The 55,779-nt window shown below is 72.2% G+C and carries 52 protein-coding genes and 1 pseudogene (1 of these 53 cut by a window edge); 28 read left to right on the forward strand and 25 right to left on the reverse strand.

Features of this window, described 5'->3' with window-relative positions:
- The 3 genes in view from ACTXG6_RS21430 to ACTXG6_RS21440 are tightly spaced (each overlapping or abutting the next) and all read left to right on the forward strand, a layout consistent with a single transcriptional unit that may run on beyond the window.
- On the forward strand, positions 1 to 709 hold the 3' portion of the coding sequence (locus ACTXG6_RS21430) for an ABC transporter ATP-binding protein (protein ID WP_445189575.1). 401 nt of this gene lie to the left of the window's left edge; 709 of the gene's 1,110 nt are visible here — the last part of the coding sequence; its start codon lies beyond the left edge, outside the window; the stop codon is at positions 707 to 709.
- Complete coding sequence (locus tag ACTXG6_RS21435; RefSeq protein WP_445189576.1) at positions 709 to 1,524, forward strand: hypothetical protein; 816 nt, start codon at positions 709 to 711, stop codon at positions 1,522 to 1,524. The genes ACTXG6_RS21430 and ACTXG6_RS21435 overlap by 1 nt, the downstream gene beginning before the upstream one ends.
- Positions 1,521 to 3,074 (forward strand): alpha/beta hydrolase, encoded by a 1,554-nt coding sequence (locus ACTXG6_RS21440; protein WP_445189577.1) that lies wholly within the window; start codon positions 1,521 to 1,523, stop codon positions 3,072 to 3,074. The genes ACTXG6_RS21435 and ACTXG6_RS21440 overlap by 4 nt, the downstream gene beginning before the upstream one ends.
- A gap of 200 nt (positions 3,075 to 3,274) precedes the next feature.
- Here ACTXG6_RS21440 and ACTXG6_RS21445 read toward each other — a convergent pair whose 3' ends face one another.
- On the reverse strand, positions 3,275 to 4,081 hold the full coding sequence (locus tag ACTXG6_RS21445) for a hypothetical protein (protein ID WP_445189578.1): 807 nt from the start codon (positions 4,079 to 4,081) through the stop codon (positions 3,275 to 3,277).
- Between the two features lie 556 nt (positions 4,082 to 4,637).
- Between ACTXG6_RS21445 and ACTXG6_RS21450 the strand changes: the two genes are divergently transcribed.
- The 7 genes from ACTXG6_RS21450 to ACTXG6_RS21480 all read left to right on the forward strand — a co-directional run bounded on the left by ACTXG6_RS21450 (position 4,638) and on the right by ACTXG6_RS21480 (position 13,358).
- Positions 4,638 to 5,486, forward strand: coding sequence for a right-handed parallel beta-helix repeat-containing protein (locus ACTXG6_RS21450; protein WP_445189579.1), 849 nt, complete (start codon positions 4,638 to 4,640; stop codon positions 5,484 to 5,486).
- A gap of 356 nt (positions 5,487 to 5,842) precedes the next feature.
- Positions 5,843 to 7,186 carry a glutamine synthetase family protein gene (locus ACTXG6_RS21455; RefSeq protein WP_445189580.1) on the forward strand — a complete coding sequence of 448 codons (1,344 nt, stop codon included), beginning with the start codon at positions 5,843 to 5,845 and terminating at the stop codon, positions 7,184 to 7,186.
- 103 nt (positions 7,187 to 7,289) lie between these two features.
- On the forward strand, positions 7,290 to 8,423 hold the full coding sequence (locus ACTXG6_RS21460) for an anion permease (protein WP_445189581.1): 1,134 nt from the start codon (positions 7,290 to 7,292) through the stop codon (positions 8,421 to 8,423).
- Positions 8,424 to 8,457: 34 nt separating this feature from the next.
- Positions 8,458 to 8,691 (forward strand): hypothetical protein, encoded by a 234-nt coding sequence (locus ACTXG6_RS21465; protein WP_445189582.1) that lies wholly within the window; start codon positions 8,458 to 8,460, stop codon positions 8,689 to 8,691.
- A 146-nt stretch (positions 8,692 to 8,837) separates the two neighbouring features.
- A complete protein-coding gene (locus tag ACTXG6_RS21470; RefSeq protein WP_445189583.1) occupies positions 8,838 to 9,383 on the forward strand; it encodes a YbhB/YbcL family Raf kinase inhibitor-like protein in 546 nt (181 codons plus the stop codon).
- Between the two features lie 124 nt (positions 9,384 to 9,507).
- Positions 9,508 to 12,660, forward strand: coding sequence for a bifunctional [glutamine synthetase] adenylyltransferase/[glutamine synthetase]-adenylyl-L-tyrosine phosphorylase (locus ACTXG6_RS21475; RefSeq protein ID WP_445189584.1), 3,153 nt, complete (start codon positions 9,508 to 9,510; stop codon positions 12,658 to 12,660).
- Positions 12,661 to 12,719: 59 nt separating this feature from the next.
- Positions 12,720 to 13,358, forward strand: coding sequence for a LysE family translocator (locus ACTXG6_RS21480; RefSeq protein ID WP_445189585.1), 639 nt, complete (start codon positions 12,720 to 12,722; stop codon positions 13,356 to 13,358).
- 42 nt (positions 13,359 to 13,400) lie between these two features.
- On the opposite strand, the gene ACTXG6_RS21485 is transcribed toward ACTXG6_RS21480, so the two are convergent.
- Positions 13,401 to 13,706, reverse strand: a complete 306-nt coding sequence (locus ACTXG6_RS21485) for a hypothetical protein (protein WP_445189586.1) — start codon at positions 13,704 to 13,706, stop codon at positions 13,401 to 13,403.
- Positions 13,707 to 13,954: 248 nt separating this feature from the next.
- Between ACTXG6_RS21485 and ACTXG6_RS21490 the strand changes: the two genes are divergently transcribed.
- A complete protein-coding gene (locus ACTXG6_RS21490; protein WP_445189587.1) occupies positions 13,955 to 14,212 on the forward strand; it encodes a hypothetical protein in 258 nt (85 codons plus the stop codon).
- A 108-nt stretch (positions 14,213 to 14,320) separates the two neighbouring features.
- The gene (locus tag ACTXG6_RS21495) at positions 14,321 to 15,049 is read left to right on the forward strand and encodes a M50 family metallopeptidase (RefSeq protein ID WP_445189588.1); all 729 of its coding nucleotides are present in this window, start codon (positions 14,321 to 14,323) and stop codon (positions 15,047 to 15,049) included.
- Positions 15,050 to 15,051: 2 nt separating this feature from the next.
- On the opposite strand, the gene ACTXG6_RS21500 is transcribed toward ACTXG6_RS21495, so the two are convergent.
- A complete protein-coding gene (locus tag ACTXG6_RS21500) occupies positions 15,052 to 16,068 on the reverse strand; it encodes a sigma-70 family RNA polymerase sigma factor (protein WP_445189589.1) in 1,017 nt (338 codons plus the stop codon).
- 130 nt (positions 16,069 to 16,198) lie between these two features.
- Between ACTXG6_RS21500 and ACTXG6_RS21505 the strand changes: the two genes are divergently transcribed.
- Positions 16,199 to 16,597 carry a VOC family protein gene (locus ACTXG6_RS21505; RefSeq protein ID WP_445189590.1) on the forward strand — a complete coding sequence of 133 codons (399 nt, stop codon included), beginning with the start codon at positions 16,199 to 16,201 and terminating at the stop codon, positions 16,595 to 16,597.
- 135 nt (positions 16,598 to 16,732) lie between these two features.
- Here ACTXG6_RS21505 and glnA read toward each other — a convergent pair whose 3' ends face one another.
- Positions 16,733 to 18,157, reverse strand: coding sequence for a type I glutamate--ammonia ligase (gene glnA, locus ACTXG6_RS21510; RefSeq protein WP_445189591.1), 1,425 nt, complete (start codon positions 18,155 to 18,157; stop codon positions 16,733 to 16,735).
- Positions 18,158 to 18,435: 278 nt separating this feature from the next.
- On the opposite strand from glnA, the gene ACTXG6_RS21515 reads away from it, so the two are divergent.
- Positions 18,436 to 18,828 (forward strand): RDD family protein, encoded by a 393-nt coding sequence (locus ACTXG6_RS21515; protein ID WP_445189592.1) that lies wholly within the window; start codon positions 18,436 to 18,438, stop codon positions 18,826 to 18,828.
- Positions 18,829 to 19,077: 249 nt separating this feature from the next.
- Here the strand turns inward: ACTXG6_RS21515 and ACTXG6_RS21520 are convergent, their stop codons facing one another.
- The 3 genes from ACTXG6_RS21520 to ACTXG6_RS21530 form a co-directional block, all read right to left on the reverse strand.
- Positions 19,078 to 19,833, reverse strand: coding sequence for a DUF4191 domain-containing protein (locus ACTXG6_RS21520; RefSeq protein WP_445189593.1), 756 nt, complete (start codon positions 19,831 to 19,833; stop codon positions 19,078 to 19,080).
- A 26-nt stretch (positions 19,834 to 19,859) separates the two neighbouring features.
- Positions 19,860 to 20,855 carry a lipoyl synthase gene (gene lipA / locus ACTXG6_RS21525; protein ID WP_445190069.1) on the reverse strand — a complete coding sequence of 332 codons (996 nt, stop codon included), beginning with the start codon at positions 20,853 to 20,855 and terminating at the stop codon, positions 19,860 to 19,862.
- A gap of 130 nt (positions 20,856 to 20,985) precedes the next feature.
- Entirely contained in the window at positions 20,986 to 21,429 is a 444-nt protein-coding gene (locus ACTXG6_RS21530) for a hypothetical protein (protein WP_445189594.1), read from the reverse strand.
- 108 nt (positions 21,430 to 21,537) lie between these two features.
- On the opposite strand from ACTXG6_RS21530, the gene ACTXG6_RS21535 reads away from it, so the two are divergent.
- Together ACTXG6_RS21535 and ACTXG6_RS21540 are read left to right on the forward strand one after the other, a co-directional pair.
- Positions 21,538 to 22,182: a TetR/AcrR family transcriptional regulator gene (locus ACTXG6_RS21535; protein WP_445189595.1), complete on the forward strand. Its 645-nt coding sequence runs from the start codon at positions 21,538 to 21,540 to the stop codon at positions 22,180 to 22,182.
- Positions 22,183 to 22,230: 48 nt separating this feature from the next.
- Complete coding sequence (locus tag ACTXG6_RS21540; protein WP_445189596.1) at positions 22,231 to 23,166, forward strand: LLM class F420-dependent oxidoreductase; 936 nt, start codon at positions 22,231 to 22,233, stop codon at positions 23,164 to 23,166.
- Positions 23,167 to 23,181: 15 nt separating this feature from the next.
- On the opposite strand, the gene lipB is transcribed toward ACTXG6_RS21540, so the two are convergent.
- Together lipB and ACTXG6_RS21550 are read right to left on the reverse strand one after the other, a co-directional pair.
- Positions 23,182 to 23,928 carry a lipoyl(octanoyl) transferase LipB gene (gene lipB, locus ACTXG6_RS21545; RefSeq protein WP_445189597.1) on the reverse strand — a complete coding sequence of 249 codons (747 nt, stop codon included), beginning with the start codon at positions 23,926 to 23,928 and terminating at the stop codon, positions 23,182 to 23,184.
- A 79-nt stretch (positions 23,929 to 24,007) separates the two neighbouring features.
- Complete coding sequence (locus ACTXG6_RS21550) at positions 24,008 to 24,895, reverse strand: TIGR01777 family oxidoreductase (RefSeq protein WP_445189598.1); 888 nt, start codon at positions 24,893 to 24,895, stop codon at positions 24,008 to 24,010.
- A gap of 74 nt (positions 24,896 to 24,969) precedes the next feature.
- Here ACTXG6_RS21550 and ACTXG6_RS21555 point away from each other — a divergent pair, with 74 nt between their 5' ends.
- Complete coding sequence (locus ACTXG6_RS21555; protein ID WP_445189599.1) at positions 24,970 to 26,001, forward strand: o-succinylbenzoate synthase; 1,032 nt, start codon at positions 24,970 to 24,972, stop codon at positions 25,999 to 26,001.
- A gap of 267 nt (positions 26,002 to 26,268) precedes the next feature.
- Here the strand turns inward: ACTXG6_RS21555 and sucB are convergent, their stop codons facing one another.
- Positions 26,269 to 28,149: a 2-oxoglutarate dehydrogenase, E2 component, dihydrolipoamide succinyltransferase gene (gene sucB / locus ACTXG6_RS21560; protein ID WP_445189600.1), complete on the reverse strand. Its 1,881-nt coding sequence runs from the start codon at positions 28,147 to 28,149 to the stop codon at positions 26,269 to 26,271.
- A 76-nt stretch (positions 28,150 to 28,225) separates the two neighbouring features.
- Positions 28,226 to 29,608 (reverse strand): dihydrolipoyl dehydrogenase, encoded by a 1,383-nt coding sequence (lpdA, locus tag ACTXG6_RS21565; RefSeq protein WP_445189601.1) that lies wholly within the window; start codon positions 29,606 to 29,608, stop codon positions 28,226 to 28,228.
- A 130-nt stretch (positions 29,609 to 29,738) separates the two neighbouring features.
- Between lpdA and ACTXG6_RS21570 the strand changes: the two genes are divergently transcribed.
- Positions 29,739 to 30,092: an oxidoreductase gene (locus ACTXG6_RS21570; RefSeq protein WP_445189602.1), complete on the forward strand. Its 354-nt coding sequence runs from the start codon at positions 29,739 to 29,741 to the stop codon at positions 30,090 to 30,092.
- A 434-nt stretch (positions 30,093 to 30,526) separates the two neighbouring features.
- On the opposite strand, the gene ACTXG6_RS21575 is transcribed toward ACTXG6_RS21570, so the two are convergent.
- Both ACTXG6_RS21575 and ACTXG6_RS21580 read right to left on the reverse strand, forming a co-directional pair.
- The gene (locus ACTXG6_RS21575; RefSeq protein WP_445189603.1) at positions 30,527 to 31,009 is read right to left on the reverse strand and encodes an OsmC family protein; all 483 of its coding nucleotides are present in this window, start codon (positions 31,007 to 31,009) and stop codon (positions 30,527 to 30,529) included.
- Between the two features lie 62 nt (positions 31,010 to 31,071).
- The gene (locus ACTXG6_RS21580; protein ID WP_445189604.1) at positions 31,072 to 32,580 is read right to left on the reverse strand and encodes a leucyl aminopeptidase; all 1,509 of its coding nucleotides are present in this window, start codon (positions 32,578 to 32,580) and stop codon (positions 31,072 to 31,074) included.
- A gap of 156 nt (positions 32,581 to 32,736) precedes the next feature.
- Between ACTXG6_RS21580 and ACTXG6_RS21585 the strand changes: the two genes are divergently transcribed.
- Both ACTXG6_RS21585 and gcvT read left to right on the forward strand, forming a co-directional pair.
- Positions 32,737 to 34,326, forward strand: coding sequence for a hypothetical protein (locus ACTXG6_RS21585; RefSeq protein ID WP_445189605.1), 1,590 nt, complete (start codon positions 32,737 to 32,739; stop codon positions 34,324 to 34,326).
- 10 nt (positions 34,327 to 34,336) lie between these two features.
- Positions 34,337 to 35,482, forward strand: coding sequence for a glycine cleavage system aminomethyltransferase GcvT (gene gcvT / locus ACTXG6_RS21590; protein WP_445189606.1), 1,146 nt, complete (start codon positions 34,337 to 34,339; stop codon positions 35,480 to 35,482).
- Between the two features lie 46 nt (positions 35,483 to 35,528).
- Here gcvT and ACTXG6_RS21595 read toward each other — a convergent pair whose 3' ends face one another.
- Complete coding sequence (locus tag ACTXG6_RS21595; RefSeq protein WP_445189607.1) at positions 35,529 to 36,680, reverse strand: tetratricopeptide repeat protein; 1,152 nt, start codon at positions 36,678 to 36,680, stop codon at positions 35,529 to 35,531.
- A gap of 185 nt (positions 36,681 to 36,865) precedes the next feature.
- On the opposite strand from ACTXG6_RS21595, the gene ACTXG6_RS21600 reads away from it, so the two are divergent.
- The gene (locus ACTXG6_RS21600) at positions 36,866 to 37,993 is read left to right on the forward strand and encodes a branched-chain amino acid aminotransferase (protein ID WP_445189608.1); all 1,128 of its coding nucleotides are present in this window, start codon (positions 36,866 to 36,868) and stop codon (positions 37,991 to 37,993) included.
- 166 nt (positions 37,994 to 38,159) lie between these two features.
- Here ACTXG6_RS21600 and cobS read toward each other — a convergent pair whose 3' ends face one another.
- The 3 genes and pseudogenes from cobS to ACTXG6_RS21615 form a co-directional block, all read right to left on the reverse strand.
- Positions 38,160 to 38,900 (reverse strand): adenosylcobinamide-GDP ribazoletransferase, encoded by a 741-nt coding sequence (gene cobS / locus ACTXG6_RS21605; protein WP_445189609.1) that lies wholly within the window; start codon positions 38,898 to 38,900, stop codon positions 38,160 to 38,162.
- Positions 38,901 to 39,167: 267 nt separating this feature from the next.
- A pseudogene (gene cobT, locus ACTXG6_RS21610) lies at positions 39,168 to 40,214 on the reverse strand (nicotinate-nucleotide--dimethylbenzimidazole phosphoribosyltransferase); the annotation flags it as partial.
- An 88-nt stretch (positions 40,215 to 40,302) separates the two neighbouring features.
- Positions 40,303 to 40,845 carry a bifunctional adenosylcobinamide kinase/adenosylcobinamide-phosphate guanylyltransferase gene (locus tag ACTXG6_RS21615; protein WP_445189610.1) on the reverse strand — a complete coding sequence of 181 codons (543 nt, stop codon included), beginning with the start codon at positions 40,843 to 40,845 and terminating at the stop codon, positions 40,303 to 40,305.
- Between the two features lie 24 nt (positions 40,846 to 40,869).
- Here ACTXG6_RS21615 and ACTXG6_RS21620 point away from each other — a divergent pair, with 24 nt between their 5' ends.
- Positions 40,870 to 41,070: a hypothetical protein gene (locus ACTXG6_RS21620; RefSeq protein ID WP_445189611.1), complete on the forward strand. Its 201-nt coding sequence runs from the start codon at positions 40,870 to 40,872 to the stop codon at positions 41,068 to 41,070.
- Here the strand turns inward: ACTXG6_RS21620 and ACTXG6_RS21625 are convergent.
- From ACTXG6_RS21625 to ACTXG6_RS21635, 3 genes are all read right to left on the reverse strand, one after another.
- Positions 41,009 to 41,992 carry a DNA-3-methyladenine glycosylase family protein gene (locus tag ACTXG6_RS21625; RefSeq protein WP_445189612.1) on the reverse strand — a complete coding sequence of 328 codons (984 nt, stop codon included), beginning with the start codon at positions 41,990 to 41,992 and terminating at the stop codon, positions 41,009 to 41,011. The genes ACTXG6_RS21620 and ACTXG6_RS21625 overlap by 62 nt on opposite strands.
- A 118-nt stretch (positions 41,993 to 42,110) precedes the next feature.
- Positions 42,111 to 43,094, reverse strand: coding sequence for an aldo/keto reductase family protein (locus ACTXG6_RS21630; protein ID WP_445189613.1), 984 nt, complete (start codon positions 43,092 to 43,094; stop codon positions 42,111 to 42,113).
- Between the two features lie 58 nt (positions 43,095 to 43,152).
- Entirely contained in the window at positions 43,153 to 43,794 is a 642-nt protein-coding gene (locus ACTXG6_RS21635; RefSeq protein WP_445189614.1) for a DUF3043 domain-containing protein, read from the reverse strand.
- Between the two features lie 43 nt (positions 43,795 to 43,837).
- On the opposite strand from ACTXG6_RS21635, the gene ACTXG6_RS21640 reads away from it, so the two are divergent.
- The 3 genes from ACTXG6_RS21640 (at position 43,838) to ACTXG6_RS21650 (ending at position 46,659) form a co-directional block, all read left to right on the forward strand.
- The gene (locus tag ACTXG6_RS21640; protein WP_445189615.1) at positions 43,838 to 44,986 is read left to right on the forward strand and encodes a glycerate kinase family protein; all 1,149 of its coding nucleotides are present in this window, start codon (positions 43,838 to 43,840) and stop codon (positions 44,984 to 44,986) included.
- A 203-nt stretch (positions 44,987 to 45,189) separates the two neighbouring features.
- A complete protein-coding gene (locus tag ACTXG6_RS21645) occupies positions 45,190 to 45,552 on the forward strand; it encodes a HesB/IscA family protein (RefSeq protein ID WP_445189616.1) in 363 nt (120 codons plus the stop codon).
- Between the two features lie 165 nt (positions 45,553 to 45,717).
- Positions 45,718 to 46,659, forward strand: a complete 942-nt coding sequence (locus tag ACTXG6_RS21650; protein ID WP_445190070.1) for a carbohydrate kinase family protein — start codon at positions 45,718 to 45,720, stop codon at positions 46,657 to 46,659.
- 94 nt (positions 46,660 to 46,753) lie between these two features.
- On the opposite strand, the gene asnB is transcribed toward ACTXG6_RS21650, so the two are convergent.
- Entirely contained in the window at positions 46,754 to 48,673 is a 1,920-nt protein-coding gene (gene asnB / locus ACTXG6_RS21655) for an asparagine synthase (glutamine-hydrolyzing) (RefSeq protein ID WP_445189617.1), read from the reverse strand.
- A gap of 294 nt (positions 48,674 to 48,967) precedes the next feature.
- Here asnB and ctaC point away from each other — a divergent pair, with 294 nt between their 5' ends.
- From ctaC to ACTXG6_RS21670, 3 genes are read left to right on the forward strand one after another with little or no spacing between them, the layout of a single operon-like run.
- The gene (gene ctaC, locus ACTXG6_RS21660) at positions 48,968 to 49,897 is read left to right on the forward strand and encodes an aa3-type cytochrome oxidase subunit II (protein WP_445189618.1); all 930 of its coding nucleotides are present in this window, start codon (positions 48,968 to 48,970) and stop codon (positions 49,895 to 49,897) included.
- Positions 49,898 to 49,918: 21 nt separating this feature from the next.
- Entirely contained in the window at positions 49,919 to 50,317 is a 399-nt protein-coding gene (locus ACTXG6_RS21665) for a cytochrome c oxidase subunit 4 (RefSeq protein WP_445189619.1), read from the forward strand.
- A 4-nt stretch (positions 50,318 to 50,321) separates the two neighbouring features.
- Positions 50,322 to 50,870, forward strand: a complete 549-nt coding sequence (locus ACTXG6_RS21670) for a GNAT family N-acetyltransferase (RefSeq protein WP_445189620.1) — start codon at positions 50,322 to 50,324, stop codon at positions 50,868 to 50,870.
- A 43-nt stretch (positions 50,871 to 50,913) separates the two neighbouring features.
- Here ACTXG6_RS21670 and ACTXG6_RS21675 read toward each other — a convergent pair whose 3' ends face one another.
- From ACTXG6_RS21675 to qcrA, 4 genes are all read right to left on the reverse strand, one after another.
- Positions 50,914 to 51,819 carry a DMT family transporter gene (locus ACTXG6_RS21675; RefSeq protein WP_445189621.1) on the reverse strand — a complete coding sequence of 302 codons (906 nt, stop codon included), beginning with the start codon at positions 51,817 to 51,819 and terminating at the stop codon, positions 50,914 to 50,916.
- Positions 51,820 to 51,912: 93 nt separating this feature from the next.
- A complete protein-coding gene (locus ACTXG6_RS21680) occupies positions 51,913 to 52,752 on the reverse strand; it encodes an AraC family transcriptional regulator (RefSeq protein WP_445189622.1) in 840 nt (279 codons plus the stop codon).
- Between the two features lie 156 nt (positions 52,753 to 52,908).
- Positions 52,909 to 54,594: a cytochrome bc1 complex cytochrome b subunit gene (gene qcrB, locus ACTXG6_RS21685; protein WP_445189623.1), complete on the reverse strand. Its 1,686-nt coding sequence runs from the start codon at positions 54,592 to 54,594 to the stop codon at positions 52,909 to 52,911.
- Positions 54,591 to 55,736, reverse strand: coding sequence for a cytochrome bc1 complex Rieske iron-sulfur subunit (qcrA, locus tag ACTXG6_RS21690; protein WP_445189624.1), 1,146 nt, complete (start codon positions 55,734 to 55,736; stop codon positions 54,591 to 54,593). Before qcrA ends, qcrB begins: the two co-directional genes overlap by 4 nt.
- Between the last annotated feature and the right edge of the window lie 43 nt (positions 55,737 to 55,779).

Raw genomic sequence — 55,779 nt, forward strand, 5'->3', positions numbered from 1 at the left:
GCTCGCCCTGGTCGGGCTGACCGACGCGGCGAACCGCAAGGTCGGCGGTTTCTCCCTTGGCATGCGCCAACGGCTGGCGCTGGCCACCGCGCTGTTGGGCGACCCCCCGGTGTTGATCCTGGACGAGCCCGGCTCCGGACTGGACCCGGAGGGGGTCGCCTGGCTGCGCGGGTTCCTGCGCTCCTACGCAGCGAGCGGGCGCACCGTGCTGGTGTCCAGCCACCAACTGGCCGAGATCGCCCAGACCGTGGACCGGGTGGTGATCATCAGCCAGGGCGCCGGTGTGTTCGAGGGCCCGATCGAGGAGTTGCCGGGCGAGGGCCGGGACGAGGTGCGGGTGCGGTGTTCCGACCCCGGGCGGCTGGCCACCGCGCTGAGCGCGCGCGGCATCGCCGAGATCGCGTCCCTGCCGGAAGGCTGGCTGAGCATTCTCGGTGCGGACACCACCACCGTCGGTGACCTGGCACGCACGGTCGACGTGGCGGTCTACGGGATGACCCGCGAGCACACCGACCTTGAGCAGCGCTTCCTGCGGCTGACCGTCAGCCAGTACCGGCCGGCCGCGCCGAACGGTCAGCCCGGCGACCCGCCGGATGCTTCGGCCGAACCCGCCCGGTCCGACGCCGCCCAGTCCGATTCCGCCCAGACCGACGCCGCCCACGCGGTCCCCGCCCAGGCTGTCCCCGCCCAGCGAGAAGGTGACCGGTGATGTCGGCTCGCAGTACGGACCTGCCGGCTGTCTGCCCGGCGGCCGCACCCGGTGGCGCCTGGTCGGTCCGATCACTGCGCGGGTTGGTGGTCGCGGAGGCCCGCAAGACGCTGTCCACCTCCGTGTGGTGGGCGATGCTCATCCCGGCCGGGCTGGTCAGCATGGTGATCGCGATGATCACCGCGACCGACGGGCGGCTGGGGCACAGCCAGGCGTTCGCGCTCGGCTCGTTCGGGGTGGTCTTCGCGGTGCTGTTCGGCACGGTCAGCGCCTCGGCGGAGTACCGGCACCACACCATCAGCACCAGCTACCTCGTCGCCGCCGACCGGGTGCGGCTGACGGTGGCCAAGATGGCCGTGGCCGCTGTGGTCGGGGCGGGCTATGCGCTGGTCAGCTCGGCACTGGGCATCGCCGGCATGCTGAGCCGCGGCGCCCACCCGTTCGCGGAGCTGGGCTCGGTGCTGCAGGTGAGCGCGGTGGCGGTGGTTGTCTTCGCGCTGTGGGCGGTGCTCGGCGTCGGGTTCGGCACCCTGGTCAGCAGTCAGGTCCTCGCGGTCGTCGGTGTCCTGCTGTACCTGCTGATCGTCGAGCCGATCCTGCAGGTGCTGGCCGCGGTGGCGGACCTGGACAGGCTCGGCCCGTACCTGCCCGGCCCGGCGGCCGCCACCAGCCTGGAGGCGCTGACCGGTGAGCAGTTCGGCGGCGGATTCGGCGTCGGGCCGCCCTGGTGGCTGATGCTGCTGGTCTTCTTCGGCTACACCGTCCTGGTCGGGCTGGCCGGGACAGCCACCGCGCACCGCAAGGACGTCACGTGAGTCGCCGAGGGAGTGGCCGGGTTCTGTTGGTCCTGCTCGCCCTGCTGGGGCTGCTGCTGCCGGCCGTGGCGGCCTGTGGCGCCGTCCCCGGCTCGGGCTCTACCGTCGGCGCTGCCGTCGGGCCGGTGCCGGCGCCGGAGCTGCAGCGGTTCTACGCGCAGGAGCTGGTCTGGAGCCGGTGCGCGCCGTTCGACTGCACCTATCTGCGGGTGCCGCTGGACTACGGCCAGCCGGCGGGTCGGACCGCGCGACTGGCGGTGCTGCGCCAACGGGCCAGCCAGCCGGATCGGCGCATCGGTTCGCTGGTGATCAACCCGGGTGGTCCGGGCGAGTCCGGTACCGATGCGGCCACCGGGCTGGCCAAGCGGGTTCGCAACACCCCGCTCGGTGAGCGGTTCGACCTGGTCGGCTTCGACCCGCGCGGGGTGGGCAAGAGCGAGCCGGCGATCGAATGCTTCACCGCGGCTGAGCAGGACGCCGACCGGGCGGACGCACAGCTGGACAACTCGCCGGCCGGCGTGGCCCGCCAGGAGGGCAAGGCCAAGGACTACGACGCCAAGTGTGCCCAACGCTCGGGGGCGGACCTGCTGGCCAACGTCGGTACCCGGGATGCGGCCATGGACATGGACGTGCTGCGCTCGGCGCTGGGTGATCAGAAGCTGACCTACCTCGGCTACTCCTACGGGACCCGGCTCGGCTACACCTACGCCGAACAGTTCCCGAACAACGTCCGCGCGCTCGTGCTGGACGGTGCACTGGACCCGGACCAGACCCAGATCGACCGGTCGGTGGCCCAGTCCGCCGGCTTCCAGCGGGCGTTCGACGCGTTCGCCGCCTGGTGCGCACCGAAGCGGCCCTGCCCGATCGGGAACGACCCGGCGGCGGCCAACCAGGTGTTCCGGGACCTGGTACTGCCGACGATCACAGCGCCGGTTCCGCTGTCCGACGGGCGCATCCTGTCCTACAACGACGCGATGACCGGCACCATCAGCGCGCTCTACAGCGCGCGTCGGTGGGAGCAGCTCCGCCACGGCCTGGTGGAGCTCGCGGGCGGCCACGGGGACGTGCTGATGGAGCTGGCCGACTCCTACCAGGGCCGGGGACCGGACGGTTCCTACGACCGCTCCACGGACGCCTTCACCGCGATCCGGTGCGTGGACGACAAGCCGATCACCGACCCGGCGGTGCTGGCCGAGTCCGACCGGCGCTCCCGGGCGGCCGCGCCGTTCCGGGACGACGGCCGCGGCGTCGACCCGGCGCGCGACGTCTGCGCGTTCTGGCCGGTGCCCCACACCGGGGAGCCGCACCAGCCGAAGGTGGCCGGGCTGCCCCAGACCGTGGTGATCTCGGTGACCGGCGACCCGGCCACGCCGTACCAGGCCGGGGTGAACCTGGCCAGGTCGCTGAATGCCCGGCTGATCAGCGTGCAGGGGAGCCAGCACACCGCCGCCCTGCACGGCAACCGGTGTGTGGACGACCTGGTGACCAGCTACCTCACCGATCTCGCGGTACCGGCGGAGGGGGCGCACTGCACCATCGCGCCGAGCTGACCGCGCCGCCGCGCCCTCCGCGACGCGGGGTCCCTTTGCGATCGCACACGATCTGGCCCGAACGGCCGCGCGCGAGGGTGTCGGCGGTGTTCGCTGGGCGCCATGAGACGGGCTGGGCACTGGTCTGCGCGGATCGACCGGTCTCATGGCGCCCCGTGCCCGGCGCCCGGCGGCCTGGCTCACCGGGCCGGCGGCCTGGCTCATCGGGCGGTCGTGGTCGGCGCGGTGCTGGCCGCCGCGGCGATCTTCTTCGCGGCACTGACCCTGTTCGCCGGCCCGTCCCGGTCCGGTTCGGTGCGGGCCGGCGGGCTGGAGGCGCTGCGGAGCCCGATGGCGGCCCAGGACGGGCCGGGAGGCGCCGGCGCCCAGGGTGACTCCGGCGGCGCCCCGTCCGACGGGTGGTCCTCGGCGGACGCCGGAACCGCGCCGGCCGGTGGTGCTCCGGCTGACGGCCCCGCTGCCGCGGGGTCGGGTGGCCCGGTCGCTCCGGCGGTCGGCGGTGCGGGTCGCGCCGGCGGTTCCGGCCGGGCGACAGCGCAGATCAACTGCACCAAAGAGGTTCTCGACGAGTCCGGCCTGAAGGATGCGGTTGCCAACGCCGGCCCGAACGACGTCATCTGCGTGAAGACGAACATGCCCGGCGGATCCGGGTCGGCGGCGCCCACACCGCCCCGGTCCACGCCGGCGCAGTCCGGGGCGGCGCCGCGGCTGGCCGAGCCACCGGTCGCCAGCCCGTCGGCGCCGAGGGTGCTACCGCCGGTCAGCGCCGAGCCCGGCGGCGGCGCTGGCGGCGGGGCACCGAGCGGTACGGCGGGTCCAGCGGGTGGGTCGGCCGCCCCGGCACCGCGCTCGAGCAGGCCGGTACCCCACTCGGCGGCTCCTTCGGGCACGGGCGGCGGGGCCGGCGCGTCCTCGCGGCGCTCGGAGGGCTCGGGGGGCTCCGCGCGGGGCAGGTCGGGCGGGTCGCCGGGCAGCTCGAACTCCGGCGGCGGGTCCGCCGGCGACACGTCGGGTGGAGCGCCCGGTGGCTCGTCCGGGGGTGACGTGGGTCGGTCCGAGGACCGCGGTTCGGGTGTCGGCGCCGGGTCCCCGGGCAGCTCGTCGGGTGGCTCGTCGTCGGGTGGCTCGTCGCCGGATGGCAGGGTCGGAAGTGGTTCCTTCGGTGGTACTTCAGGCGGCTCGTTCGGCCCGTCCCCGGGTAACTCCGGCGGGGGCTCGTTCGGCGGCTCCCCGGGTAGCTCCGGCGGTGGTTCGGCCGCGGGTGCGCCATGGGGCGGGGCTTCGGGCGGCGGTTCGCCGGGTGGCGGGTCCGGCGGCGGTTCGTCCGGGAACGGTTCCTCCGGTGGCGGTTGGTTCGGCGGCTCCGCCGGGCGATCGCCGGGAGGCTCCTCAGGCGCCCCGTTCGGTGGCTCCGGTGGCTCGTTCAGCGGCCCCCCGGGTAGTCCGTCCGGCGGCAGCCCGTTCAGTGGCTCGTCGGGCGGTGGACAGCTGGGCGGCTCCGTCGGCGGCGGCCTGAACGGCGGCCTGAACGGCGGGCTGACCGGCGGGGGGAACGGATCGGCGGTGCTCGAGGGCGGCCCGCCGGGCGCGGGAACGCCGAGCCAGACCGGCTGCACCAAGCAGGTCACCGACAGCGCCGGCCTCAGCCAGGCGATCAACAGTGCCGCCCCGGGCGACCGGATCTGCATCACCGGAGACCTCGGCTCGGTGCGCCTGGAGATCGGCAAGGGCGGCAGCGACCAGGCACCACTGACGATCATCGGCAACGGCAGGACCGCCGTGAAGGGCATCACCGTGCAGGCCAACAACGTCGTGGTGGACGGCTTCCAGGTGCTCGGCGCCGAGGCACCGGGCATCGAGATCACCGGCAACGGGGTCACCGTGCGCAACAACACCGTCAAGCACCCGACCGGCGGCGACTTCGACGGCCTGCGGTTCTTCGGCAACTACATCAGGATCGTGCACAACACCATCGCCGACATCAGCCCGGACGGCAGCGGCGCGCACGCGGACTGCATGCAGACCTTCACCAACGGCGAGCCGTCCAGCGAGCACGTCCTGATCGACGGCAACCGGTGCGAGAACATCGACAACCAGTGCCTGATGGCCGAGGGGCCCGGCGACGTGGGCGACGGCGGCGGCGGGGACGGCACCTCCGCGGACTGGACCTGGAGCAACAACATCTGCAACTTCGGCGCGTCCCAGGGCGTGATGATCGAGGCCGTGCAGAACGTCACGATCCGGAACAACGCGTTCAACGGCAAGGGCGACAAGGCGATCGGTCTGGACATCGGGTCGACCGGGGCGAAGGTCGGCGCGAACCTGCTCGCCGGTGGGATCGGCCACGAGATCGGCATGGACGACACGTCGAAGGAGGGCTACCAGGGCCCGCAACCCCAAGGCGGCCCCTGACCGCGCGCGGCCCCTGACCGCGCGCGGCCCCTGACCGCGCGCGGGCACACCCCGCTGGCTGCCTGTTGTTGCCGAGCTGCACAGGAGGCAGGTTTCAGCGCTCCGCGGCCTGCCTGGTGTGCAGCTCGGTAACGGGACGCCGCCGTCAGGGCCCGCAGCCCCGAGGGGGCCGCTGACCGCCCGCGGCGCGCCGAAACGGGCCCGGGCACACCGGTGTGACGCAGGACTCACCCAGCTGCGACATAGCCGACCGACCGCCGCCTCTCCGCGCCGAGACGGTGCCCGAGAGCACCCCGATGGGGGCTACAACCAGCCCCGAAACATGGATGTAACGCGATGTTCCTAGGCTGCGGCCTATGGATCGCCAGCAGGAGTTCGTGCTGCGCACGCTTGAAGAACGCGACATCCGCTTCGTGCGCCTCTGGTTCACCGACGTGCTCGGGTACCTCAAGTCGGTGGCCATCGCGCCCGCCGAGCTGGAGGGAGCCTTCACCGAGGGGATCGGTTTCGACGGCTCGGCCATCGAGGGCTTCGCGCGGGTGTACGAGTCGGACATGGTCGCCAAGCCGGATCCGTCCACCTTCCAGGTGCTGCCCTGGGAGACCGCGGACGGCCAGCACTACTCGGCGCGGATGTTCTGCGACATCACCATGCCGGACGGCTCACCCTCCTGGGCGGACCCCCGGCACGTGCTGCGCCGCGCGCTGAGCCGGGCCGCCGAGGCGGGCTTCACCTGCTACGTGCACCCCGAGATCGAGTTCTACCTGCTCAAGGACCTGCCCACGGACGGGACGCCGCCGACCCCGGCGGACTCCGGCGGCTTCTTCGACCAGGCCAGCCACGACGCCGCGCCGCACTTCCGGCGCAACGCGATCGAGACGCTGGAGTCGATGGGCATCTCGGTGGAGTTCAGCCACCACGAGGGTGCACCCGGCCAGCAGGAGATCGACCTGCGCTACGCCGACGCACTGACCATGTCCGACAACATCATGACCTTCCGGTATGTGGTCAAAGAGGTCGCGATGACGCAGGGCGTCCGTGCCTCGTTCATGCCGAAGCCGTTCACCCAGCATCCCGGCTCGGCCATGCACACCCACTTCAGTCTCTTCGAGGGCGACCGCAACGCCTTCCACGACCCGTCCGACCCCTACGAGCTCTCCGACACCGGCAAGGCGTTCGTGGCCGGGGTGCTGCGGCACGCCAGGGAGATCACCGCGGTCACCAACCAGTGGGTGAACTCCTACAAGCGGCTGGTCGTCGGTGGCGAGGCCCCGACCACCGTGTGCTGGGGGCACGCCAACCGGTCCGCGCTGGTGCGGGTGCCGATGTACTCACCCGGCAAGGCCTCCTCGCGCCGGGTGGAGATCCGCACCCTGGACAGCGCCTGCAACCCGTACCTGGCCTTCGCGGTCATCCTGGGCGCCGGCCTGACCGGTGTGCAGAAGGGCTACGAGCTCGGCGAACCGGCCGGTGACGACGTCTGGTCGCTCACCGAGATCGAGCGCAGGGCGATGGGGTACGAGACGCTGCCGCAGAACCTGACCGAGGCGCTGGCCGCCATGGAGCACTCCGAGCTGGTCGCGGAGATCCTCGGCGAGCACGTGTTCGACTTCTTCCTGCGGAACAAGCGGGCGGAGTGGGACGCCTACCGCCGCAACGTCACGCCGTACGAACTGGCAACCTATTTGCCCGTGCTCTGACAGCTTCAGTTCAGGTTCCGTTCACTCTCAGTTTCTTCTCAGTTTATCTCCACCGATCACTCTTCTGGGCGACCGAAGAGCCCCAACCCCGAAGTAGGGACCGGTGGACATCTCCTTCATCGTGCTCACGGTGGTCGTCACCGCGCTGCTGTTCGACTTCACCAACGGATTTCACGACACCGCAAATGCGATGGCGACCTCGGTGGCAACCGGGGCGTTGCGCCCGAAGGTCGCCGTCGCCATCTCCGCCGTGCTCAACCTGATCGGCGCCTTCCTGTCGACCGCAGTGGCCAAGACCATCTCCAGCGGCCTCGTCGACGAGACGAAGATCAACCCAACGGTGATCTTCGCGGGGCTCATCGGCGCTATCCTGTGGAACCTGACGACCTGGTACTTCGGCCTGCCGTCCAGCTCGTCGCACGCGCTGTTCGGCGGCCTGATCGGGGCCACCTGGGTGGCCGCCGGCGGTGGCGCGATCAAGTTCATGGGCCTGATCACCGCCGTCGTGCTGCCGGCGCTGGCCGCACCGGTGGTGGCCGGCCTGGCGGCGATGATCGCCACGTACTTCGCCTACAAGATCACGGCGAAGACCCGGCCGGACGAGGCGGCCAAGGGTTTCAGGGTCGGGCAGATCGTGTCCGCCTCGATGGTGTCGCTCGCGCACGGCACCAACGACGCGCAGAAGACGATGGGCATCATCACCCTCACGCTGATCACCGCCGGCGTGCTCGCGCCCAACTCCGGCCCGCCGGTGTGGGTGATCGGCCTGGCCGGCCTGGCCATCGCGCTGGGCACCTACCTGGGCGGCTGGCGGATCATCCGCACCCTGGGCAAGGGGCTCTATGACATGGAGTCCCCGCAGGGCTTCGCCGCCGAGACCTCCAGCACCGCGACCATCCTGATCTCCAGCCACCTCGGCTTCGCGCTGTCCACCACCCAGGTGGCCTCCGGTTCGATCTTCGGTGCCGGCGCCGGCAAACGACTGGCCGACGTGCGCTGGTCGGTGGCCGGCAAGATGGTCATCGCCTGGGTGCTCACGCTGCCCTCGGCGGCGATCGTCGGCGCGCTGGCCGGCCAGGTGGCCGGGCTCGGCTCGGCCGGCACGGTAATCGTCGCGCTGGTGGCGCTGGCCGTCGCGATCGGCATCTACCTGGCCTCCCGCCGCCAGCCGGTGAGCGCGGACAACGTCAACGACGTGCCGGAGACCGCCCCGACTGCGGCGACCACGACCACCTGACCCGCCGACCGACCGGCCGAGAGAGGACCTTGTGATGCATATCAAGTGGGGCGCGCTGGGTGAGGTGTTCCTGGTCGGCCTCGGTGTGACCGTGGTCGTGGTGGTGCTGTTCTCCCTCGGGGTGAACGCGCTGTCCGCCAGGGCCGAGGCGCTCGAGGGCGGCTCGGAGAGCTCCCGGGGGGCCGGCCCGGCCACCGCGGCGGCGGTGTTGTGTTTCGGGATCTGCTTCCTGGTGGTGGCCTACGGGATCTATCTGATCGTCGGCTGAGCCCTCGGCTCCGGAATGATCGAGCAGGTGCGCCGGCAACGCGATAGGTTGCCGGCGCACGTTGCGTAGGAGGATCGCCGTCGGCGGATCCCGCTGAGGGGCCGCGATCGAGAGGTCGCCCCCGGGAGAACCAGGAGGAGGGCCACATGACCACCGCATCGCGACCGCCGGGACCGCACGAGTTCCTGCCGGAGGTGCCGTCGTTCACCCTGACCAGCACCGACATCAAGGATGGCGCCCGGCTGGCCGACCAACACGCGAGCGGAGTTTTCGGGGTGACCGGCGGCGAGGACGTCTCGCCGGAGCTGTCCTGGTCCGGGGCGCCCGAGGGCACCAAGAGCTACGCGGTGACCTGCTACGACCCGGATGCGCCCACCGGCAGCGGGTTCTGGCACTGGGCGGTGGCCGACGTCCCGGCCAGCGTCACCGAGCTGCCGACCGGGGCCGGTGCGCCGGGCAGCGCCGACCTGCCGGCCGGCGCGCTCACGCTGACCAACGACGGTGGCATGAAGGGCTTCGTGGGCGCCGGCCCGCCGCCCGGGCACGGCGAGCACCGCTACTACTTCACCGTGCACGCGGTGGACGTGGAGTCGCTGGGGCTGCCGGACAGCGCGAGCCCGGCGTACCTGGGGTTCAACCTGTTCGCGCACACCCTGGCGCGGGCCACCCTGGTCGCCGTCTTCGAGCGCTGATCCCGCGCCCGGGTCCGGCGTCCGCACAGCCGCCGGACCCGCCCGCGCCTGCGGGCGCCGGGCGCGACCGGCCCCCGGTGGGGCAGGATCAGGCCCTGTGACCGAGCGGCGTAGCGGAGCTTCGTTGGTCCGGCTCGGCCTCACCGAGCCGTGGGCCGAGCAGACCCTGACCGAGCTGGGCTGGTGGGACGCCGGCCGGCCGGCCAGCACGGCCGAGGCGGTGATGTGGGCGCTGGCCCGCAGCCCCGACCCGAACCTGGCGCTGCGCGCGCTCGAGCGACTGTCCGAGGCCGACCGCACGGAGTGGTCCGCCCTGGATGCCGCCCTGCGTAAGGACGAGGGCCTGCGCGGCCGGCTGCTGGCCCTGCTCGGCGCCTCGACCGCTCTGGGGGACCACCTCGTCAGCCGGCCGGCGGTGTGGCGGCACCTGACCTCTGAGCGGGCGCTCACCCCGGACCGGCTGCCCGACGTGGCCACCCGGTCGGCGGCACTGCTGCACGCGGTGGGCTGCGAGCCGCCGGCCGAGTCGGAGCCGGCCGCCCGCCCGACTTCGGACGGGGGGTCCGGCGCGGGTTCGGCCGAGAGGTCAGGCGCAGACCCGGGCGCGGCGGCCGCCGGATCGGCGGTGTCGCGCGCCGCGCTCACCGGCCCGGCCGCCATCAGCGCGCTGCGTGACGCCTACCGGGACGCGCTGCTGGAGATCGCCGCCGCCGACCTCGGCGCGGTCGGTGAGCCGTCCCTTCCGGTACTGCCGATGGAGGTGGTGGCCGCGCAGCTGTCCGACCTGGCCGCCGCTGCCCTGCGCGCGGCACTGGCGGTGGCGGTGTCCGAGGTCTTCCCCCGGGAGGAGTCGGACGGCGGCGGGACCGGCGGGAACAGGTCGGGCGGGAACGGGTCGGGCGGTGCCGGGTCGGGTGCCGAGGAGCCGCCCCGACTGGCGGTGATCGCGATGGGCAAGTGCGGCGGGCACGAGCTCAACTACGTCAGCGACGTGGACGTGATCTTCGTTGCGGAGCCGGCGGACGGCCCCGCGTCCCGGCTGGCCGCGGCGGTGATGCGGGTGGCCGGCGACGCGTGCTTCCCGGTGGATGCCAACCTGCGCCCGGAAGGCCGTCAGGGCGCCCTGGTGCGCACCCTCGAGGGGCACCTGAGCTACTACCGCCGGTGGGCCAAGACCTGGGAGTTCCAGGCGCTGCTCAAAGCTCGTCCAGTGGCCGGCGACCCCGAGCTGGGTGCCGCCTACGCCGAGGCCGTGGCGCCGATGGTCTGGCACGCCGCGGACCGGGACGACTTCGTCGCCGAGGTACAGGCCATGCGCCGCCGGGTGGAGAAGCACATCCGCCCCGAGTACGCCGACCGGGAGCTGAAACTGGGCCGGGGCGGGCTGCGCGACGTCGAGTTCGCGGTGCAACTGCTGCAGCTGGTGCACGGCCGGGCCGACCCGGAGATCCGCTCGGGGTCCACCCTGGACGCGCTGGCCGCTCTGGGCGCCGGCGGTTACGTCGGCCGCGACGACGCCGCCAACCTGGCCGCGTCCTACCGGTTCCTGCGGATGCTGGAGCACCGGCTGCAGCTGGCCCGGCTGCGCCGCACCCACCTGTTGCCGGCCGAGTCAGATACCGCCGACCTGCGCTGGCTGGCCCGCTCGGCCAAGCTGCGCCCGGACGGGAAGCGGGACGCGGTCGGCGTGCTGCTGGCGGAGCTGCGCAGCAACACCGGCCGGGTCCGGCGGCTGCACGAGAAGCTGTTCTACCGCCCGCTGCTGACGGCGGTGTCCCAGATCGCGAGCGAGGACCTGCGGCTGTCCGAGAAGTCGGCGGCATCCCGGCTCGCCGCGCTGGGCTGGGCGTCCCCGGAGGGCGCGCTGGCGCACCTGCGGGCGCTGACCGGTGGGATGTCCCGGGCGGCGGCCATCCAGCGGACCCTGCTCCCGGTGCTGCTCGAGCAGCTGGCCGACACGGCGGACCCGGACCGGGGGCTGCTGGCCTACCGGCGGGTGTCCGAGGCGCTCGCGGACACCGGCTACCTGGGTCTGCTGCGCGACGAGGGCGCGGTGGCCGAGCGGCTGATGTTCCTGCTCGGCACCTCGGCGCTGGTGCCCGACCTACTGGTGCGGGCCCCCGATGTGCTTCGGCTGCTGGCCGACACCTCGGCGCGGGCGGAGCTGGCCACCAGGGACCCGGTGGAGGTCTCGACGTCGCTGCGGGCCACCGTCGCCCGGCACCAGGTCCCGACGGACGCGGTCGCGGCGGCCCGCTCCATGCGCCGCCACGAGCTGCTCCGGGTGGCCTGCGCCGACCTGCTCGGGCTGCTGCCCGTCGGTGCGGTGTGCGCCGCGCTGAGCGAGGTCTGGGCGGCCGTGCTGCGCTCCGCGCTGGACGCCGTGGCCAGGGCACAGCCGGGTTCGCCGAAGGCGCGGCTCGCGGTGATCGGGATGGGCCGGCTCGGCGGTGCCGAGCTGGGTTACGGGTCCGACGCCGACGTGTTGTTCGTCTGCGAGCCGGCGAACGGGGCGAGCGAGCACGAGGCGGTGCGCTGGTCCACCACGGTGGTGGAGCAGGTGCGGTCGCTGCTCGGCGCGCCGAGCCCCGACCCGGCGCTGCAGGTGGACGCCGACCTCCGGCCGGAGGGGCGGGGCGGCCCGCTGGTGCGCACCCTCGAGTCCTACCGGACCTACTACGCGAAATGGGCCGAACCCTGGGAGGCGCAGGCGTTGCTGCGGGCCCGCCCGCTCGGCGGCGACATGGAGCTGGGGGAGCGGTTCCGGGAGCTGATCGACCCGATCCGCTATCCCGCCGGCGGCCTGGAACCGGCCAAGGCCACCGAGATCCGCCGGATCAAGGCGCGGGTCGACACCGAGCGGCTGCCCCGGGGTGCGGACCGGGCGACCCACACCAAGCTGGGCACCGGCGGCCTGGCCGACGTGGAGTGGACGGTCCAACTGCTGCAGCTCCAGCACGCCGCTGACGTGCCGGAGCTGCGCACCACGTCCACCCTGGACGGCCTGCGCGAGTGCGTCGAGGCGGGGCTGCTGGCCGGCGCCGACGCGGACGCGCTGATCGCCGGTTGGACGATGGCCACCCGGGCCCGCAACGCGGTCACCCTCGTCCGGGGCAAGCCCTCGGACCAGCTGCCGGGATCGGGGCGGGAGCTGGCGGCGGTGGCCAGGGCGATGGGTTACCCGGCCGGTGGTGACCCCGGCGAGTTCATCGACGAGTACCGCCGGATCACCCGGCGGGCCAGGGCGGTCGTGGAGCGGGTGTTCTACGACGGTTAGGGGTGTCCCGATCGAAAACTGGCGCGCGGTGACGGCCGGGTGCCGGTTACCGTGGCGGAATGTTGCCGACCGACCATCTGGTCGCGTTCCTCCTGGCCTGCGTCGTGCTGGTGCTGATCCCCGGCCCGACGGTGGTGTTCGTGGTGAGCCGGGCACTGGCCCACGGCCGCCGTGCCGCGCTGGGCAGCGTCGCCGGCAACTCCACCGGGGCGGCCGTGCTGGTGCTGCTGGTGGCCCTGGGCCTCGGCCCGGTGGTGGAGCGGTCGTTGCTGGTGTTCACCGCGATCAAGCTGGCCGGCGCGGTGTACCTGGTCTACCTGGGGGTGCGGACCTACCGGGAGCGTGGCCGCCTCGTCGAGCTGATGCGGGGGCCGGCGCCGGGCGGAGTCGAGCGGCACGTGTACCGCCAGGGCGTCGTGGTCGGGCTGACCAACCCCAAGGCGTTGGTGTTCTTCGCCGCCGTGCTGCCGCAGTTCGTCGAGCCGGCGGCCGGACGGGTGCCGGTGCAGCTGATGCTGCTGGGAATGACCTTCGTGCTGGTGGCGATGGTGCTGGACGGGGTCTGGGGCCTGGCCGCCGGCGGCGCGCGGGACTGGCTGGCGCGCTCACCCCGGCGGCTGACCGCGCTGGGCGGCACCGGTGGGCTGACCATGATCGGGCTCGGCGTGGGGCTGGCGGTGGCCGGCCGGGACGTCTAGTGGTCCTTGGGCGTGCGCCGGGTGGCGCGGCCCGCCTGTGCGCTACGCCGCGAGTTGCCGGCGGAGTTGTTCCAGTTCGTGGGCGATCCGCTCGACAGTCCTGATCGGCGATTCCGAGCTGTCCCGCAGCTGCTCCAGGATCCACCCCCGGACGAGCGCTGAGGCAGGCACCTCGACCGCGTGAGCGAACCGATTCAGCGCGTCGAACTCCTCGGCGGTCAACCGGACGGACAGTACCTTGGCGCGCTGCTGACCTGGCCGTGCCGCGTCCGACGACAGGACTTCGTCTCGGGTCCGCTCCGCCTCGTCCCGGTAGGCGCGCAGGTCCTGGTCGCTCACATCAGTCATCGGACAGTCCCTCCCAGTACTGGCGCAGTGCAACGCCGGTGGTCTTCCACGCCGACGCCCCGCGCAGCGTGCCGTCTGCTGCCCGCAGGGTCGCAACTGTAATCACCATCCGTGCGGTCGGTGAGTAGCTGCACGTATGACAGAGTATGACACGCCGAACGGGGGAGTGATAGCGGTCAAGCCTGCGCTGCGCTGGAGGCTGGCCGGTCGAGGTGACCCCCGTCATACTCGTCGGGGGAGGTCAACAGATGGCCACGCGCAGCTATGTCGCCGAGGTGGGCGAACAGAACGCCACCTTTCTCGCCCACCAGAGCCGGACCGCGTTCCTCGCCTCGGAGTACCGCCCGATGGATCTTGGTGGCGGTCGGATCTCGTTCAGCGAGCGGGCCCTCGACGCGGCGCGCGAGCTCGGCGAGGAGGAGGAGGGGTACATCACCGATGACGGCGAGGGCCTGCGGGTGTGGCTCGGTGAGGACGCCTACGAGCTCGAGGCGAGCCTCGACTGAGGCGGTGGCACCGGGCTCCGGTGCCGGGGCGGGCCCGGCCGGGCGCGGTCGGCGTGCTGGCAGACTGGAGCCATGTCGTCCGACGCCGCTCGCCGGTCCGGGTAGCGCGTGCCGGAGCAACTCGTCCCCGAGCAACTCGTCCCGCTGCTAGCCCCCGCGGTGGCACTGCTGGTGGTCGGCCACGGCGGCCTGTGGCGGATCGCCCGCACCGTGGTCACCATCGCCCACGAGGGCGGACACGCGATGATCGCGGTGCTCACCGGCCGGCGGCTGGCCGGCATCCGACTGCACTCGGACACCTCCGGGGTGACCGTGTCGGTGGGGCGCACCACCGGGCCGGGCATGGTGCTGACCGCGCTGGCCGGTTACCTCGCGCCGTCCCTGCTCGGCCTCGGTGCGGCCGGCCTGGTCACGGTGGGCTGGACGCGCCCGCTGCTGTGGCTGGGCGTGGCGCTGCTGCTGGCCACCTTGATCTACGTGCGGAACTGGTTCGGTGGGGTGGCCGTGCTGGTCACGGGCGGCCTGGTCGGCGTGGTGGCCTGGTACGGCTCGCCGGTGGTGCAGCTCGCGTTCTGTGCCGTGCTCGCCTGGTTCCTGCTGTTCGGTGGGCTGCGGGCGGACCGCGAGCTCGGCCAGGGTCGCCGCCGGCAGGTACGCCGCCGGGACTACCCGCTGGACTCCGACGCCGACCAGCTGGCGCGGCTCACCGGGCTGCCGCCGTGGCTGTGGGTGGGGCTGTTCACCGTGGTCGGGCTCGGCGCGGTGGCGCTGGGCGGCTGGTGGCTGCTGGGCGACGTACTCCTCCAGCTGGCCCGCCGCGCCGGCATCCCGACCTAGCGCTAGATCAGCACCTCCGGCAGGCCGAACGTCTCGAACAGTGCGGTGTCGAAGTAGCAGGCCACGTGCGAGACGCCGCCCTCGGTGAGGGTGAGCTGCTGCAGCTGGAAGGCCCGGTGCACGCCGTCCTCACCGCGCATGTACACCGCGAGCACCGGCTGGCCGTTGGCCGACGTGCGCAGGAACCGCATGTCGTCGCCCTCCTTGGCCGGGCACCGCTCGCCGATCAGGGTGCTGATGTCCGCCCGCCCGAGGTACCAGCCGGTGAACGGCGGCATCTCCCACACCGCGTCCTCGGTGAGCAGCGCGACGATGCGCGGCACGTCGTACCGCTCGAACGCACTCAGGTACCGGTCCAGCAGGTCCTTGGCGCGCTCGTCGCCGTCGGGCAGCACGGTGTGCTCGCTGCCGCGCTGCTTCTCGAGCTGGGCGCGGGCGCGCTGCAGCGTGCTGTTCACCGCGGCGACCGAGATCTCCAGCGCGGCGGCAACCTCGCTGGCCCGCCAGTCGAGCACATCCCGCAGGATGACCACCGCGCGCTGCTGGGCCGTCAGGTGGTGCAGCGCTGCCACGAAGGCGAGCCGCACGCTGTCCTTCGTCACCGCCGCCTCGGACGGGTCAGGATCGGAGGTGCCCCAGACCATCGCGTCCGGGAGTGGCTCCAGCCAGGGCAGCTCCGGGCGCTCCACCAGACTGCCGTGGGGGTCGGCGTTCGGCTGGCCGAGGCCGGTGGGCAGCGGGCGGCGCTGGTTGCGCTCCAGCGCGGTGAGGCACACGTTGGTGGCGATCCGGTACATCCAGGTGCGGAGCGACGAGCGCTGCTCGAACCCGTGGTACGCCCGCCAGGCACGGAGGTAGGTCTCCTGGACCAGGTCCTCGGCCTCGTGCACCGAGCCGAGCATCCGGTAGCAGTGCACGGTGAGCTCCCGGCGCAACGGCTCCACCAGGGCCAGGAAGGTCTCGTCGGTCGTGGCTGCAGTAGCCGTGGCAGTAACCGGGGCAGTAACCGTGGGAGTCACCGGTGCAAGTTATCGCCTCCCCCCGACGAGTTCAGCCGGCTTTTCGGGTCTACCTCGCTGTGTGCGGCCCAACCGCCGCGCCCGGCGGCCCCAGCGGGGCCCGGGACAACCGAGGAAAGGGACCTCCGCGATGAACCGCATGATCTTCGTCAACCTGCCGGTGAACGACCTGGCCGACTCGAAGGCCTTCTATACCGGCCTTGGCTTCTCCATCAACGAGCAGTTCAGCGACGACCAGGCCGCCTGCATCGTGGTCTCCGAGACGATCTACGTGATGCTGCTGGTCGAGGACCGGTTCAAGGACTTCATCAACGGTGAGATCAGCGACGCGCACCAGTCCTCGGAGGTGCTGCTGTGCCTGTCCGCCGAGAGCCGGGCGGAGGTCGACCAGCTGGTCGCGGCGGCGCTGGCGCACGGCGGCAAGCCGTGGAAGCCGGTGCTGGAGCAGGGGCCGATGTACGGGCACAGCTTCGAAGACCCGGACGGGCACGTCTGGGAGGTCCTGCACATGGACATGTCCGCCGGTTGAGGCGGCTGGCCCGGACGCACGGCGGCCCGGCGTCCCACCGAGGTGGGGCGCCGGGCCGACGCGGCCTTTCGGCCGGTGAGAGCCTGATCACGCGGCTCCGGAACGCACTACTCGCAGTTCCGGCCGCTCATCCGATCAGACGTCGTAGTACAACGAGAACTCGTACGGGTGCGGGCGCAGCCGCAGCGGGTCGATCTCGTTGTCGCGCTTGAGGCTGATCCAGGTCTCGATCAGGTCGGGGGTGAACACGCCACCCTCGAGCAGGTAGTCGTGGTCCTCCTCGAGCCGGTCGATGACCGCCTCCAGGCTGGCCGGGACCTGCGGGATGTCCTTGGCCTCCTCGGGCGGCAGCTCGTAGAGGTCCTTGTCGATCGGGGCCGGCGGCTCCATCTTGTTCTTGATGCCGTCCAGCCCGGCCATCATCATCGCGGCGAACGCCAGGTACGGGTTGCCGGACGAGTCCGGGCAGCGGAACTCCAGCCGCTTGGCCTTCGGGTTGTTGCCGGTGAGCGGGATCCGGATACAGGCCGACCGGTTCCGCGCCGAGTAGACCAGGTTCACCGGGGCCTCGAAGCCGGGCACCAGGCGGTGGTAGGAGTTCACCGTCGGGTTGGTGAAGGCCAGCAGGCTCGGCGCGTGGTGCAGCAGGCCGCCGATGTAGTGCCGCGCCATGTCGGACAGCCCGCCGTAGCCGGACTCGTCGTGGAACAGCGGTGCGCCGTCCTTCCACAGCGACTGGTGGGCGTGCATGCCCGACCCGTTGTCACCGAAGAGCGGCTTCGGCATGAACGTGACGGTCTTGCCGGCGCCCCACGCGGTGTTCTTGATCAGGTACTTGAACAGCATGAGGTCGTCGGCCGCGTGCAGCAGCGTGTTGAACTTGTAGTTGATCTCGGCCTGGCCGGCGGTGCCCACCTCGTGGTGGCCGCGCTCGACGGTGAAGCCGGAGGCGATCATGTTGCTGACCATGTCGTCGCGCAGGTCGGCGTAGTGGTCGACCGGGGGCACCGGGAAGTAGCCGCCCTTGTAGTTGACCTTGTAGCCGAGGTTGCCGCCGACCTCGTCGCGCCCGGTGTTCCACCAGCCCTCGACGGAGTCGATGTGGTGGTACTGCTGGTGCGGGTCGGACCCGAACTTCACGGAGTCGAAGATGTAGAACTCCGCCTCCGCGCCGAAGAAGCAGGTGTCGGCCACCCCGGAGGCCGCGAGGTACTCCTCGGCCTTGCGGGCGACGTTGCGGGGGTCGCGGCTGTAGCGCTCACCGGTCACCGGGTCGTGCACGAAGAAGTTCATGTTGAGCGTCTTGTGCTTGCGGAACGGGTCGACCCGGGCGGTGGCGGGGTCGGGGAACAGCGCCATGTCCGACTCGTTGATGGCCTGGAAGCCCCGGACCGAGGACCCGTCGAAGGCGATGCCCTCGTCCAGGAAGTCCTGGTCGACGGCTGATGCGGGGACGGTCAGGTGCTGCATGACGCCGGGCAGGTCGCAGAACCTGATGTCGACGTACTCCACCTCCTCATCGGAGATGAACCGCAGAACCTCGTCGGAGTTGCTGAACACTCTCGGTGGCTCCCTTGAACTCGGCTCGAATGGTGGGCCGGCGGCGGGCAGAGGTGTGTCCTCGGTGTGTCCTCGCCGGTCTCAACTGGGGCGAAACTATGTCCGCCGTGTTGCCCGCCCATCACTCGCGCGTTTCGCGCACGTTAACGGGCGGGCGGATAATCGTGATCACCGTACCGTTCGGGGAACAGCCTAGGGTGGATCCTGTGACGAGATGGACCGGATCGTGGATTGCGGGATCGGCCGGGCAGAGCAGTGCCGATCCGGCGGATGGAGCAGTGCGTTTTCCGGGCGAACGACTCGGCCTGCCGGCAGAGGGAGCGGGGTCGGTGGCCGGCTACGGGCGGCGGGTCGCCGCCTTCGTGCTGGACCTGCTGCTGAGCTCGCTGGTGGCGAGCCTGTTCACCGCGCCGAGGTTGCCGGAGAACTGGAGCGTGCTGGCCTGGGTGGTGCTCACCGTGGTGCCGACGGCGGCGTTCGGCATGACGCCCGGCATGACGCTGCTCGGTCTTCGGGTGGCCCGGTTGGACGGCCGGGCATTTGTCGGGATCCCGCGCGCGCTGGTGCGCACGGTGCTGTTGTTCTTCGTGGTGCCCGCGGTGGTGACCAACGCCGACCGGCGCGGTTTCCACGACCGGGCCGCCGGCGTGGTCGTGCTGCGCTCCCGCTGAACCCGGGCCGGCGCCTGGTGCAGCTGCCGCCCTCGGCCGGCACATAGCGCCGTGTCGCCGCACCCTAGTTGGGATTTGTGTGCGGCGACGTCGCGGTGTGTGCCGTGGTCAGCTGGGTACGCGGCGGGGCACCGGTCAGCCCTGTGCGGCCAGCCCTGTGCCCGCCAGCCCTGTGCGGTCAGGACCTGTGCGGTCAGGCCTGCGCGGCCAGACCCGCCCGTCCGCCCGGGTGAAGTCAGTGCGGTGAGGTCAGCGGCGGCGCACCGAGCGCTGCACGCTGCGCATCTTCGCCCCTGGCGGCAGCGGGCCCTTGGGCATCGCCGCGGCGCGGGAGCCCAGGGCGGTCAGCCGGCCCTCGACGACGTCCATCTGCTTGGCGGTGATGTTGCGCGGGAGCTTGGCCAGGTGGGTCTGCAGCTTGCGCAGCGGGACCTGGCCCTCCTCGTTGCCGACCACGATGTCGTAGATCGGGATGGTGCCGATCAGTCGGGCGGTGCGCTTCTTCTCCTGGGCGAGCAGGTTCTTGGTGCGGTGCGGGGCGCCCTCGGCGACCAGCACCACGCCGGCCCGGCCGATGACCCGGTGCACCGCGTCGAGCTGGGTGGTGCCGGCGATGCCCTGGGTGACCCGCCACTGGCCGCGCATCTGGTCCAGCGCCCAGCCGGCCGCGCCGGGCTGGCCGTCGGCCTGTCCGTACACGGTCTTCTGCATCCGGCGGCCGAACAGGAAGATCGCGGCCAGCACGCCGAGCGCGACACCGAGCGGCAGCACCGCCCACTGCATGTGGAAGATCATGCCGATCCCGAAGACCACCACCGTGCACAGCACGATCGCCCCGACCATGAGCGGGATCAGCAGCTTGTCCTGCTTGCGCTGCATGTTGAACGCTTGCCAGATCTGCTTGCGGCGCTGCTTGGACTCGGCGCGCTTGACGCGTTTTGCTTCCGCGCGCGCGGCCTTGTCCGGCTTCGCTTTCGCTTTTGACGATGAGGACTGGGCGGCCATCTGCCCAGGATAAGGCCGCGGCAAGATCAGCGGGCGAGCAGGGAACCCGCTTCTTGCGCGGCGGGCCCTTCAGCGGCCAGATGAGCCAGTGCCTCGGGCAGTTCCAGGCCCCGGTGGCGCAGCGCCTGGGCGTAGAGCCGACCGGCCCGGTAGGAGGAGCGGACCAGCGGACCGGCCATGACACCGGAGAAGCCGATCTGCTCCGCGTCGGCGGCGTGCGCCACGAACTCCTCGGGCTTGACCCAGCGCTCCACCGGGTGGTGCCGCTTGGAGGGCCGCAGGTACTGGGTGATCGTGATGATCTCGCAACCGGCCTCGTGCAGGTCGCGCAGCGCGGCGGTGACCTCGGCCGGTGTCTCGCCCATGCCCAGGATCAGGTTGGACTTGGTGACCAGGCCGGCCGCGCGGGCCTTGCTGAGCACGTCCAGCGAGCGCTGGTACCGGAAGGCGGGACGGATCCGCTTGAAGATCCGCGGCACCGTCTCCAGGTTGTGCGCGAGCACCTGCGGGCGGGACGCGAACACCTCGCGGAGCTGCTCGTCGATGGAGTTGAAGTCCGGGATCAGCAGCTCGACGCCGGTGCCGGGGTTCAAGGCGTGGATCTGGTTGACGGTCTCGGCGTAGAGCCAGGCGCCGCCGTCCGGCAGGTCGTCGCGGGCCACCCCGGTGATCGTGGAGTAGCGCAGCCCCATCGTCCGCACCGACTCGGCGACCCGGCGCGGCTCGTCGCGGTCCAGCGGGTCGGGCTTGCCGGTGTCGATCTGGCAGAAGTCACACCGGCGGGTGCACTGCTCGCCGCCGATGAGGAAGGTGGCCTCGCGGTCTTCCCAGCACTCGTAGATGTTGGGGCAGCCGGCCTCTTCGCACACGGTGTGCAGACCGCCGGTGCGGACCAGGGCCTTCAGCTCGGTGAACTGGGGTCCCATCCGGGCCCTGGTGCGGATCCACGGCGGCTTGGACTCGATCGGCGTCTCCGCGTTGCGGACCTCGAGCCGAAGCAGCTTGCGTCCCTCTGAATTCACTCCGGCAGGCGTCGTGGTCACGTGGCCACTCTACGCGCCGGCCGATACCCCCGCCGGTGTTGCCGAGCTCCGCGGCGGCCGGCCGGGCGGCCTGCCCACCTGCCTCGCGTGGAGCTCGGCAACGACGCGCTCAGCTGGCGCGTGCCAGCTCAGGGGTGCGCTCGACGTGGTCGGTCCGGATGAGCTCGCGGAACTCGCGGCCCACCCGGGCGGCCTCGTCGACGGGCGTCTGGAGACCGGCGAGGCCGGCCGCCATGGCCAGCATCCGGTACTCGACGCGCAGCGAGCGCGTCAGCTCGGGTGAGTCGGCCTCGTGCGCGTCGAGCACTCCGCGCAGGGTGTCGAGGTCGGTGGCCAGCGTCCGCCACGCGCCGGCGACCGCCTGCACCTCCTGCCCGAGCTGGGTGAACTCGATGGCTTCGTCCAACCGCGCGGAGAGCGCGGTGGCCCAGCGGTGCTGCAGACCGAGTAGCTGGGCGTCCGTGACCGGGGCCGGGTGTGCGGAAGGGCGCCGGGCCTGATCGAGGACCGCGTTGAGCTCCGCGTAGCTGGTGCCCGCCTTGGTGAAGGTCATGGTTCTTACCCCCTTCGAACTCTTCGGTCCGGCCGGTTCTCTCGGATTCGAGGGGACCCGTACCGGATGTCACTAACATACCATCGGTACGTACCGGCGGTACGTAATATGATCCGCATCATGTCGACGACGAAGTCGCGGCGCCCGATGGCTCGGCGCTCCCGCCGCGAGGAGTACTCCGAGACCACCCGTGCCGCCCTGGTGACCAGCGCCCTGGAGATGTTCGCGGAGAACGGCTACGCCGAGACGTCACTGGATGCGATCGCCTCGGCTGCGAGGGTGACCAAGGGTGCGCTCTACCACCACTTCCCCGGTGGGAAGAAAGCGCTGTTCGCGGCCGCGTTCGACGCGATCGAGCAGCAGGTGCACGTGCGGTTGGTGACTGCCGCGAAGGAACACGACGGGGAGCCCTGGGAGGCGGCGAGGGCGGGGCTGCGGGCGTTCCTGGACATCTGTCTGGAGCCGACCTACCGGCGGGTGGTCTGGCAGGAAGGGCCGCACGTGATGGGCTTCGGGGCCTGGTGGGAGTGCGAGGAGCGCTACTCGCTCGGGATGATCGGCGCCGTCCTGGCCAAGCTGATGGACGCCGGCCAGATCGAGCGGCTGCCGATCGACCCGCTGGCCCGCACGCTGTCCGGCGCGCTCGCCGGGGCCGCGACCGCGATGAGTATCGCCGAGGACCCGCAGCGGGTGCGGGCCGAGTTCGAAACGGTGATCGCCCGGTTGCTCGCCGGGCTGCGGCCGAGCGCCTGAGAAGTCGCCCGGTTGCTCGCCGGGACGCGGTCAGTAGGCTGAGGAAGCGTGGACCTCAGGATCTTCACCGAGCCCCAGCAAGGGGCCAGCTATGACGACCTACTCCGTGTCGCGCGCTGCGCCGAGGACGCCGGCTACGACGCCTTCTTCCGCTCCGACCACTATCTGAAGATGGGCGAGGTGTCCGGCGAGCCCGGCCCCACCGACGCCTGGATCACCCTGGCCGGCCTGGCCAGGGACACCAGCACCATCCGGCTCGGCACCCTGGTCACCGCCGGCACCTTCCGGCTGCCCGGCCCGCTGGCGATCGCGGTCGCCCAGGTGGACCAGATGTCCGGCGGTCGGGTCGAGCTCGGCCTCGGCAGCGGCTGGTACGCCGAGGAGCACACGGCCTACGGCATCCCGTTCCCCTCCCTCGCGGAGCGGTTCGAGCGCTACGCGGAGCAGGTGGAGATCGTCACCGGGCTGTGGCGGACGCTGCCGGGGGAGCTGTACAACTTCGCCGGCAAGCACTACCAGCTGACCGACTCGCCGGCGCTGCCGAAGCCGGTGCAGCAGCCGAGCCCGCCGCTGCTGATCGGCGGCATGGGGGCCAAGCGCACCCCGGCGCTGGCGGCCCGGTTCGCCGACGAGTTCAACACCCCGTTCGCCGGGGTCGACGCGGCCGCGGCGCAGTTCGACCGGGTGGACGCGGCGTGCGCGGAGATCGGCAGGGACCCGAAGGACCTCCGCCGCTCCGCCGCGCTGACGGTGGCGGTCGGCCGCAACGACGCCGAGATCTCCCAGCGGGCCGCCGCGACCGGCCAGCCGCTCGCGCAGCTGCGCGAGAAGGGCGCCGCCGGCACCCCGGCGGAGATCGTCGACCTGATCGGCACCTGGCGTGAGCGCACCGGAATCAGCCGCATGTACCTGCAGCTGCTGGACCTGGCCGACCTCGACCAGATCGAGCTGATCGCCGCCGAGATCCAGCCCCAGGTGCGGTAGGAGGGTCCTGGACCCTCAGCGCAGGGCGGGGTGCAGGTGCAGGGCCAGGCCGGCGGCGGTGTTCCCGGGTGCCGGGGCGAGGACGTGCTGGCTGACCGGGAGCACCCCGTCCAGCGCGTCGAGCACCGCCGCCGTGACCTGGTCGATCACCTCGGCCACCCGGACCGGGCGGCCCAGCTCGGCGGTCAGCGAGGTGACCCCCGCGTCGGTGATGCCGCACGGCACGATCCGGTCGAACTCGGTCAGGTCCGGATCGCAGTTCAGCGAGAAGCCGTGCAGGGTGACCCCGCGCTGCACCCGCACCCCGATCGCGGCGACCTTGCGCTCCGGGCGGCCCCCGGCCGCCGGCAGCCACACCCCGGTGCGCCCGTCCACCCGCCCGCCGGACACGCCCAGCCGGGCGCACACCGCGATCAGGGCCTCCTCCAGCCGGCGCACGTAGTCGACCACGTCGATCGGGTCGGCGAGGCCGATGATCGGGTAGCCGACCAGCTGTCCCGGCCCGTGCCAGGTGATCTTGCCGCCGCGGTCGACGTCGACCACCGGCGTGCCGTCGGTGGGCTTCTCGTGGTCCCGGGTGCGCCGCCCGGCGGTGTACACCGAGGGGTGCTCGAGCAGCATCAGCACGTCGGGACCGGTGCCGTCGGCGCGGGCGGCGGCATGGGAGCGTTGCTCGTCCCAGGCGGCCCGGTAGTCGATGAGACCTCGCCGCAGCGGGGTGATCGGTTCGGTGTGGGCGCGGCAGGACACGGCGACGGTCACCCGGATCACGGTACGCCGGCCGCCGCGGCCGCGCCGATCTCCTGGCGACCTCCCGCCGGCCGCGCTGATCAGAGGCTGGTCAGAGGCTGGTGGCGGAGGCCAGCGCCTCGATCACGGTGGCGTGCCGGAACTGGTACCCGTTGTTCTCCAGTACGGCGGGCACCGCGCGGGGGCCGGTCAGCACCAGCTCGTCGGCGGCCTCACCCATCACCGCCTTGAGCGCGACGGCCGGCACCGGGAACGGCGTCGGCCGGCCCAGCGTGCGGCCCAGCGCCTCGGTGAACTGCGCGTTCGTCACCGGCTCCGGCCCGACCAGGTTGACCGGCCCGCGCACCTCGGTGTGCTCCAGCAGGAACGCGATCGCGCCCACCTCGTCGTCCAGGGAGATCCACGGCAGGTACTGGCGCCCGGTGCCGATCCGGCCGCCGAGCATCAGCCGGAACAGCGGGCGGAGCCGGCCCAGGATGCCACCGGAGGGGGAGAGCACCGCCCCGGTGCGCAGCCGCACGACCCGGCTGGTCGACTGCGCGGCGGCGGTCGCGGCCTCCCAGTCCTCGCACACCTCGGCCAGGAAACCGGTGCCCACCGGCGCGGTCTCGTCCACCTGGCGGTCGCCGGTGTCGCCGTAGTAGTTGATCCCGGACGCGTTGATCAGGGTGGGTACCTGGTGCGCCGCCGCCGCGGCGGCCAGTACCTCGGTCGGCTCCACCCGGCTGTCCTTGATGGCCTGCTTGCGGGCGCCACTCCAGCGGCGGTCGCCGATCCCGACCCCGCACAGGTTGATCACGGCGTCGACCCCGGCCAGTGCGCCGTCCTGCAGCGTGCCGGCCGGTGGGTCCCAGCCGCGCTCGTCGGGCGCCCTGGGCTCCCGGCGCACCAGCCGGAGTACCTCGTGGCCGTTGTGCCTCAGGTGCGGGACCAGGCTGGTGCCGATGAGGCCAGAGGAGCCGGCGATCATGACGCGCATGCGGAGATGGTTGCGTACCGGGGTCGCCCGCGCGACCTGGGGGTAGGTGCTTACCCGGGTAGGCTGAACCGATCATGACCGGTGCATTGCCTGACCAGGCTGAGGTTGACCACAACGCGGCCCGGCTGCGGACGGCGGCCGAGCTGCTCGACTTCGGTGCGGCGCGGGTGTACGCGATCCCGTTGAAGACCCGGTTCCGGGGGATCCTGCTGCGTGAGGGCGTGGTGTTCCCCGGCCCGGCCGGGTGGGGTGAGTTCTGCCCGTTCGCCGAGTACGACGACGTCGAGGCGGCCGGCTGGCTGGCCACCGCCGTCGAGCAGGCCGCCCTGGGCTGGCCGGCGCCGTTGCGCGACCGGATACCGGTGAACGTCACGGTGCCCGCGGTCGACCCGGAGCGGGCCCGCCGGATCGTCGAGGAGTCCGGCTGCGCCACCGCGAAGGTCAAGGTCGCCGACCACGCCGACTCGCTGGCCGAGGACCTGGCCAGGGTGGCGGCGGTGCGTGCCGCGCTCGGCCCCGGCGGGGCGATCCGGGTGGACGCGAACGCGGTGTGGGACGTGCCGACGGCGGTGCGCCACATCGCGGCGCTGGACCGGGCCGCCGGCGGCCTGCAGTACGTCGAGCAGCCGTGCGCCGAGATCGCCGAGCTGGCGGCCGTGCGCCGGCAGGTGGGCGTACCGGTCGCCGCCGACGAGTCGATCCGCCGTGCCGAGGACCCGACCCGGGTCGCACTGGCCGGCGCCGCCGACATCGCTGTGATCAAGTGCACTCCGCTCGGCGGGGTGCGGCGGGCGCTGCGGGTGGCCGACGAGGCCGGCCTGCCGTGCGTGGTCTCCTCAGCGCTGGAGACCGGGGTCGGGCTGGCCGCGCAGCTGGCGCTGGCCGGTGCGCTGCCGAACCTCGAGCTGGCCTGCGGGCTGGGCACGCTGTCGCTGCTGACCGGCGACCTGATCGCGGACTCGCCCCGCGTGGTGGACGGCTACCTCCCGGTGCCCACCCGCGTGCCGGTGCCTGACCCGGCGCTGCTGGAGCGCTACGCCCACCCGGACCCGGAACGCACCCGGTGGTGGCTGGACCGCCTGCACCGCGTCCGCGCCCTGCTCTAAAGATCTAGGCCTGGACAGGACCGTTGAGGTGGCACGGCCGGTCACCGGTAATCGGACGTCACCGCGGGGGGTGGTGTGGATCATGGCGACGGGTGATCGCGACGGGCCACCTATGCCCTGCGAACGGACACAACCACCGCCATTTCGTTGGGTGTGACGCCGTGTCACCGACAGCGCGGCCTGGTCTCGACCCCGGCGCATCCATTGTCACCGAGACGTGCCGGTGGCGGGTGGTCCGGACCCGGACCACCCGCCACCGGGGTACGACTACAGGCCGACCTCGGTCTCGAAGGCGCCGGTCTCGATCCGCCGCTTGACCGCGGTCAGGAACCGACCGGCGTCCGCGCCGTCGACCAGCCGGTGGTCGTAGGTCAGCACCAGCGAGGCGATGGACCGGATCGCGATGGTGTCCTGGCCGAACTCGTCGGTGATCACCACCGGCCGCTTCACCACCGCGCCGGTACCGAGGATGCCCACCTGCGGCTGGTTGATGATCGGCGTGTCGATCAGCGAGCCGAACGAGCCGATGTTGCTGATGGTGAAGGTGCCACCGGACAGCTCGTCGGGCTTGATCTTGTTTGTCCGGGTGCGCTGCGCGAGGTCGGCGATGCCCCTGGCCAGGCCGGCCAGGTTCAGGTCGCCGGCGTTGTGCAGGACCGGGACGATCAGGCCCTTCTCGGTGTCCACCGCGATGCCGATGTGCTCGGCGTCGTGGTATTTGACCTGCTTCTCCTTGACGTCGACGGACGCGTTGAGCTGCGGGAACAGCTTCAGCGCGTCGACGGTGGCCTTGACGAAGAAGGGCAGGAAGGTCAGCTTCGCACCCTCGCGCGCCTGGAACGCGGCCTTGGCGCGCTGGCGCAGCAGGGCCACCCGCGTGACGTCCACCTCGACCACCGCAGTGAGCTGGGCGGACACCTGCAGCGACTCCACCATGCGTTCCGCGATGACGCCGCGCAGCCGGGTCAGCTTCTGGGTGGTGCCGCGCAGCTGGGCGGCCGCCTCGGCGGACGGCTCGCCGGCGGCGGGCGCGCTGCTCGCCACGGCGACCCCGGCGGGGGCCGCGGCAGGTGCGGCGGGCTGGGCTGCCGGCGCCTCGGGCTCGGCCGGCTTCGCCGCCGCCAGCACGTCCTGCTTGCGGATCCGGCCGCCGACGCCGGTGCCGTGCACCGAGGTGAGGTCGACGCCGTGTTCGGAGGCCAGCTTGCGCACCAGCGGGGTGACGTACGGACTGCCGCCGGGGTCGCCCTCCGGGCCCGAGCCGTTGGTGTCGGCGGGTGCCTCGGCCTGTTTCGGTGCCGCCTCGGCGGCCGGTGCCGGCGCAGACTCTGCCGGTGCCGCTGCCGCCGCCGGGGCGCGCTGCTCCGGCTCGCGCCACGGCGAGCCGCCGCCCGACTCGGCCTTGGGCTCCTCAGCCTTGGGCTCCGGCTTCGCCTCCGCCGCCGGGGCCTGGCTGGGCGCCCCGCCCGACCCGGAGCCGGCTCCGCCGTCGCCGATCAAGGCCAGCTGGCCGCCGACCTCCACCGTCTCGTCCTCACCCGCGGAGATCTCCAGCAGTGTGCCGGCGACCGGGGACGGGATCTCGGTGTCGACCTTGTCGGTGGACACCTCGAGAAGTGGCTCGTCGACGTCGACGTGGTCGCCGACCTGCTTGAGCCAGCGGGTGACCACGCCCTCGGTGACGCTCTCGCCCAGCGCCGGCATGCTCACCGCGGTGCCGGAGCCGGAGCCCGCGTCGGAGGATGTGCTGCTCTGGGCCGAGGCCGGTTCGGGCTCAGCGGCCGGTTCGGGCTCGGGCTCGGCGGCCTCGGAGCTGTCCTCGGCGGGTGCCGACTCGTCGGTGTGCTCCTCGGACGGTGCCGGCTGCTCGCCGCCGCTGTCACCGCTGCCGCTGTCACCGCCGCCGCTCGCGCCGTCGCCGATCACCGCCAGCTCCGCGCCGACCTCGACGGTCTCGTCCTCGGCCACCACGATGCGCTCGAGTGTGCCGGCGGCCGGGGACGGGATCTCGGTGTCGACCTTGTCGGTGGACACCTCGAGGAGCGGCTCGTCGACGTCGACGTGGTCGCCCTCCTGCTTGAGCCACCGGGTCACGGTGCCCTCGGTGACGCTCTCGCCGAGCGCGGGCATCTGGACGGAGAAGGCCATGGTTGCTTCTGACTCCTCGTTGGTCTGTGCCGCTGTGCGCGGATGCCGGGGACGGCGGGATGCCGGCTGCGGCGGCCTAGCCGTGGGTGTGTAGGGGCTTGCCGGCGAGCGCGAGGTGCGCCTCGCCGAGTGCTTCGGTCTGGGTGGGGTGGGCGTGGATCAGCGGTGCTACGTCTTCGGCGTGGGCGTCCCAGTTGTAGATCAGCTGGGCCTCGCCGATCAGCTCGCCGACGCGGGCACCGACCATGTGCACCCCGACCACCGGGCCGGGGGTACCTGCCGCGCCCGCCTTGACCAGCTTCACCGCGCCGGCGGTGCGCAGGATCTGGCTCTTGCCGTTGCCGGCCAGGTCGTAGACCAGGGTCTGCACCTCGCCGAAGCGCTCCTTGGCCTGTGCCTCGGTGAGCCCGACCGAGGCGACCTCGGGTTCGCAGTAGGTGACCCTCGGGATGCCGGCGTCCTCGAAGACCACCGGGTTCAGCCCCGCGATGTCCTCGGCGACGAAGATGCCCTGCTGGAAGCCGCGGTGGGCGAGCTGCAGGCCGGGCACGATGTCGCCGACCGCGTACACGCCTTCCAGGTTCGTGCGCAGCCGCTCGTCGGTGATCACGAAGCCCCGGTCCATGGTGACCCCGGCCTCCTCGTAGCCGTGACCCGCCGTGTTGGGCCCGCGGCCGACGGCGACCAGCAGCAGGTCGGCCTCCAGCGACTCGCCGGACTCCAGCGTCACCGTCACGCCGTCGTCGGTCTGCTTGGCGCCGGTGAACTTGACGCCGGTCTTGGCGGTGATCTTGCGGCGGCGGAAGGCCCGCTCCAACTGCTTGGAGGCGAACTCGTCCTCGTTCGGCACCAGTCTCGGCAACGCCTCGACCACGGTGACCTGGGCACCGAAGCTGCGCCACACACTGGCGAACTCCACGCCGATCACCCCGCCGCCGAGCACCACGACCCGGTCCGGCACGACGTCCAGGGTGAGCGCCTGGTCGCTGGTGATGACGCGACCGCCGATCTCCAGGCCCGGCAGGCTCTTCGCGTAGCTGCCGGTGGCCAGCACGACATTGCGGCCGGTGTAGCGCTGCCCGTCGACCTCGACCACATTCGGGCCGACGAAGGTGCCGCTGCCCTCCACGTAGGTGATCCCGCGCGAACTGACCAGCCCCTGCAGGCCCTTGTAGAGCCGGCCGATCACGCCGTCCTTATAGCTGTTGACGCCGGCCATGTCGATCCCGGCCAGGGAGCTCTTGACGCCGATCTGGTCGCCGTCGCGGGCCGCGTCAGCGACCTCGGCGGCATGCAGCAGCGCCTTCGTGGGGATGCAACCCCGGTGCAGGCAGGTACCCCCGAGCTTGTCCTTCTCGACCAGGACCACGGAGAGGCCGAGTTCGGCCGCGCGCAGCGCGCAGGCGTACCCGCCCGATCCGCCTCCGAGGATCACCAGGTCGGCGGTGCTGTCGGCCACTTCGCACTCCCTGAATCGCGGGCAGGTTCTCAGTCATCTTGTCACCAATGCGGCGCCGGGAGAAAACGGCGCGTCCGGAACGTTGAACCAACATCAGCTCTAGCGGAACAAGATCGCGGATGGTGCGCGGATGAGCCTGTGGGATCGAATGCGGGGAGGCGCCGCTGGCGGTGGAGTGCGACGGCGGGCGAGCACCGGTGACAGCGACCATCTCCGCGCCTGGGCCGGTGCCCGGCTCGGGGTCGAGGCGTTCATCGAACCGAGGACCATGGTGACCGAAACCACGGTGCTCCTGGTGGCCAAGGACGGGGAGTGGACCCGACGGCGGGTGAGCGGCCCGGCCGCCGCCCGCAAGCTGGCCCGCTCGCTGGGCATCCCGATCTACGACGTGCAACTGCTCGGCTACCCGAAGCGGATGCGCGACTACGACGCCCGGCAGCGGGTGTTGCGCGACCGTGAGCGGCGCCGCGAGTTCGACCGCTGAGCGGGTCGTCCGGTGGGGAGCCGGTCGGGGTAGCCGGCACGCCGAGACCGTGGTCGACGGCGTCGCGCGTGGTCGTCGCCGCCGCGCGTGGGCGTCGCGCGTGGGCGTCGCCGCCGCGTATCGCAGGTGGGCGTCGCGCACGTCGCGTGGTGCCCGCGCACTTTGCGAGGGCGTCGCGCACCTTGAGGCGCCACGTCGCCTAGCTCGCGCGGTTCCCGCGCACCTCGCGTACTTCCCGCGCACCGTGCGACACCACGTCGCGCATCTCCCGTGGACGTCGCGCACGGTGCGAGGTGCGCGACGTCCACGCGGGGTGCCCGACGTCGCCGCCGAGCTGTCCCCAGGCCACGGCTGGCGCCGGCCACCGCTGGCGCCGGCCACCGCTGCCGCCGACCGACTGCGCCGGCCACCGACGCCACCGGACGGGCGCGGGGCTACACCGCCGAGTCGGCGGCGCTGGTGCTCGGCTGATGGTGGACCGGAAAGTTCACCGAGCGGGCGATGAAGCACATCTGGTGCGCCCGTTCGTGCAGGCCCGGCACCGCGTCGACCATGCCCGGATCGGCAACCGTCACCGCCGGCCGCAGGACGACCTCGGTGAATTCGCCGGCACCGTCCGCGTTCTCGGTCATGGTGCCCTCGGGACGGTCGGTGTACCCGGTCACCACCACGCCGGCGGTGGCGGCCAGGTGCAGGAACCACAGCAGGTGGCACTGCGACAGCGCGGCGACCAGCAGCTCCTCCGGGTTGTACCGGCCCGGGTCGCCCCGGAACGCCGGGTCCGAGGAACCCGGCAGCACCGGCTTGCCGTCGCCGCGCACCTCGTGGTCGCGGCTGAAGTCCCGGTAGCCGGACGTGCCGGTGCCGGTGTTGCCGGTCCAGGTGACCTCGACGGTGTAGCGGTGGGCGCGCGCCATGGGGCGACGCTACGGTGCGCCGCCCCGCGCGCTCAGCCGTTTTCCGCTCAGCCGTTTTCCGCTCAGCCGTTTTCCGCGATGTCGGTCAGCACGGCGGCCAGGGTGCGGACCGGCACCCCGGTGCCGCCCTTGCCCGTGTAGCCCCACGGTCCGCCGCTGTTGAAGGACGGCCCGGCGATGTCGATGTGCGCCCAGGGCAGCCCGTCCGCCACGAACTCGCGGAGGAACAGTCCGGCCGCGAGCATGCCGCCCCAGCGGTGACCGGTGACGTTGGCCAGGTCGGCCAGCCGGGAGTCGAGGTCGCCGCGCAGCTCCTCGGGCAGCGGCATCGCCCAGCCGCCCTCCCCGGTGGCCTTGGCGTGCGCGGCCACCCGGTCGCGGAACTCGTCGCTACCCATCACGCCGGCCGTCCGGTTGCCCAGCGCGACCATCTGGGCGCCGGTCAGCGTGGAGGTCTCGATCAGGTAGTCGGGGGAGTCCTCGGCGGCCCGGACGATGGCATCGGCCAGGACCAGTCGGCCCTCGGCGTCGGTGTTGAGCACCTCGACGGTCTTGCCGCCGTACATGGTCAGCACGTCGCCCGGGCGGTACGCCGTGGCGGACGGCATGTTCTCGGCCATCGGCACGGTCGCGGTCACCGTGATCGGCAGCCGCAGCTCGGCGGCCAGTGCGACCGTGGCGATCACCGCGGCGGCCCCGGACATGTCCGAGGTCATGTGGTCCATGTTGGCGGCCGGCTTGATCGAGATACCGCCGGTGTCGAACGTGATGCCCTTGCCGACCAGTGCCACCGAGGCGCGCGGCGAGTCGCCACCGGACCAGCGCAGCCGGACCAGCCGGGGCGGCCGCGACGAGCCGATGCCCACGCCGAGCACACCGCCGTAGCCGCCGTCGGCCAGCTCGCGCTCGTCGAGCACCTCGACCTCCAGCCCGGCACCGGCGCCGATGTCGGCGGCCCGGTCGGCGAAGCTGGCCGGGAACAGGTCGTTGGGCGGCGTATTGATCAGGTTGCGGGCGGTGCGTACCGCCCCGGCGATGGCGACAGCGCGCGTCAGTGCGTCGGTCGACTCCTCGTCCGACTTCTCGACGAGCAGCCCGAAGTTGCCCACCGGCTCCTTGCCGGCGCCGTTGGTCTTGTACGTGGTGAACGTGTACGCGCCGAGCAGGCTGCCTTCGACGGTCGCCGCGAGGTCCAGCCGGGCCAGCGTGCTGACCACGTGGCCGGTGCCGGCCAGCGCCCGTGCGGCCGAGCCGGAGGCCCGCCGCACCTGTTCGGCGGCCGCGGCGGCGTCCTGACCCGCCTTGGCGGCACCCAGCCCGACCCCGACCACCAGCGCGGCGCTCACCGCACCCCGGGACGGCAGCTTGACGACCTCGTCGGCCTTGCCGGAGGCGCCGGCCAGCGTCAGCAGCTCGAGCAGACCACCTGCCTCGCTGAAGGCGGCCACCACATCCTCGGCGCCGCCGGCCAGTACCGGCCCGTCGTCGCCGGTGCGTAGGCCGACAATCAGCGCGTCTGCCTCGGCGGTCGCGGCGGATCCGGTGACCAAGCTGAATTCGGGGGCGCTCACGTGACTCCTCATGGGTGCGGCTGCGGCGGGCTGCGGTGCCGCAACGAGACGGTCCGGGCGCCGATCCGGCCGGACAATGCGGATCGACTCCTGTTCGAAATGCTAATGACACCGGCGTGCGTCCGAACGGGCGATGTCCGATGCGAGGCTGATGAAATGCCCGTAGAGCCACGACGACGACACGGATCGGCCGACGCCGTCGTGCTCGGACTCGCCGCGATGCTGGGCACCGGGGTGTTCATCGTGTTCGCCCCCGCGGCGAGGTCGGCCGGCGCATGGCTGCCGCTGGCCGTCCTCCTGGCCGCCGCCGTGGCGGCGGCCAGTGCGTTCGCCGAGGCCGACCTTGCGGCCGAGGATCCCGGTCCCGGCGCGGGCTACCGCTACGGGCGGGAGCTGCTCGCGCCCTGGGTCGGGCGGGTCGCCGGTGTCGCCGCACTGCTGGCCGGCGCGGCGGCGGCGGCGGCCGCCGGCCTGGTCTTCGCCAACTACGTGCTGCCCGGCCACCCGAGGCTGGTGGCGGTGCCGCTGATCGTCGTGGTCTGCGCGCTGAACGTGTCCGGGCTGCGCTGGACGGTGCGCGGCGCGTGGGTGTTGGTGCCCAGCGTGTTCGTCGTGCTCGTCGTGGTGGTGCTGATCGGACTGACCCGGCACGTACCGGCGGACTGGTCGGTGACCGGGATGGCGGAGGGTGCGGCCGGCGACTCGGTGATGCCCGGCGGGGCGCCCGGGGCCGGCGCGCTCCCGCTGTCCGCCGAGGACGCGGTGCGGGCGGCGTACCCGGTCAACCTGTTGGGTGTACTCACCGCGGCCGGGCTGGTCTTCTTCGGGTTCGCGGGATTCGGCTCGGCGTTCCAGTCCGGCCAGCCACCGAGCCAGCCGGCGGTGCAGCTCGCGGTTCCGCTGCCGAGGCCGCCGGTCGTCCGGCCGGGGGAGCGGGGCGCGCGGTGGGCGCTCCTGGTCTTGCTGCTCCTCGCCCTGGTGAGCTATCTCGTGGTGGCGGCCGCGCTCGTACACACCCTGGACATCCCCCGGCTGGCCATCGAGACGGCCCCGCTGGCCGCCGCTGTCGGGGGCAGCGACACCCCGGCCGTCGGTGTGCTGGTCCGGGCCGGGGCCGCGGCCGCCACAGCGTGCGCGCTGTTCCGGCTGCTGGCCGGGGCGGGCGGTACCGCGTCGGCGATGTCCCGGCACCGTGACCTGCCCCGTCGGGTCGGCCCGCTCGGCGCGCGCGGCGTCCCGTGGATCGCGGAGCTGGTCGTGGCGGCCGGCGCGGTGCTGGTCGTGATGCTGAGCGGCCCCGTCATGGCGGTGGCGTTGGCCGCCTGCGCCGCGCTGGTCTACTTCGCGCTGGTCAACCTCGCCGCGCTGCGGCTGCCCTCGGGCACCCGGCGCTGGCCGGCCTGGACCTCGATGCTCGGGGCGCCGCTCTGCCTCGGGCTGGCCGTGCTGCTGCCGCGTACCCAGGTGTTGATCACGGCGGTGGTGCTGGTGGCCGGCTGTCTGCTCAGCACCGCGCTGGCCCGACGGGCCGCCCGGCCCGCGCCCGCTGACGGGGTGCTCCCGCCGGGCGTCGGTGGCGGACTGCGCTCCTCGGGCGCCGGCGGTGACGGCGGGTTGGCACTGGCCGGTAGTACCGGCGGAGTGCCGGCCGGGGAGGGCGGCGTGGCGCCGGACGGTGGTGTCAGCGGATTGGCACCGGAAGGTGGTACCGGCGGGTTGGCACCGGACGGCACCACCGGCGGGTAGCGTGCCGCCGGTGACTTCCTCCGACGGTGATCTCCGGCACAGCCCGCTGCACACCAGGCACGTCGCGCTGGACGCGGTGCTGGGTCCGTTCGGCGGCTGGACGATGCCCATCTCGTATCCCGACGGCGGGGTGCTCGCCGAGCACACCGCGGTGCGGGATGCGGTCGGCGTGTTCGACGTCAGCCACCTCGGCACCGCGTCGATCACCGGTCCGGCCGCGGTCGCGTTCGTCAACCGCTGCTTCACCAACGATCTGGAGCGGATCGGCGACGGTCAGGCGCAGTACACGCTGTGCTGCGCCGAGGACGGCGGTGTGCTCGACGACCTGATCGCCTACCGGGTGCGCGACGACGAACTGCTGGTGATGCCGAACGCGGCCAACGCGGCGACGGTGCTCGAGCGGCTGACCGCCGCCGCCCCGGACGGGGTGCGGGTCACCGACCGGCACTCCGAGCTGGCGGTGCTCGCGGTGCAGGGCCCGCACTCGGCGGCCGTGCTGGATGCGGTCGGGCTGCCCACCGAGCTGGACTACATGGCATTCCAGGACGTCAGCATCGAGTCGGCCGGGCTGACGAGCCAGGTATCGGCCGGTGGCGGTCCGGTGCGGGTCTGCCGGACCGGTTACACCGGTGAGCACGGTTACGAACTGGTGCTCGATGCGGAGGCCGCGCCGCCGCTCTGGGACCGGTTGCTGGTGGCGGCACAGGCACGTGGCGGCCGGGCCTGCGGGCTGGGCGCCAGGGACACCCTGCGCACCGAGCTGGGCTACCCGCTGCACGGCCAGGACCTGAGCCCGGAGATCACCCCGGTGCAGGCCCGATGCGGCTGGGCGGTCGGCTGGGACAAACCTGAGTTCTGGGGGCGGGACGCGCTGCTCGCCGAGCGGCGGGACGGGCCGGGGCGCCGGTTGACCGGGCTGCGGGCGACCGGTCGGGGGGTGCCGCGGCCGGGGATGACGGTGCTGGCCGGTGGCACGCCGGTGGGGTCGACCACCTCGGGCACGTTCTCCCCGACGCTGCGGGCCGGCATCGCGCTCGCGCTGCTGGACACCTCGGCCGGCCTGAAGAAGGGCGATGTGGTCAGCGTGGACGTGCGTGGCCGGGCGCTCGAGTGCGTCGTGCAGCCGCTGCCGTTCGTGCCGTCCCACGTCCGGTGAGCCGTCCCGCGTCCGGTACACCGGCCCGGGCGTCGGCGCCGGTGACTCAGGTCGCGGGGTCCCGATCGGGACCGTCGCCGGCCGGTTGGGCAGGGCCCTCGGTGCCCCGGGCCCGTGCGGCGCGTACCTGGGAGACCGTGCGGTAGGCGGCGTGCAGGTCGCCGCTGAACGCCTGCGGTTGGGTCGCGGCGAGCGCCTCGTGCAGGGTCACCGCCTCTTCGGCCGCCGCCAGCGCCTCGGTGAGGTCGCGCCCACAGGCCGCGCGGACCCGGGCGAACGCACACAGCGCCCGACCGAGTTGCTGGCGGTGGCCCACCGGGTCGGCCGGCGCCAGGAACCGGTGCAGATAGACGGACTCCTGGGTGGCGGCCAGCGCGGTGTCGAGCCGGCCGACCTCAGCCGCGGCCAGCCCCAGGTTGTGCAGCGCGCGGGCCAGCTCGGACTCGAACACCACCGGAGCAAGGCCGGCCAGCCGGCGGTAGCTGTCAGTGGTCTGCTGGGCGAGTTCGCAGGCCTGGTCCAGATCGCCCCGGGCTGCGAGCACCAGGCCGAAGTTGTTCAGCGCGGCGGCAAGGCAGTGTTCGAAACCGACCGGGTTGCTCCTGGCCAGCATCCGGTACAGCGCGTTGTGCGCGTGCAGCCGGCGCAGCGTCAGGATGGACTCCTCCGCCGCCGCGGTGGCCGCGTCGTGCTCGCCGAGCTCGGAGCGGGCCAGGCCGAGGTTGCTCAGTGCAACGGCCATCCCGACCCGCAGCCGGATCCGGTGCATCACCCGCAACCTGCTGTGCCGGGCGACGAGCTCGCGGTACAGCTCGACCGCGCTGGACAGGGCGGCCGCGGCCTCCTCGCGGCGGGCCAGCCGGGAGGACCACAGCCCCCAGGCGGTCAGCGCCAGCGCGAGCTCGGGGTGGTAGCGGGTCGGTTCGGACTTGGCCAGTCGGCGGTAGATCCGCACGACGCCCGAGACGCTGTCGCAGGCCTCCTCGAGGGAGCCGCCGCGGGCCTGTTGCACGGCCAGCGTCTGCTTCAGCCGCGCGGCCCTGGCCAGGTCGGACGTCGAGCCGGCCCATCCCTTGGGGGCCTGTTCGGAGCCGAGGTCCTCCAGCAGCGCGGCCATGCCGATGCTGAAACCCCGAACCGAGCCGTCCTCCAGCACCGCGCCGACCTCCACCACCAAAGTTGCCTTGACAACTTGCATTCTCCGTGACGTATGGGTGATTCGGCAGGTCCATGTTGTGGAAATCGCTAGCCCATCCGGCATTACTGCCTGGTAAGGGGTGGTGGCCGGGCCGTTCTGGTCTGTTTGCCGACCGAATACCACCAAAGTGTCCATGCAGTGGGAGGTCCAACCATCGGAGTTGCTACTCCGGCTACCGTGCACGTATGAGCACCAGCCCGCTGCCCACGTTCACCCGCACGCTGAACCCCGCGCCCGCGACCGCGCAGCGTCGCGCGGAGATTCTGGCCGACCCCGGCTTCGGCCGGTACTTCACCGATCACATGGTGACCATTCGGTGGAGCGAGGGCCAGGGCTGGCACGACGCGGAGGTAGTGCCGTACGGGCCGCTGTCCCTCGACCCGGCCGCGATGGTGTTCCACTACGGCCAGGAGATCTTCGAGGGGCTGAAGGCGTACCGCCAACCGGACGGTTCGGTGGCCTCGTTCCGCGCCGACGCCAACGCGGCGCGGTTCCAGGTCTCGGCCAACCGAATGGCCATGCCGCCGTTGCCCGAGGAGCTGTTCCTGCAGTCCCTGGCCGAGCTGATGAGCGTCGACGAGGCGTGGGTGCCGGCGGCCGGCGGCGAGGAGTCGCTGTACCTGCGGCCGTTCCTGATCGCCACCGAGGTGGGGCTGGGGGTGCGGCCGGCGGCGGAGTACCTGTACCTGCTGATCGCCTCGCCGGCCGGGCCGTACTTCACCGGCGGGATCAAGCCGGTCGACGTGTGGCTGGCCACCGACTACACGCGGGCCTCGCCGGGCGGCACCGGCGGCGCGAAGGCGGGCGGCAACTACGCGGCCTCGCTGCTGCCGCAGAAGCAGGCCGCCGCGAACGGCTGCGCCCAGGTCGCGTACCTGGACGCCGGCGAGCGCCGCTGGATCGAGGAGATGGGCAGCAACAACCTGTTCTTCGTCTTCGGCTCCGGGGACGATGCCGAGCTGGTCACCCCTGAGCTGTCCGGCAGCATCCTGGCCGGGATCACCCGGGACTCGTTGCTGGTGTTGGCCCGGGAGCTGGGTCTGCGGGTCAGCGAGCGGCAGGTGTCCGGTCAGGAGTGGCTGGAGGGCGCGGCCGACGGCCGCATCACCGAGGTGTTCGGGTCCGGCACCGCCGTGGTGATCAGCCCGATCGGTGCGGTCAAGCACAACGGCGGCACCGTGCGGATCGGCGACGGCACGCCCGGCCCGGTCACCACGCGGCTCCGCGCGCTGCTCACCGAGATCCAGCTCGGCACCGGTCCGGACCCGCACCACTGGATGCAGCCGCTGACCCAGGCCCGCGTCAGCGCCTAGGACCCCCGGCCTGCGGGGCCGCACGGGCCGCACGGGCCGTACCGCGTGTGGCTGGCACAGACCGGGTGCGGGCCGCACAGACCTTGCATGGTCTGTGCGGCCATGACCAGGTCTGTGCCGGCCCCAACCAGGGGCGGCGGCCCGGGGGCGGCGGCCCTGGGTGCGCCTAGGCGGTGGCGGTGACCACGAGGACGACGGTGGTGGCGAGTTCGGCCGCGGCGCCGAGAACGTCCCCCGTGACACCGCCGAACCGGCGCCGGGTGTGCGCGGACAGCCCGACCACCAGGGCGGCGGCGAGTAGTACCGCCAGCGGCCCCTGCCAGGGGCGGGTCGGTACGGCGGTGACCGCGGCGGCGGCCAGCACGAGCATGGCCAGCGCCCCGATCGGCCACGGCTGGGTACCGGCGACCAGAGCGCCCAGCCCGTCAGGCCGGGCCGCCGGCACCCCGCGCCGGCAGCACCAGGCGAACGCGCAGCGGCCGGCGACCACGGCGAGCAGCACCGCCGGCCAGCGCCCCGGTTCAGCCGCCAGCCGGGCCAGCGCACCGGCCTGCAAGCCGAGCGTCAGCACGAGCGTGACCACCGCGAACGGTCCCGCTCCGCCGTCCCGCATCACGGTGAGCGCGCGCTCCGGCGGCCCGTAGCAGCCCAGCCCGTCGGCGGTGTCGGCCAGCCCGTCCAGGTGCATGCCCCTGGTAGCCAGGGCCAAGGCCGCCAGCACCAGCAACGCGGCCACCACGGCCGGCACGCCCAGCCAACCGAGCCCGTACAGCAGTGCGGTCGCGGACCCGCCCAGCAGCACGCCCGCTGCCGGCGCCCAGCGGATCGCCGACGCGGCCACCCGCCGGTCCACCGTGGCGGGGCCCGGCACCGGCAGCACGGTGAGCCAGCTCAGAGCCAGCCGCAAGCCGCCCACCGGTCAGCCGGAGACCTGCTCGGCGGGGCCGGTGGGGTCGGGCGCGACGCGATCCCGCGACTCGGCTGCCCCGGGCTCTGCGGCTGCGGGCTGGCTGGCTGCGGGTTCGCGGGCAGCGGGCTCGGCGGCCGGGGGCTCGCTGGCTGCGGGTTCGCGGGCAGCGGGCTCGGCGGCCGCGGGCTCGCTGGCTGCGGGTTCGCCGGCCCCGGACTCGGCGGCCCCGGGTTCGCCGGCCCCGGACTCGGCGGCCGGCGTCTCGCTCACGCCCGCGTCGGCGAAAGTGGCCATCTCCGCCAGTACCCGGCCGGCCATCAACACCAGCGGCAGCGCGGTGAGCGCCCCGGAACCCTCGCCGAGCCGCATCCCGAGGTCGAGCAGTGGCTCCAGCCCGAGGTGCTCGAGCGTCAGCATGTGGGCCGGCTCAACGGAGCGGTGCCCGGCCAACCACCAGGCCCTCGCGCCCGGAGCCAGCTCCTCGGCGACCAGTGCGGCCGCTCCGACGACCACGCCGTCGAGCAGCACGGGGGTGCGCCGGACCGCGGCCTGGGCGAGGAATCCCGCCATGCCGGCCAGGTCGGCGCCACCCGCGGTACGCAGCAGGGCCAGCGGCTCCCGGACCACCGGGCGGGCCCGGCGCAGCGCGTCCCGGATCGCGGCCGCCTTGCGCATCCAGCCGGCGTCGTCGATCCCGGTGCCCCGGCCGACCACCGCAACCGGTTCCGCCCCGGTCAGCGCCGCGACGAGTACCGCGGCCGGCGTGGTGTTCCCGATGCCCATGTCACCGGCGATGAGCAGGTCGGCACCGCTGTCGACCTCCTCGTCCGCGATCGCCCGACCGGCGGCCACGGCGGCCTCGACCTCGTCCTGGCTCAGCGCGTCCTCGATGTCGATACGGCCGCTGGACCGACGCACCTTGTACCGGGTCACCTGAGCCGGCAGCGCCTGCGCGACCTCGGCGGGGGAGTCGACAGCGAGGTCAACCACCCGCACGGTGGCGCCGGCGACCGAGGCGAGCACGTTCACCGCCGCGCCGCCGGCGAGGAAGTTCGACACCATCTGGCCGGTGACCTCGGGCGGGTAGGCGGAGACGCCGTGCCGGGCCACCCCGTGGTCACCGGCGAACACCACCACCCGGGGCCGGGCCAGCGGCCGGGGCGGGCAGTGACCCTGGCAGGCCGCCAACCACACACCCACCTGCTCGAGCCGGCCGAGTGAGCCCGCGGGTTTGGTCAGCTGGGCGTGCCGGGCCCGCGCCTGCTGGCCGGTCAGCTCGTCGGGAGGCGCGATCGCCGGAAACTCCACCATGCGTCCAGCATCGTCGACTTCGCCGCGGGCGCGGCACCCGGGGCTGTGCTCCGGCGGGACACCAGCCGCGGCCGGGCCCGGCCCACACTCAGCGCAGCCGCAGCGGGATGCCGGCCACCAGCAGCAGGACCTCGTCGCAGACCTGGGCCAGCCGGGCATTCAGCGCGCCGAGCTCGTCGCGGAACAGCCGGCCGGACCGGGTTGCCGGCACCACGCCCAGCCCGACCTCGGCGGACACCAGCACCAGCCGACCCGGGCACCGGCCGACCGCGTCCACCAGCGCGTCCACCTCGGCGCCGGCCACCGCCAGTGCCTCCGGGGCGCCGTCCCAGGCGGCGGCATCGTCCAGGACCCCGGTCAGCCAGGTGGCCAGGTCGTCGACCAGCAGCGATGCGTCGGCCGACCGCGCGAACTCGCCGACCAGGTCCGAGGTCTCCACGGTCAGCCAGCCGGCCGGTCGCCGGGACCGGTGCGCGTCGATCCGCGCGGTCCACTCCGGGTCGTCCGGCCGGGTCCGCCCGGTGGCCACGTACCGGACCGGCAGATCAGCGGGCAGCAATCCTTCGGCGTGCGCCGACTTGCCGGACCGGGTGCCGCCGAGAACAAGGGTGCGTCGCGCGGCATCTGGCACCCGGGCACGCTACCGTCCGCACCTGTGACCTTCCGCTGGCGATACCTGGACGATGCGGGCGAGCAGACCACCGGTCCTGACGAGAGCTTCTCCGACCAGGCCGAAGCGGAGTCCTGGTTCACCGACGTCTGGCCGGAGCTGCTGGACGACGGCGTCCACGCCGTTACCCTGCTCGACGGTGACGCTGAGGTGTACGGGCCGATGAGCCTGCACGAGCAAGGCTGACCGGAGCATCCCGGCCGGCGCCGCCCGGGTCGCCGAGCCAGCTCAGCCCGGTCCGGACGTGGTAGCCCCAGAGCCCGATCTGGTCGCCGTAGCGCGCGGCCAGGTCGGACATCGAGACCCCTGGGCCGTACAGCGCATCGATCGCCCTGGTGAACGCCGGCAGCGGCGCCGGCACCACGTCCAACCGGCCGAACACCCGCAGCGCGATCCCGCTCGCGGTGAACTCACCCACGCCCCGGACGCGCCGCAACTCGGCGAGCAGCTGGTTGGTCGGCGCCTGATAGCCCCACTCGGCCGGCCAGCTCGCCAGCCGGTCGAGCACGGCGGCCAGGTACTCGGACTGGCGCAGGTTCGCGGTGAACGGCGCGAGCTCGCCCACGGTCAGCCCGGCGAGGCGGTCGAGCGTGGGGAAGGCCCGGTAACTGGTGCCGTCGAGCTCGAGGACCGGGCCGTAGACACCTGCCAACCGCCGTTTGCGCCCGCCGGCCTGGACCTGCGAGGTGCGCTGCGCGAGCACGAAGTAGCAGGCCCCCTCGGCCACACTGACGAACCGGAGCTGGTGCAGGCCCTCGGTCTCGGCGAGCACCGGCGCCATCGCCGGATCAGCCCTGGCCGAGGCCAGGAACGACGTCGGGTCGTCGGCAAGGGACAGCCAGCGGCTGACCGAGGTGGCCACCTCCTGGTGTTCCGAGGCGGTGACCGGGCCGGCGCTGTGCACGACCAACGAGACGCCCCCGCCGGCCGGGCCGATCTCGGCGACCACCGCGCGCCCGCCGGTGAGCGCAACGGCCTTACGCACGGTGCCGGCGCTGACCTGCTGCTCGCCGGCGCACGGGGCGAAACCGGACATCGCGCGCACGGAGAGGGCCAGCTCGTAGGGCGGGGCCGCGGTCAGGGCGACCGGCGGGGTGCTGTGTGACATGGCCGACAGCGTGCCAGCGGGGTCCGACAGTTTTCGCGCGAGCACCTCCGACCCGGGCAGGCTGAGCACCTCCGAACGAGGTGGCTGAGCCGGACGCCGAGGGCCGGGCCTGTCCGGCCTAGCCGACCCGCTCCGGATCGCGCTGCGGCACGTCACCGAGCACCTGGTCGACCCGGTGCAGCAGTTCGGCGTCCAATGTCACACCGGCGGCGGCCACGTTGTCCTTGATCTGCTCGGGCCGGGTGGCGCCGACGATGGCCGAGGCCACGTTCTTGTTCTGCAACACCCAGGCCACCGCGAAGGCCGCCATGCTCAGCCCGGCCTCGGCGGCCAGCGGACGCAGTTCCTGGACCCGGGTCAGCACGTCCTCGCGCAGCCACCGGGAGATCATCTGCGCGCCACCGGAGGTCTCGTCGGTGGCCCTGGACCCCTCGGGTGGGGCGGCGCCGGGCCGGTACTTGCCGGTCAGCACCCCCTGCGCGATCGGCGACCAGACGATCTGGGAGATTCCCTCGCGCTCGCAGGTGGGCACCACGGCCGGCTCGATGACCCGCCAGAGCATGGAGTACTGCGGCTGGTTCGAGATCAGCGGGATCCGCAGCTCACGGGCCAGTTCGGCGCCGGCCGCGATCTGCTCGGGATTCCATTCGGACACGCCGATGTAGAGCACCTTGCCGCTGTGCACCAGGTCGGCGAACACCGACATGGTCTCCTCCAGCGGGGTGCTGGAGTCGTAGCGGTGTGCCTGGTAGAGGTCCACGTAGTCGGTGCCGAGGCGGCGCAGCGAGTTGTGGATCGACTCGGTGATGTGCTTGCGGCCGAGCCCCCGGTCGTTCTGTCCGGTGCCGGTCGGGAAGTAGACCTTGGTGAAGATCTCCAGACCCTCCCGGCGCTGACCGGCCAGCGCGCGGCCGAGCACCGCCTCGGCCCGGGTACCGGCGTAGACGTCGGCGGTGTCGAAGGTGGTGATGCCCGCGTCGAGGGCGGCGCGCACGCAGGACACCGCCTGGTCCTCCTCGACCTGACCACCGTGGGTGATCCAGTTGCCGTAGGAGATGGCGCTGACGGTGAGGCCACTTCGGCCGAGGCGACGGAACTCCATGATTCGGACCCTACGCCCGGCCAGGGGCCCCCGCCCGCCGGTCAGCCGGTCGGCCGGGTCAGACCTCGGCGCCGATCTTCACCCGGGGCTTCGGGACCCGGAGCTTGCGCAGCTGGCTGGCCCGACTGAAGGAGTACCAGCCGATGGCGACGCCGCTGACCTGCTCCTTCGGGAACTTCTCCCGGGCCGCCCTGGTGACCCGGCGCCCGAGCAGCACACCCTCCAGCACGATCGCGGCGAGCATGGCCATGCAGAACAGGCTGACCATGCTCTGCAGCCGGGGGACCGGCACGATCAGCGACACGAACACCAGCGCGGCGAGCGGCATGAACAGCCCGATCAGGTGCCGACGGGAGTCGACCACGTCACGCACGTAGGCCTTGACCGGACCGCGGTCCCTCGGCATCAGTGCGCGCTCGTCGCCGGCCAGCATCCGGGCCCGTCGCCCCGCCGCGTCCTGGCGACGCTCGGCCCGGCTGGCGCGGTTCTGGCGGGCCAGCTTCTGGGCCTCGCGCTGGGTCTTCGGTGGCGGCGGAGCGGGGCCGCGGCGCTTGGTCTCCGCTTCACGGCGCTTCGGGGTCGGCCGGCCCTTGCCCGCGGTGTGCCGCCGGCCGAGGGCATCGGTGATGGTCTCGCTGCCGTCTTCGGAGGTAGCCGCCCCGACCGCGTCGTCGGAGTTGCGGCGGCGCAGAAACTTCACAGCGTCAACCATACGGCTCGACAGGCCAGGTAGCGTCCAGCGGGTGCGCATTGTGATCGCCCCGGATTCGTACGGCGGCACCCTGTCGGCAACCGAGGCGGCCACCGCGATCGCCGAGGGCTGGCACCGGGTCGCGCCGGCCGACGAGACGCTCGAGCTGCCGCTCGCGGACGGCGGCACCGGCTTCCTCGACGTCCTGCATGCGGTGCTCGGCGGCGAACTGCTCCCGCTGCAGGTCACCGGGCCGCTGGAGGGCAAGCCGGTGTCGGCGCACTGGCTGAAGGTCGGCGAGGTCGCCTATGTGGAGGTCGCCCAGGCCTGCGGGTTGCACCTGGTGCCCCGTGAGCGCCGCGTGCCGGCGGTGGCCAGGGCGGCGAGCAGCCGGGGCGTCGGCGAGCTGATCGCCGCGGCGGCCGCCGACCCCGAGGTGACCCGGATCGTGGTCGGGCTGGGCGGGTCGTCCAACACCGACGGTGGTGCCGGCGCGCTCGCCGTGCTGGGCGCCCAGCCGCTGGACGGCGCGGGGGAGCCGCTGCCCGACGGCGGCGCCGCCCTGGCCCGTTGCGCCGCGCTGGCCGGACCGCCGGTACTGCCAGCGCGGGTGCACCTGGTGCTGGCCGCCGACGTGGACAACCCGCTGCTCGGCCAGCACGGCGCGGCGGCGGTGTTCGGCCCGCAGAAGGGCGCGGACGCCGACGCGGTGACTGAGCTGGACGCGGCGCTGGGGCACTATGCCGAGGCACTGGCAACGGCCGTGCACCGGGAGCTGACCGACCTGGTCACCGCGCCGGGCGGCGGGGCGGCCGGTGGGCTCGGCGCGGCGCTGCTGGCCTGCGGCGGCGAGCAGGTGTCCGGGGCCGGCCTGGTCCGCGAGCTGTCCGGGCTGGACACCGCGCTGGACAGCGCCGACCTGGTGCTCACCGGCGAGGGCAGCTTCGACTGGCAGTCGCTGCGCGGCAAGCTGATCACTGCCGTCGCCTCGGCCTCGGCCGCCCGGGGCGTGCCGTGCCTGGTGCTGGCCGGTCAGGTCAGCGTCGGCCGGCGGGAGGCGGCGGCCGCCGGGGTGGAGGCCGCGTACTCGGTGTCCGAGCATGCCGGCGGCGTGGAGGCCTCGATGGCGGACCCGGCCGGCACGCTGGCCGCGCTGGCCGAGCACCTGGCCGGCCAGTGGCGCACCCCCGGCAGCGCCTGACCGGCCAGTGGCGCAACCCCGGCAGCGCCTGACCGGCCCGACACCGATTCGTGCAGCGCCTCACGATGCCCGGGTAGCATTCCGTGTGTCACCATGAACTACAGGCAACAGCGCGGGGCGGAACATTCAGGACAACGCTTGTGTTGTTTTTGGCGTTGGACGGGTGAGGACCCGCTACGTGAGCGAACGGCGAGGGAGAGCAGATGTCGGTCGACAACAGCACCACCACCACTGAGCAGACGCATGGCGTGGAGCTGACTGAGGCGGCCGCGGTCAAGGCGAAGGCGCTGCTGGACCAGGAGGGGCGCGATGACATGCACCTGCGCATCGCGGTGCAGCCGGGCGGCTGCTCTGGCCTGCGTTACCAGCTGTTCTTCGACGACCGCTCGCTCGACGGCGACATCTACCGCGACTTCAACGGGCTGCGGGTCGGGGTGGACCGGATGAGCGTGCCGTACCTGCAGGGTGCGGTCATCGACTTCGTGGACACGATCGAGAAGCAGGGCTTCACGATCGACAACCCGAACGCGGGCGGCTCGTGTGCCTGCGGCGACTCGTTCAACTAGAGACGCATCCAGGCCTGGATCCACAGCGGCCGGGGTGCGGAGCGATGGCTCCGCACCCCGGCCGCTGTTGTGTGAATTGCTGACCTCGGACAGGTCGCGTCTGCCACGGTAAGGTGACCCATCGTGCCCATCGCAGTGACCGGATCCATCGCGACCGACCACCTCATGCACTTTCCTGGCCGGTTCGCCGACCAGTTCGTGCCCGACCAGCTGGAACGGGTGTCGCTGAGCTTCCTCGTGGACGACCTGGTGATCAGGCGCGGCGGGGTGGCCGGGAACATCGCGTACGCGATGGGGGTGCTCGGGGAGCGGCCGCTACTGGTCGGTGCGGTCGGCCCGGATTTCGCCGACTATCGCGCCGAACTCGAGCGGGTCGGGGTGGACTGCACCCGGGTGCACGTCTGTGACGATGTACACACCGCCCGGTTCATGTGCACCACCGACTCCGACATGCGGCAGATCGCGTCCTTCTACACGGGCGCGATGGCGAGGGCCTCGGAGATCTCGCTGAGCGAGTGGGTCGGCGGGCCCGGTGGGCCCGACCTCGTGCTGATCGGGGCGAACGACCCCGACGCGATGCTGCGGCACACCCGCGAGTGCCGGGAGCTCGGCGTCGCGTTCGTCGCCGACCCGTCCCAGCAACTGGCCCGCATGGAGGGTCCGGCGATCCGCCAGCTGGTCGAGGGCGCCCGGTACCTGATCACCAACGACTACGAGTGGGAACTGCTGCTGCAGAAGACCGGCTGGACCGAGGCGCAGGTTGCCGAGCGGGCTGAGGTGCGGATCACCACACTCGGCGAGCACGGCGCGCAGCTGGTCGGCCGCGACGGCTTCGAGCTCAAGATCGGTGTGGTCCCGGAGACCGGCAAGGTCGACCCGACCGGGGTCGGGGACGGGTTCCGCGCGGGGTTCCTGGCCGGGATCGCCAACGGGTTGTCGCTGGAGCGGGCCGGGCAGCTGGGTTCGCTGGTGGCCGTGAACGTGCTGGAGACCGACGGGCCGCAGGAGTGGACCTGGGGCCGGGACAGCTCCGTGGCCCGGCTGCGCGACGCCTACGGCCCGGACGCCGCCGACGAGATCGCCGCCAGCCTGCCGGCGCGGAACTGAGCCGGAGCTTGAGTGGGCCCGGCACAGACCTGGTGCCCGCCGCACAGACCCTGTAGCCCTTGTGCGGCCCGTACCAGCTCTGTGCGAGCCCCAATCAGAGCTGTACGGGGTACTGCGGCTCCGGGATCTCCGGACGGATCCGGCCCTCCACGGTGATGCCGTGCCAGAGCATGAAGACCAGCAGCGTCCAGATCCGCCTGCTGTGGTCGAACGGCCCGGCCCGGTGCTCGTCCAGCATCCGGCGGACCGCCTCCAGGTCGAGCAGGTGATCGGTCTGGCTGTCCCGGATGATTCCGGCCGCCCATTCGTACATCTCGTCGCGCAGCCAGTGCCGGATGGGTACCGGGAAGCCCAGCTTGCGCCGCTGCAGCACGTGCGCCGGCACGATGCCCTCCAGGGCCCGGCGCAGCGCGTACTTGGTGGTGCCGGAGGCGTTGGTACCGGTGATCTTCTCGTCCAGCGGGATCGCGGCGGCCACCCGGAACACCTCGGGGTCCAGGAACGGCACCCGCAGCTCCAGTGAGTTGGCCATGGTCATCTTGTCGGCCTTGACCAGGATGTCGCCGCGCAGCCAGGTGAACAGGTCGACGTGCTGCATCCGGGCCACCGGGTCCCAGCCGGCGGACTGCCGGTACCACTGTGCGGTGATCTCGGTGTGCGACCGGCGCGGGTCGAAGGTGCGCAGTACCTTGGTGAGCTGGTCGTCCCGGAAGATCCGGGCGTTGCCGTAGTAGCGCTGCTCCAGTGGCAGCGCGCCCCGGCGCAGCAGGTCCTTGCCGCGCACGCCCTCGGGGATCCGGGTGGACAGCCGGCCCAGCGCCTTGCGCACGCCACCGGGCACCCGCTCGAACGGCGCCAGCGACAGCGGCTCGCGGTAGATCGTGTAGCCGCCGAACAGCTCGTCCGCGCCCTCCCCGGACAGCACCACCTTGACGTGCTGGCGGGCCTCCCTGGCGATGAACCACAGCGGCACGAGCGCCGGGTCGGCCACCGGGTCGTCGAGGTACCAGACGATCAGGGGCAGGGCCTCCATCATCTCGTCCGGCTTGACGGTGCGCACCACGTGCCGGACGCCGATGGCGGCGGCCGACTCGGCGGCCACGTCGACCTCGGAGTAGCCCTCCCGCTCGAACCCGGTGGTGAAGGTGATCAGGTTCGGGTTGTGCTCCTTGGCCAGCGCGGCGATGGCGGTGGAGTCGATGCCGCCGGACAGGAAGGCGCCGACGGTGACGTCCGCGCGCATGTGCTTGGCCACCGAGTCGCGCAGCACGTCGGCCACCCGGTGGTGCAGTGCGCTCCGGTCGTCGGCGCCGATGAGCGGAGTGGGGGAGAACACAGGGTCGAAGTACCGCTCGCTGACCGGCTCCTCGCCGGGGCGGACGGTGAACATGGTGCCGGACTCGATCCGCCGGATCTCCCGGTGCATGGTGGCCGGCTCCGGCACGTACTGCAGCAGCAGGTAGTGCTGCAGGGCGGGCAGGTCCAGGCTCAGCGTGCCGGGCTCGGCGAGCTCCTGCAGACACTTCTTCTCGCTCGCGAACGCGGTGCCGGCGGGCCCGGTGCTGACGTAGAGCGGCTTGATGCCGAACGGGTCCCGGGCGCCGAACAGCACCCGGCGCTCGGCGTCCCAGATCAGGAACGCGAACATGCCGCGCAGCCGGCGCACCGCGTCGGCGCCCCAGTAGTGGTACGCGGCGACGACGACCTCGCCGTCACCCTCGGTGCTGAACGTGGCGCCGTGCTCGGCGATCAGCTGTTCGCGCAGCTCCAGGTAGTTGTAGACCTCACCGTTGAACGCCAGCGTGTAGCGGCCCTCCGCGTAGTGCAGCGGTTGGTGTGAGCTCTCCAGGTCGATGATGGCCAGTCGGTTGAAGCCGAAGACCACGTCCTGGTTGTGCCAGACGTCGGTCTCGTCCGGACCGCGGTGGCGTGAGCAGTGCAGTGCGCCGGTGATGGCGCCCGCCCGGTCCGGCGCATCGCCGCGCGCGGTCAGCAGTCCCAGTAGTCCACACACGCGGCGTGTTCGCCCCTTCCCACCTGTGGGTGCCGGCGGGCCCGTCGAGGCTGTCGAGTCGCGCGCGCCGGCGCCGTACTCGGCACCATCCACGACGCCGGTCCCGACGGCTCAGACCCGAGCCGGTCCGAGGCGGCCCAGTATGCCGGTCCGCTTCCGGCGACATGCGCGCGCCGCCCACGTACCCAGACGCGAGAGTGGCGTCCAGTTCTTATAGGCTGCGCCCTAGGTAGTTGCCGCTGCGCCAATTGGTGCAATCGGGCGACGTCGACCAAGTGTGGGAGGCAGCGAGCTGTGGGCGACGTGAGGCGCACTCGGTTCGGGCGGGCGATCAAAGTTGCCGTCCTTGCCGCCGTCGTGGCGGTATCGGCGAGTGGTTGCTCGGTCGACGAGGTGCTGCGTTTTGGCTGGCCAGTAGGGGTCACCCCGCAGGCGCTGGAGATGCGGCAGCTGTGGACGACCCTGGTGGTCGCATCGCTGGTGGTCGGCGTCATCGTCTGGGGTATGACGATCTGGGCGCTCATCTTCCACCGCAAGAAGGGCGACGAGGAGCTGCCGAGGCAGTTCCAGTACAGCCTGCCGGTGGAGATCGTCAGTGTGGTGCTCCCCACGATCATCGTGGCCGGCATCTTCAGCTACACCGTGGTGGTGCAGAACGACGTCGACAAGCACATCCCGAACCCCGACGTCAAGGTCAACGTCACCGCCTTCCAGTGGAACTGGAAGTTCGACTACCCGGACAACCCGACGGGCCGGCCGATCAGCACGCTCGGTACCAGCGAGACGATTCCGCTGCTCGTGCTGCCGACCGACCGCAGCATCGAGTTCACCCTCGACTCCCAGGACGTCATCCACTCGTTCTTCGTGCCGGAGTTCCTGTTCAAGCGGGACGTCTTCCCGGACCCGGAGAAGAACGACACGGACAACGTCTTCCTCATCGACAAGATCGATAGGGAAGGTGCGTTCGTCGGTCGCTGCGCCGAGCTGTGCGGCAGCTACCACTCCGCGATGAACTTCGAGGTCCGCGCGCTGAACCCGGACCTCTACGGCCGCTACCTGCAGCTGCGCACCCAGAACAACCCGATCACCGGGGTGCCGAACACAGCCGGCGAAGCGCTGGCCGCGCTCAACTGCGGCGAGTTGTGCGCGCCGGAGGCAACCACCACCTACCCGTTCCACACCGAGCGCAACGAGCGTTCGGCGTCGGTCCGGTCGAGCAGCTGAGCGAAGGGGAGTGGTGGCGCGATGAAGGTTGAATCTCGGATCTTCGAGATCTGCACGGCGTTCTTCTTCCTGTGCGCGATCGTGTACGGGTTGCTGTCGCACGAGGCCGTCGGCATCGTCGGCCTCACCCTGACCGGTGGCCTGTCGCTGATCATCGGCACCTACTTCCGCTTCGTGTCGAGGCGGCTGGAGGCCCGTCCGGAGGACAATCCGGACGCGGAGATCTCCGACGGTGCCGGTGAGGTCGGGTTCTTCAGCCCGGGCAGCTACTGGCCGATCGGCCTGGCGGCCGGCGCGGCCCTGGTCGGGATCAGCGTGGCCTACTGGATGATCTGGGCGCTCGTCATCTCCGGTGCGATCCTGATCTTCATGGTGGGTGGGCTCCTCTTCGAGTACCACCTGCCGCGCTCGGACCACTGAGAGCGTGACTCCCCGGACGGCGGTGATCTCGAGCCCTCGGCTGCAGCTGCGGACGCTCACCGCGCACGACGCCGAGCGCACCCTGGCCGCCTCCGACCTGGACCGCCCGGTCTACGCGGACGGGTACCCCTCGGCATTCGCCACCCAGGTGCTGCGGCTCGTCGCGCTGTACCCGGCGATCGACCAGGAGGCCGACGAGGGCGCACCGGACCTCGGCCCGTGGTTGCTGCTGCGGCGCTCCGACGACGCGGTCATCGGCACGATCAGCTGCGCCCGCACCGGTGACCCGGTCGAGGTCTCCGTCGGCTACGACATCGCGTCGTCCTGCTGGGGCGAGGGCTACGCCACGGAGGCCCTCGGCGCGGTGGTCGAGCACCTTCTCGGCCAGCCCGACATCGGCCGGGTTTGCGCGGAGGCGAAGATCGACCACGCGGCCAGCCGCCGGGTGATGGAGAAGTCCGGAATGCGCTGGCAACGCGACGAGGTTGCCGAGCACGAGGGCCGCGAGGTCAAGCTCGCGCACTACGCGATCGACCGCCCAGAGTCTGTCTGACCGCCCGGGGCCGGTCTGACGGCCCGGAGCGGCCGCCGCCCGGTCAGTCGGCCGCGGGGCAGGGCTGGGCGACGGCCGCCACCGCCGGGACCTTCTCCCGCTGCCGCGCGGTGGCCAGCACCGATCCGGTCAGGATGAGGACGAACGCCGCGATCACCGGCAGGGTCAGCGGCTCACCGAGCAGCAGCACACCCGCGGTGACCGCGACCGCCGGGTTGACGTAGGTGAACACCATCGCCCTGGCCGGCCCCACCTCGCGGATCAGCTCGAAGAACAGCACGAACGCCACCGCGGTGCAGACCACCCCGAGCCCGCCGAGCGCGAGCAACACCGCACCCGACGGCAGCTCGCGCGGCCAGGTGACGATCGCGGGCACCGTGTAGACCAGGGCGGCGAGTGTCAGGCAGCTGGCGGTCATCAGCAGGTTGGGCACCTCGGCCAGCTTGCGCGCGGCGATCACCGGAGCGGTGGCGTACCCGATCGCCACCAGCAGCAGCTCCACCACCGGCCACCCGGTGCCCCCGCCGAGGTGCGGCGCGGCGAGCAGCAGGACGCCGGCCATCCCGAGCCCCAGCCCGGTCCAGCGCACCGGACCCAACGGGGTGGTGTCGCCGAAGAGGCGGACGACCAGCACCCCGATGATCGGCACCGCGGCGATGAGCAGCCCGGTCATCCCGCTGGACAGCCGGCGCTCGGCGTCGGACAGCAGCCACCACGGGCCGATGATCTCCAGCGCGGCGAAGGCGAGCAGCGGGCGCCAGTGCGCGCGCAGGATGGCCAGCCCGCCGGCCCTGGCGGCGAGCGGGAGCAGCACCGCCGCGCCGATCGCGGTGCGCGCGAACACCAGCACCGGCACGGAGACGCCGTCCACCGCGATCTTGATCATCAGGTACGGGATGCCCCACAGCAGGCACATCGCCGCGAACAGCAGCCAACCTCGCCGACTCACCGAGAACTCCACATCACTCTGGGCCACCGGTTACCGCGGCGCGCCACACCCGAACTGGTCCTACGGACCGGACAACACCGCCCAGCGTCGTCCTCATCCCCGCGCGGAGTCTTGAACGCTGTTGCGGAACGCACCCGGGGTCACACCGACCACCCGCCGGAACCACCGGGTCAGGTGCGCCTGGTCGGCGAAGCCGAGCCGGGTCGCCACCTCGGCCAGCCGTCCACCCCGCTCCAGCAGGCGCTTGGCGTGGGCCACCCGGTGCTGGGCGAGCCAGGCGTAGGGCGGCATGCCGACCTCCTCCCGGAACGCCCGCACCAACTGGTAGCGGGACAGGCCCAGCTCGCCGGCCATCTCGGCCAGCGACGGCGGTGAGGTCATCTGGTCGGCCAGCCGGCTCATCACCGGGCCGGCCACGGTGGTGCCGCGGCGGTGCGGAGCGGGGCCGGGCGTGCTGGCGTGCCGCCGCACCAGCTCGCCGAGCAGCTCGGCGAGCCGGGACTCGCCCTCCAGCGGGTCCTCGGCCCTGGCCAGCACGGTGTGGACGGATGCCAGTTCGCCGGCCAGTCGCGGGTCGTGGATGACGAGGTCGCGGAAGTGCGGCAGCGGCTCGTCGGGCCCGGTGAGCAGGCCGTGGTGCGGATAGAGCACCCGGTAGGTGAAGCCGTCCGGTACAGCGGGTCCGCCGGTGTGCGGCTCGCCGGGTTCGACCAGGACCACCGTGCCGGGGCCGGCGTAGTGCAGCGCGCCCCGGTACCGGATGACCTCGCGCCCGCTGGTGCAGGCACCGACCGCGTAGACGTCGTGCATGTGCGGGGCGTAGTGGCGGCTCACCAGCCGCGCGTGCAGCAGGTCGATGGACGGCCCGCCGCCGCCGTCCACCCGGGTCCAGAATGCCCAGTCCCTGGCCCTGTGTTCGCTCGTGCCGCCCATAACCCGCCCAGACCGCCTGACTGCCGACCGCTGCCCGCGCACCGCGCAGAGGCCCTCTGGCGGACGTTACCCGTGCACCCGCCGGACCGGCGTACGAAAAAGGCGCCCCCGACGTGGTCGGAGGCGCCTTTTCCCGCTCTTGCCTGCGGTGCCCGGTCAGTTGTCGAGCTGCTTCGGGCGACCGGCCAGCTCCCGGCGGTCGTCCTTGCTGTGCTGCTCCGAGTCGGTCGCCGCGCCGTTGCCGTGTGCCAGCTCGGCGCGGGCCTGCTCCAGTGCGACGGTCTCCTCCGGCGGGTCCGGCCGCAGCAACGACCCGGCCACCGGGTGACCGCTGGAGCCGAGCTGGTTCATCCGCTTGGGCACCGAGGCGCCCTGGTAGGCCAGCGGAATGGCGTGCCCGTGCGAGTCGAGCCCGGCCAGCGGCTGGTGCACCTCGATGAACTCGCCGTGCGGCAGCCGCTTGATGATGCCGGTCTCGATGCCGTGCTCGAGGACCGCGCGGTCGCCGCGCTGCAGCCCGAGGCAGAGCCGGTAGGTCACCCAGTAGGCCAGCGGCGGGAGCAGCAGGATGCCGATCCGGCCGGCCCAGGTGGTGGCGTTCAGCGAGATGTTGAACTTGTCGGCGATGATGTCGTTCGAACCGAGCAGTACCAGCCAGGCGTAGAACGTGATGGCCATCACACCGAGCGAGGTGCGGACCGGCACGTCCCGGGGCCGCTGCAACAGGTTGTGCATCGCGTTGTCCTTGGTGAACTTCCGCTCGATCATCGGGTAGGCCCCCGCCACCCCGTGGATGATCGGCAGGAACAGCGGACTGGCCCAGAACGCCGGCGGGATCAGGTACGTGTGCGCGATGTTGATCTCCCACGGCGGGAAGATGCGCAGCATGCCCTCGGTGAACAGGACGTACCAGTCCGGCTGCGAACCCGCTGAGATGTGCGCCGGGTTGTACGGGCCGAAGTTCCAGACCGGGTTGATCTGGAAGATGCCGGCCATGATGGCGATGACACCCACGGTGACGGCGAAGAACGCGCCGCCCTTGGCCGCGAAGGCCGGCAGGATGCGCACGCCGACCACGTTGTTCTCGGTGCGGCCGGGGCCGGGGAACTGGGTGTGCTTCTGGTACCAGACCAGCCCCACGTGCACCGCGATCAGCGCGAGCAGGATGCCCGGCAGCAACAGCACGTGCACGATGTAGAGCCGGGGGATCAGCTCGGTCCCGGGGAACTCCGACCCGAAGATCAGGTAGTTGACCCAGGTACCCATCACCGGGATCGACATCACGAAGCCGGACATGATCCGCAGCCCGGTGCCGGAGAGCAGGTCGTCCGGCAGCGAGTAACCGGTGAAGCCCTCCATGAAGCCCATCAGGATCAGCAGGATGCCGATGATCCAGTTCGTCTCACGGGGCTTGCGGAACGCGCCGGTGAAGTACGTCCGGAACATGTGCACGACCATCGAGGCGACGAACAGCAGCGCCGCCCAGTGGTGGATCTGCCGGACGAACAGCCCGCCGCGGACGTCGAAGGAGATCTGCAGGGAGCTCTCGTAGGCCCGGGACATGGACAGTCCCCGGAGGTTGTCGAACACCCCGTTGTAGGTGACCTCCTGCATCGACGGGTCGAAGAACAGACCCAGGTAGGTGCCGGAGAGCAGCAGGATGATGAAGCTGTACAGCGCGATCTCGCCGAGCATGAACGACCAGTGCGTCGGGAAGACCTTGTTGAACTGCTTCCGCATCCCGGCCGCGGGGTGATACCGCTGGTCGAGCTCATCGAGCGCGTTGGCCGCCTTGGCCTTGAGCGCGTTCGAACTGGTCGTCGGGGTCGTGATGGAACTCATGATCGCCGCTCCCAGAAGCCAGGCCCGACCGCCTCGTCGAAGTCAGCGGTCGCGATGAAGTATCCCTCGTTGTCCACCGTGATGGGAAGCTGTGGCAGCGCCCGGGTGGCCGGCCCGAAGATCGGCTTGGCGTACTCGGTGGCCAGGAACTGCGACTGGTGGCACGGGCACAGGATCCGGTTGGTCTGCGACTCGTACAGCGAGGTGGGGCAACCGAGGTGTGTGCACACCTTGGAGTAGGCGTAGAAGTCGCCGAAGTGGAAGTTCTCCTGGCCGGCCCGCTGGGTCACCTGGGTGCCCGGCCGGAGCCTGATCAGCATCACCGGCGCGTCCGAGGCGCGCAGGTTCTCGCTCATCTTCTCCGCGTCATGCAGGTCGGACAGCCGGAACGGGAACACCGTCTCGATCGACGCCGCGTCCAGGTCCTCCGGGCGTACCCGGACCTCGATGTTGTTGCTGATGATCTCCTCGGAGGAGATGCCCAGGTCCCGGCGCAGGTAGACCTTCTCGCCGTTCTCCGGCGCCCACGGGGTCACCCAGAGCTGGGCCTTGTCGCCGCCCTTCCACGGGTTGTGGATCATGCCACCGAGCGCGATGACGCCGAACCCGAGGCCGAAGATCCCGGCGGCGAGGCCGGCGCTGCGCTTGATCATCGAGCGGCGCCCGATGCCGGTGTCCTTGCCGGCGGCGGCCAGCTGGGCCATCAGGACGCGTCGCTCCAGCTCACCGGACCGGCCGTCGTGGCGCTGTTGGACGGCCACCTCGTCGGGGAAGAACTTCTTGACGTACGCGATGACGCCCACGCCGAGGAGCAGCACGGTGAGTCCGAAGCTGGCCCCGATGACCGGGGTGTACAGCGAGTACATCAGGTGTCCCGGCTGATCCGGGGCGACGTAGTGGAACGGCCAGAACAGGAACGACACCACGAACACCAGCGCGGCGATCGCGGAGAGCAGGAACCAGCGGGCGACGGCCCGCTCGGCGCGCTTCTCCGCCCTGGTGCCGGGGACCGGCCAGCGGTTCGCGTTCTTGAGCAGTACGACGTCGTCCAGCTCGGTCGCCAGGGTGGCGAGCTGCTCGGGGTTCAAGTCATCCAGCTGGGCGTCGGTCGGGCGTGCCGGGCTGTGCGTTCCTTCGCTCACTGCTCGCCTCCGCGCTCGCTCCGTGCACTCGCTGCGATGGTCA

This window comes from Pseudonocardia sp. Cha107L01 (assembly GCF_052566575.1).

Excerpts from the sequence above, each read along its gene's own strand:
- ACTXG6_RS21680 (WP_445189622.1), bottom strand. The coding sequence starts at position 52,752 with ATGGGCGGCACGAGCGAACACAGGGCCAGGGACTGGGCATTCTGGACC.
- ACTXG6_RS21630 (WP_445189613.1), bottom strand. The coding sequence starts at position 43,094 with ATGGAGTTCCGTCGCCTCGGCCGAAGTGGCCTCACCGTCAGCGCCATC.
- qcrB (WP_445189623.1), bottom strand. The coding sequence starts at position 54,594 with ATGAGTTCCATCACGACCCCGACGACCAGTTCGAACGCGCTCAAGGCC.
- ACTXG6_RS21625 (WP_445189612.1), bottom strand. The coding sequence starts at position 41,992 with ATGTCACACAGCACCCCGCCGGTCGCCCTGACCGCGGCCCCGCCCTAC.
- ACTXG6_RS21600 (WP_445189608.1), top strand. The coding sequence starts at position 36,866 with ATGAGCACCAGCCCGCTGCCCACGTTCACCCGCACGCTGAACCCCGCG.
- ACTXG6_RS21530 (WP_445189594.1), bottom strand. The coding sequence starts at position 21,429 with ATGACCTTCACCAAGGCGGGCACCAGCTACGCGGAGCTCAACGCGGTC.
- ACTXG6_RS21575 (WP_445189603.1), bottom strand. The coding sequence starts at position 31,009 with ATGGCGCGCGCCCACCGCTACACCGTCGAGGTCACCTGGACCGGCAAC.
- ACTXG6_RS21455 (WP_445189580.1), top strand. The coding sequence starts at position 5,843 with ATGGATCGCCAGCAGGAGTTCGTGCTGCGCACGCTTGAAGAACGCGAC.
- ACTXG6_RS21485 (WP_445189586.1), bottom strand. The coding sequence starts at position 13,706 with ATGACTGATGTGAGCGACCAGGACCTGCGCGCCTACCGGGACGAGGCG.
- ACTXG6_RS21645 (WP_445189616.1), top strand. The coding sequence starts at position 45,190 with ATGTCGGTCGACAACAGCACCACCACCACTGAGCAGACGCATGGCGTG.
- ACTXG6_RS21650 (WP_445190070.1), top strand. The coding sequence starts at position 45,718 with ATGCACTTTCCTGGCCGGTTCGCCGACCAGTTCGTGCCCGACCAGCTG.
- ACTXG6_RS21570 (WP_445189602.1), top strand. The coding sequence starts at position 29,739 with ATGAGCCTGTGGGATCGAATGCGGGGAGGCGCCGCTGGCGGTGGAGTG.
- ACTXG6_RS21435 (WP_445189576.1), top strand. The coding sequence starts at position 709 with ATGTCGGCTCGCAGTACGGACCTGCCGGCTGTCTGCCCGGCGGCCGCA.
- sucB (WP_445189600.1), bottom strand. The coding sequence starts at position 28,149 with ATGGCCTTCTCCGTCCAGATGCCCGCGCTCGGCGAGAGCGTCACCGAG.
- ACTXG6_RS21555 (WP_445189599.1), top strand. The coding sequence starts at position 24,970 with ATGACCGGTGCATTGCCTGACCAGGCTGAGGTTGACCACAACGCGGCC.
- ACTXG6_RS21465 (WP_445189582.1), top strand. The coding sequence starts at position 8,458 with ATGCATATCAAGTGGGGCGCGCTGGGTGAGGTGTTCCTGGTCGGCCTC.
- ACTXG6_RS21490 (WP_445189587.1), top strand. The coding sequence starts at position 13,955 with ATGGCCACGCGCAGCTATGTCGCCGAGGTGGGCGAACAGAACGCCACC.
- ACTXG6_RS21520 (WP_445189593.1), bottom strand. The coding sequence starts at position 19,833 with ATGGCCGCCCAGTCCTCATCGTCAAAAGCGAAAGCGAAGCCGGACAAG.
- ACTXG6_RS21550 (WP_445189598.1), bottom strand. The coding sequence starts at position 24,895 with ATGCGCGTCATGATCGCCGGCTCCTCTGGCCTCATCGGCACCAGCCTG.
- ACTXG6_RS21505 (WP_445189590.1), top strand. The coding sequence starts at position 16,199 with ATGAACCGCATGATCTTCGTCAACCTGCCGGTGAACGACCTGGCCGAC.
- ACTXG6_RS21470 (WP_445189583.1), top strand. The coding sequence starts at position 8,838 with ATGACCACCGCATCGCGACCGCCGGGACCGCACGAGTTCCTGCCGGAG.
- ACTXG6_RS21535 (WP_445189595.1), top strand. The coding sequence starts at position 21,538 with ATGATCCGCATCATGTCGACGACGAAGTCGCGGCGCCCGATGGCTCGG.
- ACTXG6_RS21665 (WP_445189619.1), top strand. The coding sequence starts at position 49,919 with ATGAAGGTTGAATCTCGGATCTTCGAGATCTGCACGGCGTTCTTCTTC.
- ACTXG6_RS21585 (WP_445189605.1), top strand. The coding sequence starts at position 32,737 with ATGCCCGTAGAGCCACGACGACGACACGGATCGGCCGACGCCGTCGTG.
- ACTXG6_RS21480 (WP_445189585.1), top strand. The coding sequence starts at position 12,720 with ATGTTGCCGACCGACCATCTGGTCGCGTTCCTCCTGGCCTGCGTCGTG.
- ACTXG6_RS21595 (WP_445189607.1), bottom strand. The coding sequence starts at position 36,680 with ATGCAAGTTGTCAAGGCAACTTTGGTGGTGGAGGTCGGCGCGGTGCTG.